Consider the following 55829-nt stretch of genomic DNA (forward strand, 5'->3'; position numbering starts at 1 on the left):
GCGTGGGCAACGTCATGGTCTACCTGGCCGAGGGCACCGAACGCGCGGCCCTGCGCGCGATGCGCTCCGTCCTCGGCGAGAACGGCCGGATCCTCATCGGCTTCCACCTCCAGGACCGGCCGCCGCACGCCCATGCCTACACCGCGGCCGAGTTCGAGGCGGATCTCGCTGCCGCCGGCCTCCGCGTCGACCTGCGGGCAGGCACGTACCAGCTCCACCCCGCGAACGATGCCTACGGCGTCTGGGTCCTGAGTCGCGCCCCCGGTGAGGCCAGCAGCTGAGGTCACGCACGAGCGGGGCTCAGAGCGGGACGTGTCCGGCCCGGTGACGGCCGCCGTGGGTGTCCTCCGCCGGCGGAGCGCTCACTGAAGCCACCCTTCACGTGTACGCCGACGCGGCGCCCGGCGGCGAACGACGCGCTCTGCTCGTGCCGGCACGTCGCCGCGGGGTCCTCACCGCTCTGCATGACGTTCACGACACGGCACTTCGGTTGGGGCGGCGGTGGCCGGCTGGGCGGGGTCATGCCCCGTAGGCATGCTGGAGGACAGCGACGAACAGGGCGACGGACAGGATGGCGACCGCGCCCGCCATCAGTGTCTTCGCCGGATCGCTCACCGGTCAGGCCCCTCTGACCGTCGACGGGAAGGGGCCGTACTCACGGGGCCGTGCGCTTCAGGCGGGGGAACGGAGTCCCGACCGTGCGCACCGCTTCGGCGAGCGACGCCAGTTCGGGATGCGTGGCGGCCTCGTCGAGCGCCTCGCGGCAGGCGGCGTCGTGCGTCGGCCGGGCCTCCGTCAGGAGCTCCAGCCCGTCGGCCGTGACGTCGGTGTAGATGCCGCGGCGGTCGGTCGGGCAGAGGTAGCGGGCCAGCAGGCCGCGGTTCTCCAGGCGGCTGACCAGGCGCGTCGTCGCGCTCTGGCTCAGGACGACCGCGTCGGCGACCTGCTTCATCTGCAGGTGGCCGCCTTCGCCGTCGTGCTGTCGGCTGAGCACGTCGAGGAGTGCGTACTCCCGCACGCTCAGGCTGTTCCGGGACTGCAGGGCGCGCTCGATGTGGGTCTCGATCCTGCTGTGCAAGAGGGACAGGGTGGCCCATCCGCTGACGAGGGCGGTGAGCGCGGGATCGGTGGCGGTCATGGGACTTCGTGTCTCCTTGGGGACGGCGGACGGCGGACGGCGGACGATTAACGGGGGACGGCGGACGGCGCGGCGGGGGCAGACGGCGGAAGGGACCCTGGAACGGACCGCGGCCCGGGCACGCGGTGGGGGGCGTGTCCGGGCCGAGCGGGTGGGCCGTCGGTGTCAGGCGGCGAGGGTCTTGTGCAGGGCGTCGAGCCCGTCGGCGTAGATGCCGGTGAAGAGGTCGACGACCTCCTGCTCGGTGGCGCCCTTGGGGTTGAAGCGGCCGGACCACTGGACCTCGGCGACGTCGTCCCGGCCGGGGACCGTGTGGACCCGGAGGGTGGAGACGTAGCCGTCGACCGGGAACGGCGCTTCGAGGATCGCGTAGCTGTAGTGCCGTTCGGCCTCGTCGAAGCCGACCAGGCGCTCGACGATGACGTCGCCGTCGGGGTTGGCCAGGCGGCGGACCCGGCCGCCGTCGAGGGCGGTGCTCTCGGGGATGTAGGGGAGCCAGTCGGGGAGGGCATCGAAGCCGCCGATGAGGTTCCAGACCTGCTGGGGGGAGGCGGGGACGACGCGGGAGACGGACGTCGAAGCCATGGTGGTGCTCCTGTTGCTGTATGTGTGTGTGGGGGGGGAGGTGGGGCGTTGGGGTCAGGCGCCGTGCGGGAGCGGGGCGGCCGGGCTGATGAGTCCGGCGGCGCGCAGGTCGGTCCAGAAGGCGGCCGGGACGGTCTCGTTCAGGGCGGCGGTGTCCTCGGCGATGCGGCTGGGCCGGGTGGCGCCGGGGATGACGGTGGCGGAGGCGGGGTGGGCGAGGGAGAACTGGAGGGCGGCGGCCTTGATGGAGATGCCGTGCCGCTCGGCCAGGGCCTTCAGCTTTCCGACGCGCTCGATGATCTCGGCGGGGGCCTGCTGGTACTCGAAGTGGGTGCCGCCGGCGAGGATGCCGGAGCTGTAGGGGCCGCCGACGACCATGTCGACGCCCTGCTCCTGGGCCAGGGGGAGCAGGCGGGTGAGGGCGTGCTCGTGGTCGAGGAGGGTGTAGCGGCCGGCGAGGAGGAAGCCGTCGGGCCGCGGCTCGTCGAGGGCGAGGGTCAGCTCGATGGGCTCGGTCTTGTTGACGCCGAGGCCCCAGGCCTTGATGACGCCCTCGTCGCGCAGGCGGGACAGGACGCGGAAGGCGCCGGTGCGGGCCTCCTCGAACTTGCCGAGCCAGGCGTCGCCGTGGAAGTCCTGCGCGATGTCGTGGACCCAGACGATGTCGAGCCGGTCGGTGCCCAGGCGCTTGAGGCTGCCCTCGATGGAGCGCTCGGTGGCCTCGGCGGTCCACTCGTGGAGGATCTTGTTGGGGTTGCCGTGCTCGAAGAGGCCGCCCTTCTCGCCGAAGTCGGGCACGTCCGTCTCGTGCTCGTCGAGGATGACCCGGCCGACCTTGGTCGACAGGACGTACTCGTCGCGCGGCTTGCCGGCGAGGACCTCGCCGAGCCGCTCCTCGGCGAGGCCGGCGCCGTAGAAGGGGGCGGTGTCGTAGAAGCGGACGCCCTGCTCCCAGGCGGCCTCGACGGTGGCGCGGGCCTCCTCGTCGGGAATCGCGCGGAACATGTTGCCGAGCGGGGCGGTGCCGAAGCCGAGGCGGCCGGGAAGGAGGTTCTTGAGCGACATGGGAAGTGCCTTCGCGAGAGGTGGGGGGAAGGGCCGAGAGGCCCGTATGAGCACTCGTATGTGAGGCGAGCGCGCCTTACAGGTGAAGACATTACTTGCACGCGCGGACTAATGCAAGCGCCGTATATTTGCGTCCGCTCTGTGAATGGGTCGCCTCCCTCCGCGCCCGCGCGTCAGACCGTGCGAGAGAAAGCCGCCGCGGCTTACTCCCAGAGCCGGTCGGCCGTCTCCGGGTCGAGCGCGTGGGCGGCTACGCCACCGACGCGGCCCTCCTCGTCGCCGCGCACGATCCGCGCCTCCTGGTTGCCCTCGCAGTAACGGCCCGTGACGCCGTCCAGCAGCGGAGAGGCCGCCAGTAGGACGGACGTGGCCGCCCCCGTCCCCGCCGCACCCCTCTTCGCCGCCGCCGGCGACGGCACCGCCCGAGCGGGCCGGGGCGAGAGCACCCTCCTCATCGGCGGGGGCTTCTCCTTCGGCGCACGGGAACTGCTCCTCGACCGGCTGCCCCGGTCATCCACATCCCGGCGGGAACCCCGCACGCCCAGTCGGTGGGCCAGGCCCTCGCCGTCATCGATCAAGAGCTCACGCACCGGCCGATGGCCGTCGGCCTCGTGGCGGAGCGCCTCGCCGTCGTCATACTCGTCCACACCCTCCGCCTGCACCTGGCCACCGCCCCGCACCACTCCCCCGGCCGGCACGTCGGCCTCGCCGACCCGCTGGCCGAGGCGGCTCTGACCGCCCTGCACCGGGAACCGGCGCGCCCCTGGACCGTCGCCGAACTCGCCCGCACCATCGACTACGGCTCCGAGAGCGCCCTCAGCGTCGCCTTCAAGCGCGTCATGGGCATCGTGCCCGGCGACCACCGCCGCCGCGCCAGAGAGACGGAAGACGAACACTGAGCTTCTTCAGCGCTGCCGGCGATGTCTCTCCGCACCCCCGGCTGCGGCCGCCCGAGAACACTTCGGCCCCCGCACGGTCGCGGGGGCCGAGTGCGCCGCAGTCGTGAAGCGGGCGTGCAGGACGGGGCCCGAGGTGGGTCAGCGGTCCTGGGAGAGTTCCAGGAGTTCGGCGAAGGTTCCGCCGCCGTGGGCGAGGTCGTCGTACCGGCCCTGTTCGGTGATCCGGCCGTGTTCCATCACGATGACGTGGTCGGCGATCTTGGTGTTCTCCAGGCGGTGGGTGACGACGATGGTGATGCGGTCCGCGGCGATCGCCTTGATCTGCTCGAAGATCTGGTGCTCGCCCCTGGGGTCCATCTGGGAGGTGGGCTCGTCAAGGATCAGCAGTTCGGGCCGGCGGTACAGGGCCCTGGAGCAGGCGATGCGCTGCCACTGGCCGCCGGAGAGTTCCGTGCCGCCCCAGAGGTCCCGGGCGAGGAGGGTGTCGAGGCCGGCGGGGAGGTCTTCGACGGCGTCGCGCAGACCGACCGCGTCGACGGCCTCCCACACCGGTGTGTCGTCGTGGGTGCGCGGCTGGCCGAGGGTCACGTTCTCGCGGACGCGCAGCGGCCACTGCGCGAAGATCTGCGGCACGAGACCGGTGTGCTTCCACACCGTCGCGGGGTCCACGCCGGCGAGGTCGGTGCCGTTCCACGTGACGGTGCCCTTGTCCGCCAGGTAGACGCCGGTCAGCAGGCGGGTGAGCGTGCTCTTCCCGGAGCCGTTCGCCCCGACGATCGCGAGGATCTGGCCGCGCCGCAGGGTCAGGGAGACGCCGTCGACGGCGGGCTTGTCCTTGCCCGGGTACTGGTAGACGACCTCCTCCAGACGGATCTCGTCCACCGGCTCGGCGAGACGGTGGGGGCCGCGCTCGGGGGCGCGGGCGGCTGCGGCGTCGAGGAACGCCTGCATGTCGCCGAGGTACAGGCTGGTGTGGAAGACCGCGGCACCGTTGACGACGACCTGGGACAGGGCGGCGAGCGTGGTCTGCACGGCGATCACGGCCGTCGCGGCGATCGCGAGGTCGATCCGGCCGGACACGGCCAGCCACGCCAGGGCACCCCACGTCAGCAGCAGGAAGACGCCGCCGGCCAGCGCGGACAGCAGGGCGATCCGCAGGGTGCGCGGCGCGGCGCTCAGGGTGCGCCGGTCACACCGGTCGGACAGGGTCTTGTACCAGTAGACGAGGTAGTCGGTCATGGAGTTCGCGCGGACCTCGTCGCTGTACTTGGACTCGGTCGCCCACCAGCGCATCATGCCGCGGACGTTGCGGTCGGCGATGTTGCCGTAGTGGATCTCGTAGTCGACCCGCGCGCTCAGTACCGCCCCGACACCGGCCGGCAGGACGGCGAGCAGGAGCAGTGGCAGCATCAGAGGGTTCAGCACGGACAGCACGCCACCGGCGGTGACCATGCGGATCACCGCCGACACGAACCGCTGGGCGTCGGTCACCATCACGTGGGTGCGCATCACCCCCATCTCCGCGGCCTCGCGCCGGTCCGCGAACCCGTCCTCCGCGTACGCCACCGCCTCCACCCGGCACACCGCCTCGACCAGTGCCGAGTCCGTCTCCGTCGTCAGCCTCGGCGTGATCCGCCGCTCCGCGTACGCGGTCACCGCCCCGGCCGTACGGGCCAGCGCGGCGGCGAGGGCCACCACCAGCAACGCCGGCAGCGCGCCCCGCAGCCGCTCCGCGGCGGAACCGGCTCCGAGGACGGGCCCCATGGCCCGGGCGGTGGCCGTCAGCAGTACGGCGGCGGAGGCGCCGGTGATCAGCTGGCAGCCGACGAGCAGCCGCACGGCGCGCGGGTCGGTCCGCCACGAAAGCCTCGCGATGCGGCCCAGGACGGCGGGGATCTGCGCGCACATGCGCCGGAAGGAGACTTCGGCGAGCGGGTTGATGGCGTACTGCCCGCTGTAGGTGATCTCAGCGGGCGGGGGTGGCGGCGGGGTCTGCTGCTCGTTCATGCGCGTCGAGGTCAACGGCGGGTCCTCCTGAACGGTCGTCCGGCGGGGGTTGTGAGGCTCAACGACCGCACCGAGATATCGAACTGGTGTCTTTCGGCCTCCGTCGTATCCCCGGGAATCAGCGCGTGTCGGAGCGTGGAGGGTGCATCGATCCGCGTATCCCAACGGAGGTGCGCCGTACGGTGGTTGGCCGAAACGCCGAGGGCGACGTCGTGGGGGGTGGGTCCGGGCGCGTGGGTGAACCTCGGTCTCGGCCGGACTTGCAGGGTGCGAGCCTCCCGGAAGGCCCCTGGACTCTCGGATTCCCGGAACGTGACGAGACCGCCGTGGCCGTTCAGGCATGCGTGACGGTGGCGAGCCGTCCTGGCGCGGAAGGAACGGCCGCATACGCGGCGTTGCGGGAATCATCTGCCGGCGACGGTGAAGGGGTCGGTAGCGTGGTCGACCGAGAGCTTCGAGCTGCGTGGAGCGCATTGCGGAGGGATGAACCTGTGTCGCACGGCATGGCGAGGGCGAGCGAGCTGGTCACCGAGTCCGAGGTCGCACTGCTGAGCCGTGCGCTCCTGGAATGGGGCGGCCCCGCACGCTGCAGTGATCGACTCGCGGCGGGCATGGGGTTCGCCGACGAGCAGGATCTGCTCCGGCAATGCCAAAGGCTCCGGAACGCGCTCGCCCAGGACGCCCCGCTCGGCGCAGCAGACTGGGCACGGACCCTGCTGGCCACGGAGATCGTCTTCGTCAGCGACCTCGCCGGCTCGGGCGTCGAGTGGCGAACGACCACGGGACGCGACGACGAGACGACGATCAGGACGCTACGGGTCATCCAGCGGAAACTGGCGCGGATCGTCAGTCCCTACTACGGAAAGGCGCCCAGCGAGTAGCTCGAAGGGCCGCCTCCGCCGGCTTCCACGCATCGCGGCACTCTCACGGGCTTCGCTCTGGCGGTTCGGGCGCATCGGCGCCTCTCGCGACGCCGGCCCCGGGGCTGGGGGTTGCGGCCTCCCCGGAGAAGGGCGGGCGGACGGCATGCTCCCGGCGCCCTCACCACTCCTCGGCTGCCCTCACGCCCGCGACCAGGTGGCGGAGGGCGTCCAACAACGGCCGATGACAGTCCTCTTCCACCACTTACGCGTCGGGATGCCGCGGCAGGGCGAGCCAGTCCGACCAGGAGACCTCACGGCCGAGGAAGCGCGGCTGCTCGAACGGCCAGTCGGCGGCGATCCACTGCGGCACCAGAGCGTCGAGGGTCTGCTCGACCTCGCCGCCGACCAGCTCGTCCACCACCCACCAGGAGATCTCGCCGTCCGCGCCGGCCCGCTCGGGCGGGTCGATGTAGACACAGCCGAGCAGAGCCGTCTCCGCCGCGTCGAACAGCGCGTAGTTGAAGGACTGGTGCGCGGCGATCTCCTTCTCGTGCCGCAACAGGTCGGCCTGGTCGGCCTCGTAGGTCATGGTGGCCGCGGGCCAGCCCCAGGCCGGGCCGAAGATGGTCCACAGCCGCTCGCGCGAACCCATCACGGCCGGATAGTCGAGCGGGGTGTCCGCCTCCCGGATCGGCCGCAGGTGATGGCCACCGCCCGGCAGCGGTACCAGGACGGGGTGGACGAAGTCGTCGGGAAGCCAGCTCATGACGCCCGACCGTAGCAGCGCACGGCCGGCGGCTCCGCCGAGTTTTCCCGCGTACCGCCAGGCTCTGCCCTCATGCCGGGCATCACCCGCGATCACCCGATCGAAACGACCGTTCGAACGATTCTCTACCGACTACGAGTTGACCTCCGCCTCGCACTACTCACGCCCTCCGCAGCATCCTCGGCTTGAGACGATTCCGAATCCGAAACGACCAGGAAGAAGCCCGCCACCCAAGGTGGTCGCTGTACTCGGACAGGGCGACTTGCCCTTCGAAGGGCAGCCCCTCGATCAGTTCCATCGCGTGGGGGCTTCGGCTGAACTGCCAGTTCACGCCGCGTCGTGTCCTTGACGGCGTGGGGCGTCGACGCGGGCCTTGAGCTCTTCGTACCGCCGGGTTCAGGGGTTCGACCGTCGGCCTACGGAGCGCCACGGGGCGTCAGGGCGGGTGGCCAGCGCACCGGCGACGAGCCGCAGGGCATAGACGGGCCGGCCCTCCGGGTCCGGGACGGGACCGAGGTAGTCGTGGCCGGTCATGTGGCACCAGGCGGGCAGGTCCAAGGGGGCGGCGGGGTCGGTGGCCACGACGTGGACCACGGTGTCCGGGGCCCTGTCGTCGATCTCCTTGCGCAGGCGGAGCAGGAGGGTGACGCAGAGCAGCCCGGTGCCGTCGACGACGAGGTCCGGCGTGGGGACGGGAGGCACGGTCACAGCGCGGCAGTCCCCTCGGCGAGAGCAGGGGCCGCCCTCTCGGTCTCCCCGGCGAGTCCCGGGGGCGGAGCGAGGGGGGCCTGCGCCGGGCTCACGAGGGGTCCGTCGTGTCGACGGGGAGTTCGGCGAGGCGCCATTCCACCATGCCGTCGTGGAGGCGGACCGCCTGCCGTCCCCGCTCCGTCAGCATGCGTACGGCGTCGTAGGCCAGGACGCAGTATTCGCCTCGGCAGTAGACGACGATCTCGGTCTGCTCGGGCAGCTCGTGGACGCGTGAGGCGAGTTCGTCGACGGGGATCGACACGGCTCCGGGGATGTGTCCGGCGAGGTACTCCTCCACGGGGCGTACGTCGAGGACCACGACGCTCCCGGCCGCCACCCGTGCGCGCAGCTCTTCGCGGGTCAGCTCGGCGCCGGCGTCAGGGCCGAGGTAGGCGTCGCGGGCGGCGGGGACGGCGGCCTGGTGGCGGTCGGCGACCTTGCGCAGCAGGGCGAGGAGCTGGGCCACGTCCTCGCCGGCGAGCCGGTAGTGGATGCGTACGCCCTCACGACGGGTGGCGACGAATCCGGCCTGCTTGAGGGTCTGCAGGTGCGCGGACGCGGTGGTCAGGTTCAGTCCGGCCGCCTTCGCGAGCGCGTCGACGGTGCGCTCGCCCTGGGCGAGCAGGTCGAGCAGTTCCAGACGCTTTCCGCTGGCCAGCGCCTTGCCGCTGACCGCGAAGGCGTCGTAGAGGGCGGCCTTGGTGCCGCCGGTGAGGGCATCCCGCATTGCTTCCTCCAAACATCTATGGATTACTGTAACTCATGGGTGGGTGATGAGTCCGCCTCGTGGGCTCCCGCTCCGGCCGTTCGCTTCGGCCGTCGCTCCGGAAGGACACATGACGAGCCTCGCCGACGACCGCCCACGACCGGAAGCTCGTCCAGGGAACCGAAGGATCCACCGCGTGAACACCACCACCCCGACCGCGCCACCGGTCGACGCTCACGGACGTCCCGTACGCCTCGGACTGCGCGAGAACCGCCTTCAGTTCACGCTGCTCGTCATCGTCAACGTCTGTGTCGGCGGGCTCGTCGGCCTCGAACGCACCACCGTGCCCCTCATCGGGTCCGAGACCTTCCGACTGACCAGCGACCTGGCCGTCTTCTCCTTCATCATCGCCTTCGGCCTGACCAAGGCCCTCACCAACCTGGCCGCCGGGGCCCTGACGGCCCGCTTCCGCCGCAAGCAGCTCCTCGTCGCGGGCTGGCTGATCGGCGTCCCCGTACCGTTCGTCCTCGCGTACGCGCCCTCCTGGGGCTGGATCGTGGCGGCCAACGTGCTGCTCGGCCTGAACCAGGGCCTGACCTGGTCGATGACGGTCAACATGAAGATCGACCTCGTCGGGCCCGCCCGCCGCGGCCTGGCCACCGGCCTGAACGAGGCCGCCGGGTACACCGCCGTCGGCGTCACGGCACTGCTCACCGGCTACCTCGCGACCAGCTACGGCCTGCGGCCGGTACCGGAGCTGATCGGCGTCGTGTTCGTCGTCGCGGGCCTCGCCCTCGCCCTTGTCGTCCGCGACACCGCCGCGCACGTCGCCCTCGAACTCGCCCAGCACACCGTGCCGTTGCCCTCCGGAGAGGACACCGGCCTCAAGGCCACCTTCGCCCGCACCTCCTGGCACCACCGGTCCTTGCGCGGCGTCAGCCAGGCCGGACTGGTCAACAACCTCAACGACGGCCTCACCTGGGGCGTCTTCCCGCTCCTCTTCACCGACCACGGACTCGGCCTCGCCGCCGTCGGCCTCATCAAGGGCCTGTACCCGATCCTCTGGGGCATCGGCCAGATCCCCACCGGTCACCTCGCCGACCGCGTCGGCCGCAAACCCCTCATCGTCACGGGCATGCTCGTCCAGGCAGGAGGCTTCGTCCTCGCCCTCGCCCTGCTCGACAGCCCCATGCTCGCCGGTGTCCTCTCCGCCGTGGCCCTCGGCCTCGGCACCGCCATGGTCTACCCGGCCCTCATCGCCTCCGTCTCCGACCACGCCCACCCCGCCTGGCGCGCCAACGCCCTGGGCACCTACCGCTTCTGGCGCGACATCGGCTACGCCGCCGGAGCGCTCCTCGCCGGCCTCCTCGCCGACCGGCTCGGACTGAACGCCACCGTCATCGCGGCCGCCGTCCTCACCGCCGCCTCCGGCCTCCTCGCCGCCCGCTGGATCACCGAGAACAAGGCGGACTGACACCCGGCGAAACCCCGGCCCGCGGGCGCGGGAGGCAGGGCCCGTCGGTGGTGGTGTCCGTCGGCGACCGGGCTCCGACCTCCGCTCGTGTCGGAGCCGGGACGCGCCTCTTCCGGCGACCGCTCGGTCGGGGGGCACGCAGACCCAGGTCCGGTCGGCGCCGGCCGGGGTGCCTAGAGTGGCCCGCCTGTGTTCGATCCCGCTCTGGAGGTCTTCGTGTCCGATGCACGTGCCGTGCCGTCTTCCGCCGCCCGTCCCGGGGCCTCTCCGGAGGATGCCGAGGCGGTCTGGGCGGTGATCACCGGGATGTACGAGGCGTACGAGGCGGGGGACCGGGCGCGGATCGACGCGGCGCTCGATCCGGAGGCGACGATCTGGGACTCGGCCGCCGAGCCGCTGCTGTTCGGGAAGCCTGACCTGGACCGGGTTCGCGACGAGCGGCCGGCGGCGGGGGAAGGGCCGGAGGAGAGCGGGCTGTACGCCTCCGAGCCGGTCGTCGACGTCTTCGGTGACCTCGCCGTGCTGCGGTACCTGCTGCGGGTCGAGTTCGCCCCGGGGCCGGACGGACGGGAGACGAGGCCGGAGCTCGTCCGCAACACGGTGGTCCTGCGGCAGGGCGGGGACGGCGCGTGGCGGATCGTGCACCTCCACGAGGACGTCCGGCAGACGGGCGGAGTGCCCGCCTGACCCCGGCGGGGCGAGGGCCCGGCCGCCCCGGCCACGGGGTGAGGGCTCATCTGGCCCGGCCGCAGTGCGAGGACCCGCCTGACCCGGCCGCGGGGCCAGGAGCCGCCCGCCCCGGCCATGGGGCGGGGCTCACCCGACCCGGTCACGCAGCCAGGACCCGTCCGACGGGCCACCGCGCGGGGACCCGCCCCGACCCGGCCCCCTGCGTGGGTGTGCCGCATGCACAGCCGGTCTCCTCCGTCTGTGCGCCGCGCACGGGAGCCGCTCCCCCGCCTCTCGTTAGCGTCCGGGCATTCCCCGAGACAGCCGGGAGGCGGCATGACATACCGGGTGGCCATGGACATCGGTGGGACGTTCACCGATGTCGTCGCCTATGACGAGACGAGCGGCACCTACCGCGCGGCGAAGGCGCCGACGACGCCGGGAGACCTGGCGGAGGGCGTCTTCGCCTCGCTGGAGCGGGCGGTGGAGGATCCCGCGGCGATCTCCTTCTTCGTCCACGGCACGACCCAGGGCCTGAACGCCCTGCTGGAGCGCAAGGGCGCCCGTGTCCTGCTCCTCATGTCCGAGGGCATGCGGGACGTCTACCACATCGCCCGGGGCAACCGGGACCGGATGTTCGACCTGCACTACCGCAAGCCGGTGCCACTGGTGGAGCGGTACGCCACGGCCGAGGTCGGCGGGCGGCTCGACTGGCGCGGTGAGGAACTGCGTCCGCTCGACGAGGAGGCGGTGCGGGCCGCGGCCCGGCGGGCGAAGGACGAGGGTTTCACGGCGGTCGCCGTCTCCTTCCTCTTCAGCTACGTCGAACCGGCGCACGAGCGGCGGGCCGGGGAGATCCTCGCGGAGGAGCTGGGCGAGGACGTGATGGTCGTCCTCTCGCACCGCGTGGCGGGCGAGTGGCGCGAGTACGAGCGGACGTCGTCGGCCGTCCTCGACGCGTACACCGGGCCCGTCGTGCGCCGGTACCTCGGCCGGATCGAGGAGCGGTTCGCCGAGCGCGGTCTCGGTGTGCCGGTACAGGTCATGCAGTCCTCGGGCGGGGTCGTCAACGCCGCCTTCGCCCGCCGCCACCCGCTCCAGACGCTGCTGTCCGGGCCGGTCGGCGGCACCATGGGCGGTGTCGCGGCGGCCGCCCTGCTCGGCCGGCCGAACGCGATCTGCGTCGACATGGGCGGCACGTCGTTCGACGTCTCCCTCGTCCTCGACGGGCGGCCCGACATCTCCAACGAGGGTGCGGCGGACGGTTTTCCGGTCCTGATGCCGCTGGTCAACCTGCACACGATCGGCGCGGGCGGCGGCTCGATCGCCTACGCGGAGGCGGGCGGCCTGCGGGTCGGCCCCGAGTCCGCGGGGGCCGCTCCCGGACCGGCCTGCTACGGGCGCGGCGGTACCCGGCCGACCGTGACGGACGCGAACGCGGTCCTCGGCCGGGTCGACCCGGAGTGGTTCGCCGGCGGTCACATGACCCTCGACACGGGCGCGGCGCAGCGGGCCGTGGAGGGGCTCGCCACCGAACTCGGGCTCTCCGCCGTCGCGCTGGCCGGCGGCATCTGCGGGGTCGCCAACGCCAAGATGGCGCAGGCGATCCGCACCCTCACCGTGGAACACGGCCTGGAGCCGCGCGAGTTCACCCTCCTCGCCTTCGGCGGAGCCGGCCCGATGCACGCGGTGGAGATCGCCCGTGAGCTCGGGGTGGCGGAGGTCGTCGTGCCGCGCTTCCCCGGCGCGTTCTCCGCGTGGGGCATGCTCGGCACCGAGGTCCGCCGCGACCTGACCCGACAGTTCTTCACCTCCGGTGACGCCCTCGACGGCGCCGCCATGGCGTCGGCGCTGGACGCGCTGGGCATCGAGGGGCGCGCCGTCCTCGGCGAGCAGGGCGTGCCCGTCGGGCTGCGGCGGGTCGAGCACGCCGTCGACATGCGGTACGAGGGCCAGGACTACACCCTCACCGTGCCGCTCGACGACTCCGCCGAGCCCGCCGCCGAGGGGTTCCTCGCCCGGGTGTCGGCGCGCTTCGCCGGTCTGCACGAGCGGCGGTACGGCCACGCCACCCCGGGGGCCCCGGTCGAGTTCGTGACGCTGCGCACCACGGCGCTCGGCGGATCACCGGACCTCGCCCCGGCCGGGTACGCCCCGGAGGCCGGGGAGAACCCGTGGGCCGGTCGCGTCAAGCCGGTCTTCTTCGACGGCGCAAGCCACGAGACGCCCGTCCTGCGCCGCGAACACCTGGCCGCGGGCGAGGAGTTCAGCGGTCCGGCGATCGTCGTCGAGGCCACCTCCACCACCGTCGTACCGCCGGACGCCCACGTCACCGTCGACGCGAACGGCTTCCTCGTCATCAAGCTCGGAGGCACCGCGTGAGCACCCCCACCCCGGCGGACCGGACCGCTGTCGACCCGGTCACCACGGAGATCATCCGCTGCGCCCTGCTCCAGGCCGCGGAGGACATGAACACCACCCTGATCCGCTCGGCGTACACCCCGACCATCTACGAGGCCAAGGACTGCGCGGTCGCCCTCCTCGACCGCGACCACCACGTCCTCGGCCAGTCCTCGGGGCTGCCGATCTTCCTCGGCAACCTGGAGGAGTGCACCCGGGCCACGGAGCGGATGTACGGCTCCGACGTGTGGCGCGAGGGCGACGTGTGGGTGCTGAACGACTCGTACATCGGCGGGACCCACCTCAACGACGTGACCGTCTACGCCCCCATCCACGTCCGGGGCGAGCTCGTCGGCTTCGCCGCCTCGCGGGCCCACTGGATCGACATGGGGTCGAAGGACCCGGGGGGTTCGATGGACTCCACCTCGATCCACCAGGAGGGTCTGCGGATGGGTCCGCTGAAGATCTACGAGGGTGGTGAACCGTGCGTGCTCGTACACGATCTGATCGCCCGCCAGGTGCGTTTCCCGCAGCCCACGCTCGGTGACATGCGCGCCCAGGTGGCCTGCGCCCTGACCGGCGCCCGGCGGCTGGCGGAGATCGTGGAGCGCTGGGGCACGGACACGCTGCTGGCGGCGCGCGACGCCATCTTCGCGCAGACCGAGCGCCTGGAGCGCGAGCAGATCGCGGCCGTCCCCGACGGGGTGTACGAGGCGACCGGTCGGCTCGACAACGACGGCATCGACCTGGACGTGCCACTCTCCGTCACCGTCCGCGTGACGATCGACGGCGACCGGATGACGATGGACCTCACCGAGTGCGCCGACCAGGCGACCGGGCCCGTCAACTGCGGCGCCGCGCAGACCGTCGCCGCGTGCCGGGTCGGCTACAAGCTCCTCGTCAGTGGCGAAGTGCCGCTCAACGGCGGGTCGTTCAAGCCGCTCGACGTCGTCACCCGTCCTGGTTCCATGCTGGCCGCGATCGAACCCGCCGCCTGCCAGTACTACTACTCCCACCTCGGTCTCGTCATCGACCTCGTCGTCCGCGCGCTCGCCCCGGCCGTGCCGGAGCGGGCCGCGGCCGCCTCCTACGGCGACTCGATGATCGTGCAGTTCACCGGCCTCGACCCGCGGACGGGCAAGCTGTTCGTCTCCCAGGAGGCGACCGTCGGCGGCTGGGGCGCCTGGGAGACCGGCGACGGCGAGTCCTGCCTGATCAACAACGTCAACGGCTCGCTCCGCGACATGCCCGTGGAGGTCCTGGAGACCCTCTTCCCCGTGCGGGTCGAGGAGTACGCCGTACGGGCCGACTCCGCGGGCACCGGCCGCACCCGGGGCGGCAACGGCGTGGTGCGCCAGTACCGCTTCACCGCCGACCAGGACCTCTCCCTGTGGTGGGAGCGGTCGGACACGCCGGCGTGGGGCCTGTTCGACGGCGGGGCCGGCGCCCCGCCGCGCGTCACCCTCAACCCCGGCCGCGCCGAAGCCCGTTCCCTGCTCAAGGTGAACGCGCTGCCCGTCCGCGCGGGCGACGTCCTGCGCTGCGAGAGCGGCGGGGGCGGCGGCTTCGGCCCCGCCGCCGAGCGGGACCCCGCGGCGGTCGCCGAGGACGTCCGGCAGGGCCTGCTGAGCCCCGGCCGCGCCGCGGCCGACTACCCGGCCGGCTCCCCTTCCGGGGGCTCCGCCTGATCCTCCGGCACCTCGGGCTCCGTCGCGTCCAGCTGCACCCGGCACGCCAGGTGCAGCGGCAGGCGGAGCCCCGGGTCGTCCGGATCGCAGCCGAGGGCGCGGAGCCGTTCGAGGCGGGCGCTCACGGTGTTGCGGTGCACCCCGAGCCGGGCCGCCGCGACCGACGGCGCCCCGCCGACGTCGAGCAGCACCGCCAGGGTCCGCAGCAGCGACCCGTCGCGGTCCACCGCGAGGAGGGGCGCGAGCAGGGCCCGCGCGGGGGCCCGCAGCGCCTCGCGGGGCAGCGCGGTGAGCAGGTGGGCCGGGCCGACCCGGTCCGCGCGCACGACGGTGCCCGGCCGGGCCACCCCGACCGCGGCCACCGCGTCGGCGAGGGCCTGCCCGAGACCTCCGAGGGAGGCGACCGGTCCAGCGACCGCACCCGCGGAGGGCGCCGGCAGGCCGGGCTCGGAGCAGGCGGCGCGCAACCGGCGTTCGGCGCGGGCCAGGGGGTCGCGCCCTGCGCCGTCCGGGTCCGCCACGGACTCCCAGGCCACCCACACGCCCTCGTACGCGATCAGGGGTCCGGCCCCCGTGCCGGCCCGGGCCCAGCGGGCCGCGAGCAGCGGCCCGGTCTCCGGCCCGGGCGGCCCCGAGTCCGGGGCGGCCGGGCCGAACGGCCGGACGGCGTGGACGACGAAGGGCCCGCGCAGCGGCCAGCCGAGGGCGACCGCCGCGGCGAGCAGCGGATCGTGCGGGTCGGCGGCGCCGGTCTCCGGCGGGTTCGGCTCGGCCCGGCCCAGGGCCCGCCGCTCGTCCCCCGTCGGGTCCTCCAGCACGTCCCGTGGTGCGTCTGCCCCGGGGCTCCGCCGCTCGTTCCCGACCGGGGCACGCCGCTCCCCCGGGTCCCGTCGCGCGCCGTCGGGCTCGGCGGTGGTGTCGTCGCCGTAGCGGGCGAGGAGTTCCGCCAGCAGGCCCGAGGCGCGGCGCCCGTCCCGTTCGGCGGCGAGGCGTTCGGTCGCCGCCCAGGCGGTCAGGGGCGCGACGGCGAGCCCGAGGACCTCGCGCACGGTGGCCTCCCAGCCGGCCGGGCGGTCCCGGAAGCCCGCCGTCAGGACGGCGAGCGGTTCTCCGCCGGGCCCGGCGACCTCCACCGTCACCCGCGCGGTCCGGTCCGTGGGGTCGAGCGCCCCGGCGCGACCCGCGAGCAGCTCCCCCGCCGGGCCGGTGAGCGCCACGGAGGTGGCGGGGAGGACCGCGTGGAGCGCGGAGAGGAGCCGTGCGGGGCGGATGCCGGCCCCGGCGATCTGCCGGGCCGCGCCCGCGATCAGGGCGGTGCGCCCGGCCTCGGGGCGGGCGACGGCGGAGGCGATCCGCACGGCAGCGTCCAGCGGGTCGCCCGGCACGACCAGGAACGGGATGCCGAGCCGCCCCGCGAGCTCGGCGACCGAGCCGGGCAGGCCGGCCTCGCGTGAGACGACCACGCAGGCGGCCGCCTGCTCCCACGCCTTGCGCAGCGCCATCTCGACCGTCCAGGCGGCGGCCGCCGCCCCGGCGGTGAGGACGACGGCGCTGCGCGGGCGCACCTCGTCCAGCGCGGCGAGCCGGTCCACGATGCGTACCGCGGTGACGGGCACGGCGGCGCCGACCGGCCCGTGGACCTCGATGTCCGCGAGGGGGCCGTCCTGGAGCAGTTCGGTGAGGGTCAGGGGACGGAAGCCCGGGTCGGGTCCGCTCATCGGGTTCCTCCGCTTCCGGTGCGGGCGAGGGCCCGTCCTTCCGGGGTGTACCAGGCCGCCGGGGCCTCGATGACGACCACCTCGACGGCCGTTCCCGGCACGGCGCGCTCCACGTCCAGGACTCTGCGGTCGGTTCTGGAGAGCATGAGGATCTGGTCGGGCAGGGAGGCGGCCGGCGCGCCGTCCGCGAGGACGAGCAGGATCTCGTTGTGGGCCTCCAGCCGGAACCTCCGCCGCAGTCCCTCGTCCTCCTCGACGAGCACGCTGGTCGGGCGGGACGGCAGGGGCACGCGGTCGGGGACGCCGCCGAGCGTGCCGTGGGGCACCGCTGCGGCCGTACCGCCCGCCGGTCCGCCGGGCAGGCCGGTGAGGGGTCCGGCGGCGCCGTTCTCGTGGTTCTCGTACGCGCCCGCCGACTGTTCGACCGCCACGATCCGCCCGCGGCACAGGCTGCGGGGGCGCCAGGGCGCGAAGCGCGCCCGGCCGGTGGCCGCGCCGGCGGCGACGGCCCTGCTGACGGTTCCGGGGACGAGGCACGAGGCGAGCCGGGCACCGTCCATCGGGTACGCGGCGGCCACCGCCCAACCGCCGGAGGCGAGCACGAGGGGGCGGACGAGGTCCTCCACCCGGCCCCGCGCCGACTCCACGGCCACGACGTCGCCGCTCGGGGTGGCGAGGGCGAGCGGGGCGGGGGCGACGCCGGCGAGCGTGAAGAGGGTCTGTTCCAGGAGGGGCAGCACGCGTCCGCACCCGTCCCCGTCGACGAGCGGGAGGCCGCAGCGGGCGGCGGTCGCGAGGGCGATGAGGGCGTTCTCCGCGGCGGCGTTGAGCGGCACGACGGCCTCGGCGGCCCGGCCGGCGACCCGCTCGACGGCGCGCACGGCCCGGACCGGCTCCTCTCCCGTGGGCAGCTGCTCGGCGAGGGCGGCCGAGGCCCCGGCCAGGGTGACCGCCACGCAGAGCCCGGTGCCGGGCAGCCGGTCCACGGGGAGCAGCGGGACGGGTCCGTGCGCGGCGAGTTCCGCGGCGGCCCAGTCGAGTGCCACGTGGTAGGCGGACTCCTCGGTCCCCGCGGCGAGGACGCGTGCGCCGACGGCGAGGTCTTCCAGGTCGTCGACGGTCAGCGCGCGGACCGGGCGGCCGGCGGCCGGCGCGGTCATGGCGTCGCGCCCGGGGCAGGGGCGCCCGCCGCCCGTACCGTCACGCGGTGCACCCCCGCGGGCAGATACGCGACGGGGGCGTGGGCCAGGCTCTCGATCCGTACGGAACCGGGGGCCGCCCCGGCCGCGACGCACCGCGAGAGGGCGTGGTCGCGGACGGCGGCGAGCGCCTGGTCGAGCTCGGCGCGGCCCGCGGCGGAGATCACCTGCTCCACTTCGATCCGGCAGTCCGCCCGCGCGGCGTAACGGGCGGCGTCGGTGAGCCGGGGGTACCGGCCGTGGAGGGCGGGGTCTGCGTCGGCCCCGGCGCCGGTCCGGACGTCCGTGCGGGCGTCCGTCCGGGCGTCCGTCCGCGCGTCGGCTCCCGCGCCGGTCCGGCCAGTGGTTCGGGTGTCGGCCCGGGTCACGTTTCTGCCGGTCCCCCGCTCCCGGTCTCCGGCCGGGGGCTCCCCCGGTCCGACCGGAGCGCCGAACGCCTCGGCCCGGCCGCCCGTGTACAGCACGCCGGCACCGGGGACCCGTTCCAGCAGCCGGGCGACCGTCGCCGGAACCTCGGCCGCCTCCGCGCCGTCGGTCTCCACGACCTCCGGGGCGCCGAGCGCGAGGCGTACCCCGAAGGGGCCCGGAAGCAGCCGCGTGGAGCGTTCCGGCTCGCCGTCGCGCACGACGAGACACCGGACAGAGCGGGCGCCCGCGTCGACGACGACCGCCTGGTCGAGTCCGGTACGGGCGAGGGCGCCCCGGGCGGCGCAGGCCGAGGCGGGGGCGGTGGCGATCACGGGGTGCCGGGCGAAGTACTCGGCCGACACGAGCCCTCCGTCGTCCCGGGCGAAGCAGAGGGGTGCCGCGATCCGCGCGGACCGCAGCGCGGCACGGCAGTCGGCGACGAGCTCCTCGGCCCAGCCGCCGAGGGCGGCGTTGACGGCGGTGGCGTTCTCGCGCTCGCGCAGGCCGGCGGCGCCGGTCTCGTACGAGAGGCTGAGCGACGCCCCGGGCACCGTGGCCGCGAGGACCGCCGCCGCGTCCAGTTCGGGTCCCGGCCGGGCGGGGGCACCGGCCGCGCACACGGCGAAGACCCGGACGCCCGCGTCCCGGGCCCGGCCGGCGAAGGCCGCGGCGCCGTCCCGGTCGAGCGGGCCGAGCGACCCGCCGGTGACGGCGCTGCCGCCGGCGACGACGCCCGTCAGCCCTCCGAGCGCGGTGTGCGCCGCCTCGGGCCGGTCGGCGAGCGGCGCGAGCGCGGCATGGCTCCCGGGGGCGATGCGCAGGACGGCGACGGGCCGGGGGCGGGGCGGCCGGCGGGCCAGGTCGGTGACGACGGCGACCGCCCCGACCGGTCCGGGGAGCGGGCCGAGCGCGGCGAGCGCCCGCCGGACGCAGAGTCCGGTGCGGGGAGCGCTGTCGACGACGGCCTCGGCGAGCACCCGGCCCGCCGCGTCGACGAGCACGGCGGTGCTGGTGGCGCGCCCCACGTCGATTCCGATCCGCATGTCCCCATCCTTCCACCGGCCGCGATCACGGGTGTCGGCTCGCGACCCCGGCCCCCGGGAGGGTCGGCCGCCCGGCCCCGGAAAGGTCCGCCACCCGCCTCTCGGAGGTTCGGCTATTCCAGGTCCTTGCCCTCGGTCTCCGGGAGCGGGGCCGCGCACAGGAGGGCGACGGCGAGGAAGGCCATGATGAAGAGGACCGTCGAGGAGTGTCCGGTGGCCCGGGCCAGCAGGTAGCCGACCACGGACGGGGCGAGGGAGGTGGCGCCGAGCTGGGCGGCCGTCGCCCACGAGTACCCGGTGGCGCGCAGGGCGGTCGGGTAGAACTCGCCGTTCCAGGTGTTCCAGACGCCCCAGGCGCCCAGGCAGAAGAACGAGAGGGCGAAGTTCGCCACGTACATGCTGGTCAGCGTGTCCGCGTAGGCGAAGGCCACTCCGGAGACGGCGGCGAGTCCGACGTACGGCAGGAAGACCTTCTTGCGGCCGTAGCGGCCGGTCAGCAGCGACGCGGAGACGTAGCCGGGGATCATGAAGACCGCGCTGAGGGCGACGAACCCCAGGCTGGCGGACATGCTGAGGCCCTTGTCCTGCAGGAGCGTCGGCAGCCAGGTCTGGAGGCCCCAGTAGCCCCAGTTGAAGGCGAAGTTCACGACGAGCATGAGGACCGTGACGCGCAGCAGGCGGCCGCGGAACAGGTCGAGCGGCTGCCCCGCGCGCTCCTTGCCCTCCGCCGAGGAGGCGAAGACCGTGCCTTCCGGCACGTCCGCCCCCAGCTTCCGGAGGACGGCGGCGGCCTCGGCGTGACGGCCGCGCTCCGCCAGCCAGTACGGGGACTCGGGCACCCACGCGCGGATCGCGAAGACCCAGGCGCCGGCCAGACCGCTGGCGACGGCGACGACGTGCCAGCCGAGACCGCCGAGGAGCTGGGTGACGCCGACGGCGAGGAGGACGCCGATCGGCCAGCCGACCGAGAGGTAGACCGCGGCCCGGCCCCGCAGCCGCGACGGCAGCAGTTCCAGGAAGTAGGGGAAGGTGACGGTGTAGATGCCGGCGAGGGCGAGGCCGGACAGGAACCGTGTGACCATCAGGACGGTGAAGTTCGGCGAGAACGCGCTGACCAGGGCGATGACGCCGTAGGCCGCCAGCGACCACAGGCAGACCGCGCGCCGGCCGATCCGGTCCGAGACCGGACCCCAGACGAGGCTGCCCGGGATCATGCCGAGCGCGACGGCGGACAGGGCCCAGCCGATGGCCCCCTCGTCGATGCCGAAGGAGCTCCCGAGGTCACCGGAGACGTAGACGAGGGCGAGCTGCTCCCACGACTCGATCACGAAGGCCATGAAGAGGGCCGTCGCGGCCAGCAGGTGGGCCCTCCGGAAGGGCATGTCCTCGAACCAGTACCCCACGGACCGGACCGGACCGGCCTCTCCGACCATGCCTTCCTCGCCTCTTGGTGCTGTTTCTCTCATGGCGCTCATCGACTGTCCTTCCGGGCCTCGGCACAGGCTACGCATCCCTCGACGTGAGGAGTGGCGGCACCCTAGGCGGACCCGCCCGGCACCGGATGTGCGCGGCGCACGGGGAACGGCCCCGGCGCCGTGCTCCCCGCACAGCCCGAGTGCCGCGACGGTCCTCCATGGAGGGTGCGGCGCCCGAAAACCGGTGGTGGGTCCGGCCGGCCCGTGGGGAGGATCGCGGCATGTCCACCTTCCTGAAGACCGACCGGCTCGTCCTGCGCGCGTTCACGACGGCCGACACCGACCACCTGTTCGCGCTGGACAACGATCCCGAGGTCATGCGTTTCCTCAACGGCGGTCGCCCGACCAGCCGCGAGGCGGTCGAGACGCGGGTCCTGCCGCGGCTCCTGCACGACCACCCGTGCTGGGGGACCCGCGGCTACTGGGCCGCCCAGGAGAAGGACACCGGCACCTTCCTGGGCTGGTTCGAGTTCCGGCCGCTGGACGAGGGCAGCCCCGCCGTGGTCGAACTCGGCTACCGGTTGAACCGGGCGGCGTGGGGGCACGGCTACGCCACCGAAGGCTCCCGGGCCCTGATCCACAAGGGGTTCACCGACCTGGAGGTCGAGCGGGTCACGGCGAACACGATGGCCGTGAACACCCGCTCCCGCCGCGTCATGGAGAAGTCGGGCCTGGTCCTCGTCCGGCACTTCACCGGGGACTGGCCGGAGGCGATCGGGGGCTCCGAGCACGGTGAAGTCGAGTACGCGCTGACCCGGACCGAGTGGGACCGGCGGTAGACGTCGACGGCCCGGTCCACGGCTCGGGCGGATCGCCTGACGCGAACCGCCTACCGCGTGTCCCCCGGGCCAGGGGGTCTGCGGGGACGGCTTTGGTCTGAGAGGCCTCGCGGATGGCGTAGGGTGGTGTTCACCGACGCGGGGTGGAGCAGCTCGGTAGCTCGCTGGGCTCATAACCCAGAGGTCGCAGGTTCAAATCCTGTCCCCGCTACTGATGACGTGAGGCCCGGATCCACAGGATCCGGGCCTCACGTGTGTGGATACCCGCCCGCCGGCCCCGGCCCCTCACGAACACCCTGGATGCGATCCGCGGCGGACGTCGCGGACGTCGCACCGGCAGCCGGGGGCGGGCGCGGCTCAGGGACCCGCGACGCCGTCTGCCGTTGGTCGCGGTCGAGACGGCTCGTCGTGCGACCGCACGGACGATTCGCGGTCCTTCGTACAACCTTCCGACCCCACCCCCTGTCTGATCGGGCACGGCACATCGGTGCTTCGTTCTTCCCTGGGGGTCTCTTTGCAGTACCGCACCACCACCGCCACCACCCGTCTCGCCGCCGCCGTCGCGGCCGTTCTCGCGTTGACCGTCGGCACGGGCGCGGTCGTCGCGCCTTCGGCGGCCGCCGCCACCACCACCGAGACGTCCGACGACCCCTTCCGCTCCCTGCTGCCGGGGACCGTGCTGCTCGGCGCGGGGGCGCAGGGCTACGTCCTCGACGTCCCCACCGGGGATCAGGACTACAGGAAGCTGCGCTGGGTACCGTACGCGGGCGGCCCGCACCGCGACTTCGACGACTACCGGTTCGACTACGACACCTGGCACGACGTGTCCGGGGAGATGCTGGCCGGGTCGTCAGAGGGCTACTACGGCATGGGCTACGACCTGAGGACCGGGGAGACCTGGCGCGCGGACCCGGTGCCCGGTGTCCTCGACGCCCTCTACGCGGGCACCGCCGGGTCGGCCGTCGCCCTGAGGCCCGACGACAGCCAAGGGGAGAAGAGTCCCCTGTGGCTGGACACGAAGGACGCGGCGCCTCGCGAGATCCGGGGGCTGCCCGCGGGGACCAGCTATCTGAAGGTGCGTCCGGCCACCGCGACGGTGGGCCTGCTGGATTTCCGCACCGCCGAGGGCGAACAGCGGGTGGGGCTGATCGACCTGGCCACCGTCACGGTGTCGGAGACGTACCCGAGAGTGCAGGCGGTCTCGGCGACCCGGGTGGCGTGGGCCGAGGAGGCGAGCTCGGCCTCCGGTCGTCACGTGGTGGTCCGCGAGCGGACGACCGGCAAGCACGTGGTCGTCCCGGTGGCGGGCACCGGCCCCCTCGCCGTGGAACTGCTCGGTGACTGGCTGCTGTTCGGGGGTCAGGCACGGCACCTGGTGACCGGGACGACGGTCACTCTCTTCGATCGGGTCGACGCCCTGTCCACCGTCGTCGATGGAACAGCCGTCGTCGCGCAGGGCGCCCGGGAAGGAGACGTCGGCATCCACCGCGTCGCGCTCGGTGCCGACGACAAGCCCGTCGTGACGTTCATGGCCCGCAGCACCACCCCGGCCGGCCTCGCCCACGACATCGACGCCGACGGGTACCCCGACCTCCTGGGCCGGGACGCCTCGGGGACGCTGTGGCGGGACAGCGCCGCGGACGGCCGCCCCCGGGCGTCGGCCGGCACCGGCTGGCAGGGCTACGACAAGATCGAGGTCGTCGGCGACGCCATCGTCTCGGGCGGGTCCGACAACTACGCGGCGGACGTGGTCGCGCGGGACGCGGCCGGCGTCCTCTGGCTCCACCAGGGCGACGGCAAGGGCGGTTTCCTCCCCCGGACCCGCATCGGCGGCGGCTGGCAGACGTACGACAGGATCGCCGGCGGCAGCGACTTCACCGGCGACGGCCGAGCGGACCTCGTCGGCAGCGACAAGACCGGCGCGCTCTACCTCTACGAGGCCACCGGGGACATCGGCTACCCCTACGAGACCCGCAAGAAGATCGGCGACGGCTGGGGCGTCTACAACCAGCTCACCGCGGTCGGCGACATCGGCGGCGCGGCGGGCGGGGACCTCGTCGCCCGCGACAAGGACGGCCTCCTGTGGCTCTACCTCGGCAAGGGGGACGGCACCTTCACGGCCCGCAAGCCCATCGGGGGCGGCTGGCAGGTCTACGGGCAGCTCACCGGGGCCGGGGACGTGAACCACGACGGACGGGCCGACCTCTTCGCCCACGAGTCCGCGACGGGCCGGGTCTACCTCTACACCGGGACCGGCGACTGGCACGCGCCCTTCGCCAAGAAGGCCGTCTCGGACGTCCATGTGGGTTTCTCCTACGACCACTTGGCCTGATCCGTTCGTACAACCATGTGATCCACTCGTGAGTCTGACCGGGCACGGCACGTGAACGCGTGCCGAGCCAGGTCTTCTCATGGGGGTCTCACTTGCAGCACCGCACCGCCGGCACCGCCCGTCTCGCCACCGCCGTCGCGACCGTCCTCGCCGTGACGTCCCTCGGGGCCGGAGTCCTCGCCACCGCCCCGGCCGCCTTCGCGGCCACGCCGGCCGCCGTGTCCGCCGGCTCCGCGGCGGAGGCGGACTCCCCCGCCGTCCTTCCGGAGGGCGCCGACCTCGGCGGCATCTCGCCCTCGGGCTTCCTCACCTACTCCTTCGAGCGGGACGGCAGCCGGAAGCTGCTCTGGACGCCGTTCGACGGCGGTGCCCCGACCCCGCTCGGCGAGCCGGAGGGCTGGGCCCTCGGCGGCGGTGACGTGGTCGTCCTCGGCGACGCCGGGTGGACCGCCCGGATGACCGCGCTCAGCCTGCGGAACATGGCCGACCCGTCCGCCCCGGCCGTGGACATCGACCTCGGCCCGCTCGACGGCACCTACGTCACGGTGCTCGGCCCCGACAGCGTGCTCGCGCAGCTCAGGAACGGCGACGGGACGACGGAACTGCACGTGGTCACCAAGGCCGGTGCCGAGACGACCCACCGCAAGGTCGAGGGGCTGCCGGCGGACGCCGCCGACTTCTTCGGCTCGGACGTCCAGGACGGCACCGTGCTCGTCGGCTACGCGACGGGCCCCGCCGACGCGCGGACCGGCGGCCGGGCCGTCGTCGACGTGGCGACCGGAACGGTCTCGGAGACGTACGCGTCCGCCGAGGGCGGCTACGACTTCAGCGGGCTGCAGTTCTCCGACTCGCACGTGGCCTGGACCGACTACGACAGCGCGTCCGGCCTGTACATCACCTCCGTCGACCGCACGACGAAGGAACGGAAGAAGACCGTCCTGGGTGCCCGCGACAGCGAAGCCTACGCGGCCCTGATGGGCTCGTGGCTGGTGCACGGCGACCCGACGACCGCCGTGAAGGCCCTCGACCTGACCACCGGCGAGACCCGCGAGCTCGCCCCCAGGGCGACCGCCGCCGCCTCCGTCGGCGACGGCACCGTGGTGTTCCAGGGCGAGACGGCCGCCGACGGCAAGGGCCTGTTCCGGATCGCCGAGGCGGCCGACGGCGGCTTCTCGCTCACCAAGGTGGCGAGCCCGGCATCGGCGGTGCCGCTGACCTTCGAGCAGACCCAGGTGCCCGAGACGGTGAACCTGGACGAGTCCGGCGGCTCCGTCACCCTCAACTGGACGCTGTCGCGCCCCGACGCCTCCGTGGTCGTCACGCTCACGCACACGGCCACCGGCAAGGAGGTCACCGAGGCCGCGTACTCCCCCGCCGAGGACGGGCACTTCGCCTTCGCCTGGGACGGCACCATCGACGGCGTGGACGCGCCGAACGGCGCCTACACCGTGGAGGCCCGCGCGGAGCTCCACAACGGCGCCGTCGAGCCCGTGACCCGGACCTCGCCGGTCACCGTCACCCGCACGGCCAACCCGCACGACTTCACGGACAACGGCTCCACCGACGTCCTCGCCCGCGACGCCTCCGGCGTGCTCTGGCGCGACGACCTGCGCGACCGCCCGGTCGACGGCCGGGTCGAGAGCGCCCAGCGCGCCCAGATCGGCGCCGGGTGGAACACGTACACGCACATCGAGGCCGCCGGGAACATCGCCGGCGCCGCGCACGGCGACCTCGTGGCCGTCGACGGCTCCGGCACGATGTGGCACTACCTCGGCAAGGGCGACGGCACCTTCACCGCCCGCCGCCAGGTCGGCGGCGGCTGGCAGGTCTACGACAAGCTCGCCGGCGGCTCCGACCTGAACGCCGACGGACGCGCCGACCTCCTCGCCACCGACACGTCCGGCGGCCTGTGGTTCTACGCGGGCACCGGCGACGCCGCCCAGCCCTACAAGCCGCGCGTGAAGGTCGGCAGCGGCTGGCAGATCTACAACCAGATCACCGCCGTCGGGAACATCGCCGGAGCGTCCGGCGGCGACCTCGTCGCCCGCGACAAGGACGGCGTCCTGTGGCTGTACCTCGGCAAGGAGGACGGAACCTTCGCCGCCCGCCGCGAGATCGGCGGCGGCTGGCAGGCCTTCTCCCAGCTCGTGGGCGCCGGAGACGTCGACAGCGACGGGCGCCCGGACCTCGTCGCCTACGGGGCCGGCGGCACCTACGTCTACCGGTCCACCGGGTCCCTCACCTCCCCCCTCACCCGCACGGACACCGCCCTCTACGCGGGTGAGGGAACGAAGTTCACCAGCGTCTCCTGACGCACCGGGGCTTCGGCCCGCAGCCCCGTTCGCTCTCCTCGCGAGTCCTCCGGGTGCGGCCTTCACGGCCGCACCCGGGCGACCCCGTCCGACCGGAGGACCCCACGTGTCCCGTACCCGCCCGTCCAGGCCGCTGCTGACCGCCGCCGTCCTCACCGCCGGGGCCGTCACCGGCACCCTCGCGGCCGCCCCGGCCACCGTCGCCGCGCCCCTGACCGCGCCCGTGACCGCGCCCCTGGCCGCCGCGGAGGACGTCGCGCCCTTCCCCAAGGGCGGCACGCTCCTCAGCGGCGGGAGGACCGGATTCCTCGCACGGGCGGGAACGGGCACGGCGCCGTACTTCTGGACGTCGTACGACGGCACCGTCACCGCCCTGCCCGGCGCCCGCCACCTCGGCGCCGACGGGTCCGACACGGTCGTGCAGGACTCCGGCGACGGCACGTACACCCTGCGCGACATGGGGTCGGACGCCCCGCCCGTCGTCATCACCACGCCCGGCCGGCTGGTCGCCGTCGTGGACACGACGCTCGTGATCCAGGACGCGGGCGACATCCACCTGGTGGACAAGGTGGGCGACCGGGTGCTCCGCCGGACGGTGACCGGCCTGCCGGCGAGCGGGGCGGACGTCGTCAGCACGGCGCCGGGGGCGCTCGCCGTGCGGACGGGCACTCCCTCCGCGCAGTACCTCTCCCTGGTGCACCTCTCCTCGGCCTCGGTGGTCAAGACCGTCCAGGCCCGCAACTCCATCCTGGGATTCGAGTCCGTCGCCGTCTCGAAGACCCACCTCACCTGGTACGACTACACGGCCGCGGACGACGGCGCGTCGTACTGGCTGTACGACACCGGGAGCGGCCGGACCCGGGAGCTGGGCGGTTACGGCGGCGGCGAGTGGGCCGCCCTCTCGGCGGACTGGCGGGCTCTCGGCGGCACCGGAGGGCTCAGCCTCCACTCCCTCACCGACAACCGGGCGCTGACCGTCCTGGACCGCGTCCGCGGCGTGCGCCCCGGAGCGGACGGCGCCTTCCTCGTGGACGGCACCCTCGACCGGGTGGAGGGGATCTACCGGGTCACCGTCGGCGCCGACGGCAAGGCCGCCGCGGAGCTCGTGGCGAGCAGCGGACGCCTCCCGGACCTCGTCGTGACGACCGAACAGGTTCCGTCGGTCGTCGACTTCGACGCGACGGAGCGCTGGGTGGAATTCGCCTGGGACTTCAACCACCCCGTGGACCCCGTTCTCACCCTGACCCACAAGGCCACCGGCCGGCAGTGGTCCTTCTCCTCCGGTCACCACTCGCCGCCGCCCACCTACCGTTTCACGCTGGGCAGCCGGGGCTCCTGGGGCGACATCGCCGTCTACGACGGCGAGTACTCCTGGAAGATGACGGCCACGGAGGTGCTGAACGTCGGCCCGAGCCTGGAGCGGACCGGCACCCTGACCGTCAACCGCACCGCGGCCCACCGCGACCACGACGAGAACGGCAACCCGGACCTCCTGGTCCGCGACGGCGCCGGCGTGCTGTCCGCGTACGAGACCAAGCTGGTGCGCGAGGCGGAGTACGCCCTGGACCCGGTGGCGCCGACGGTGCTGGGCACCGGGTGGAACACGTACACGCTGATGGCCTCGCCGTCCGAGCGCACCCTCGTGGGCCGCGACCGCGACGGCGTCCTCTGGCTCCACAAGGGCGTGGACCAGAAGCTGCTCCCGCGCACGAAGGTCGGCGGTGGCTGGCAGGTCTACGACAAGATCACCGGCGGGTCGGACCTCAATGGCGACGGACGCGGCGACCTGCTCGCCACCGACACCTCTGGGGTGCTGTGGCTCTACGTCTCCACCGGCGACACCAGGACCCCCTTCAAGCCCCGCGTCAGGATCGGCGGCGGCTGGCAGACCTACAACCTCCTCCTCGCCCCGGGCGACATCGCCGGAGCCTCCGGCGGCGACCTCCTCGCCCGCGACAAGGACGGCGTCCTCTGGCTCTACCTCGGCAAGGGCGACGGCACCTTCACCGCCCGCCGCCAGATCGGCGGCGGCTGGCAGCAGTTCACCCACCTCGCCCCCTTCGGCGACCGGAACGAGGACGGCCGGATCGACCTGTACGCCATCGGGACCAAGGGCTCCCGGATCTACCCGACCACAGGCACGGTGGACCAGCCGTACGGAACCCCCGAAACCCTGCGCCGCACGTCCGACACCACCTTCAAGACCGTGTTCTGACCATGCCTCCGGTCCCGTCCGGAAGCCCGTGCCGGTCCTCCGCCCCGCCGCTGGTTCGCGTTCCGTCCGCTGCGTCCACCAAGGCGGTCAGTTCGGGCCGGGTGGTCCCGGCCGGCACACGCACGTCGAAGGTGTAGCCCCCGTCGCAGAAGACCAGGTCCAGGTGCGCGGGTGCGAGCGTACGAAAGGCGATCGCCAACCAGATCGCCTCCTCCTCCCCCACATCCATGTACAGACAGGTGCCGTCCTCGTGCAGGTACGCCTCACCCGGGCCGTACGCGGTCTCGAGCTCCCAGATGAGACTGCGCACCGCGCTGTGGGCCGACGCGTCGATCTCGGCATCGGTCCACCGAGCGAGGACGGCCTCGGTCAGCGCACCCCGATCCACATGCCACCCGCCCGCATCACCCTCCACCATGACCACGAATCTCATGGGCAGGGTGTATCAGACCCCGACCGCCGGATGCGGCCATCGAGGCGGTGCCGCCCGTCACCCCGCCCGGCGGGGCCCCGACCCGGGCGTCAGCCTCGGCGGATGACTCCTGCGCGACCTCCGAGGGCGATCACCCGCCAGGACGGCGGGCGGCTCCACGCCGACGTGATCGATTCCCGTGCCTCCACGGACGTCGGGGTCGGCGAAGAGTGGTTCCGCTCCCGTCTGATCGACGTGCGCACCGGCGCGGTCGGCGGCGAGCTCGCCGCCGGGGCGGTCCACCCGTACGACCTCGTGCCCCTGGGTGACGGCTCCTGGCTCACCGACGGACCCGTCCGTCGGCGGTGGGGTCCTTCGCCGTCCTCGCCCGTCCACCCGGCGGGGGTCTGATGGACTGCGTCTTCTGCCGGCTCCTGCGCGAGGACACCGGGCGGTGGGTGGCGCGCGAGGCGGACGTGTGCGCCTTCACTCCGCTGAACCCGCTCGCGCCCGGCCACACGCTGGTCGTTCCCACCCGTCACTACGCGGGCGTGCTCGACACGCCGCCCGAGGTGCTGGCCGCGTCGATGTCGCTGGTCCAGCGCCTGGCGGCGGCCATGCGGGCCGCGCTGGCCGCCCCGGGTGTCAACGTCCTGAGTGCCAGCGGACCCGGTTCGGAACAGTCGGTGCCCCACCTGCACTTCCACGTCGTCCCCCGGTGGGTGGACGACGGGATCTCCACGTGGCCGACGGGCACGTCCCGTCACCGGCTGGTCGGCGACCCGGGCGAGATGCTGGCCGACGCGCTCCTCCGCCTCGACCGGACCCAGACGTGAGCCGGAGCGCCTTCGGGGACAGTGGTGGCGCGCGCCCGGGGCGTCGCCGGCCCGTCCGGCCCCGCTCCCAGGTGCGGCGACGCCGGCGCGGACCGGCCGCCGTCACGTCGAGCGGCGCCGCGCCGGAAGGCCGTACCGGCGGTCGACGGCGAGGGCCGTCCCCAGGTCGGTCCTGGCGTAGCGGACGACGCGGCCTCTGCGGTGGCGGTCGACCAGTCCGGCGCGCAGCAGGATGCCGAGGTGGTACGACACGGTCGCGTTGCTCCAGCCGGTCCTGCGGCTCAACTCGACGGTGGAGGCGGGTGCGTCGAGCGTGGTCAGCAGCGCGGCCCTGGTCACGCCCACGAGTCCTGTCAGGGCAGATTCGGCCGGGCCCGCCGGGCGCTCCCCCAGGGCGCCGATGCCGCGCGCACGATAGAACAGGACCGGCGTGTGGGGGCGTTCGGCGGCGAACAGCACCGGGCCGGTGTGCGTCGTGACCGGCACGAAGAGCACTCCTTCGTCGGCCCAGTCGATGATCCCGGAGTAGGCGCGCTCCAGTACGAGTTCGGTGCCCGTCCACCGCATCCGCTCGCCGAGATCGTCGAGCACCGCCGCCGCGCCGTGCGCGGCCATCCGGTCGGCGCGGTTGCCGATGTCGGCGTCCAGTACCGCGCGGACCCGTGGCCAGTCCGGCGCCAGTACGGACGCGAACAGGGCCTCCATCGCCGTGGCGGCGGCGGTCGCGACGGCGGCTCCGCCCTCGCGTGCCACGGTCGCGAGCGCGGGGGGCATGGGTCGCCGCCACCGCTCGTAGGCCGCCTCGCTCCGGTGGAGCGCGAGGACGTCGGGCCACACCCGGCGGCCTCGGATCGCGATGTCGAGCTGGTAGTCGACCTCCTCTTCCGGGGTCGCCGCGATACGGGCGGCCACCTCCGGCATCGACTCGCCGGGGCGCGGCACGGGGGTCAGGAAGTCCGGGGTGTAGCTGTGGTCGGCGGGCACCAGGGCCTCCAGCAGCGCCCGTTGTCCCGGCGAGAGGGCCCGCAGGGCACGAGCGTGCCATTCCCGTGCGTGAGCGGCGGGATGCCGGCCGCGGTGCCGCAGCACGCCGAGGACCTCCATGGCCGCGGACGTGGCGAACCGCGACCTGCTCCACGCCCGTGCGTCCAGTCGCAGCCTCATCGCCATGCCGAGAGTGTCCCATCGGCGCCGGGTCGGGCCGATGGATTCGAAGGGCCTCGAATGCGTGGAGGCCACCGCCGCCCCGCTCGATGGTGGTTCGCGACCGTGTCACCACGACCGAGGAGACGCCTTGAGTTCTCACCGAACGACTACGAACTCCGACCGCGGTCGGGCTTCCGCCGCCGTCAGCCGACGCGGCATCGTCCGCATGGGCACCGCGCTCGGCGCGATGGGGTTCCTGGCCGCCGCCACGCCGGCGGCGGCGGCGGCCGATGCGCTGGTGGACGATCCCGCACCGCGCAAGCCGATCCTGGTCGGGGCCAATCCGGGCCTCCAGCTGTTCGACGGGGCGGGCTCGTGCACGGCCTACGTCTCCACCTGGCAGGTGGAGTGGTCCACCCACGGCGCGGGGAACGCCTTCGTGCTCTGGCGGCCGGACGGAGTGAGGGCCGTCGGGGAGGACCCGCACCTCACGCTCTGGCTGGCCGAGCACTTCGTCCGTCACTTCCCCGAACTCGACGGCCTGCCGTGGTCCGCCCCGCGGTTCCACCGGTCGGCGGTCCAGGTGCGGCTCGACCTCGCCTCCGGGTTGCGGGCCTGGGGCGGAGGCATCGACGTGAGCATGGCCGAGGTGCTCGACCGGCGTGCCTTCGCCACCGACCGGTTCCCGCTGGCCGGCGTGGACCACAGTCTCAGCCTGGTGTTCGGCCCGTGCGGACGGGCCCGCGCGCGCGTCGACGGCCGGGTCCAGCCCGGCGGGATCAGTCGGGGAGGGACTCCGAACCGCCCGTCGTCGTCGGCGTTCCTCGCCGCGGCCGAGGTGTGGCGCGCCTGAGGACAAGCGATGAGGGATCCAGGTCCCGGATCCGGCAGCTTCGACCGCTCCGGGGGGCGGCGGGATGGTCGCAGCTCGTCGAGGCCATGGTCGGTCCGCGGTGTCGTGTGTCAGGGTGGCGGGATGGATTGGCAGTCCGAAAGCCCGGAACTGTGGGCGTACTTGGAGTCCCTGCGCTGCGGCGACATCCTGTCCGGCACCGTCGCGGCGGTCGAGCGGTTCGGGGTCTTCGTGGCACTCGACGAGGGGCCCGCTCACCCCCTCTTCCCCGGCGTCGGGTTCATCGTCGGCCCCGAACTGTCCTGGCGGCACATCAGCGCGCCCTCCGACGTCGTACGGGTGGGTCAGCGCGTCTCGTGCGAGTTCCTTCAGTTCGACACGTACAACGCGGAGGCCAGACTGTCCTTGAAGGCACTGGAGCCCGACCCCCTCCGGGCCTTCGCCGACCGCACCTCGGTGGGCCGGGAACTCCGCGGGACGGTGCAGGAGGTGGTTTCGTTCGGCGTCTTCGTCGACCTCGGGGACGGCGTTGCGGGACTGCTCCCCTCCAGAGATCTCCACGGCCGTCCTGCGGTGAGCCCGGTCGAGGAATTCGAGGCCGGGGAGACGATCACCGTCGTCGTCACGGACATCGACCTGCCGACCCGACGGGTTCGCCTCTCCCGGCCGCAGCACAGCCGGCACGAAGGAGCCGTGCCGGCCGGCTGACGTGGTCGAGGGAGGCCGCACCGGGCGCGGACCGGGGTTCCGTGCTCCAGCACCGCCCGCGCGTATCCGGACGGACCACGGTGGCGGAGCACCCTCTCGCCCGTCCGGTCAGCGTCGGCCAGAACCGCGTGCGCTCCGTGGCACGGGCCGTCCCGCCCGCCAGAGGTCCGGCCAGGCGATGTCGTCGATCGCCAGCCACGGTGCGGCGGCGACGGCGGTCGGGGTGAGTCCGGTGAACGCCTTGGTCTCGCGGTGCAGATGGGACTGGTCGACGTAGCCGCTCTCGGCCGCGACCCCGGCCGGGGGAAGTCCCGCCGCGAGCAGGTGGGCCGCGTGGTCGAACCGCACCAGCCGGGCGGCTCGCTTCGGGGTGGGGCCGAGCTGCGCCCGGAAGCAGGCCCACAGGCGCTTGCGGCTCCAGCCGACCTCGTCCGCCAGGTTGTCGACACGCACCCGGCCTCCGCCCGCGACGATCCGCCGCCAGATGTACGCGACCTCCGGATCGACGCGCGGGCCGCCGTCGCCGATCCGCCGGCGCACCAGGTCCGTCGCCATCGCGAACCGTTCGTCCCACGACCCGGCGGTACGCAGCCGCTCCTCGAAGCGTCCGGTGTCGAGGCCCCAGACGTCGGCCAGGGACTCCGCGCCCGCGTCGGCGCCTGCCGGCGAGCCGAGCGCCGCGGCCGCCACAGCCGGCCGCAGCCGGATCTGCAGGCACTCGCCCACCAGGCCGGACGCCCGCAGCGCGCCGGGGGCCAGGCCGATCACGACGCTGCCGCGTCCGCGCCGGACTCCCGTCTCGTAGACCAGGCCGTCCTCGCCGCTCAGGTCGATGAGCAGGGTGACGGACGGATGCGCGACCATCGCGATGTCGACGGGCGCGGGGAGAGCCTGACGGAATCCGGCCATGCTGACGCCCGGCAGCCGGTGCGCGGGCGGGGGCACCGCTATGTCGACGCCCGACCACGTGGAGGGCGCGTCCTTGGACGACATGACGCCAGTCTAGGCAGGGCCCGCCGTCGCGGTCCCGGCGCGAGGGGCCGCGAAGTCCAGCAGCAGTCGGCCCGTCGGTTCGGGCGCTTCCAGCATGGGCATGTGCCCGACGCCCGGCAGCATCTCGATCCGCGCGTCCGGCACGGCGTCGTACAGGCGCGCCGACGCCGGATCCCACCGGGGATCGGCGGTGCCGAAGACCACGAGCAGGGGACGTCCGAGTACGGCGAGCCGCTCGGGCACGGACCGCTCGGCGAGGTAGGCGGTGTTCTCGCGCAGCACCGTGCGGAAGGCCCGGTAGGTGGTGTTCCGCAGGTCGGCGACCATGCCGGGCGGGATGGCCGCCGGGGCGGCGAACGTGGCACCGATGGCCTTGCGGATCATCGCGTCCGAACGCCGCCGCCACAGCAGCGGCCCGAACGGGGGCGCCAGCAGGGCCCGGAGGACGGCCGGCTGCGGCGACAGCGCGTCGAGGCGCGGGCCGGTGCCGACCAGTGCCAGCGAACCCACCAGGTCGGGTCGCCGTTCCGCCAGCGCCGTGGCGACGTACCCGCCGCTGGAGTGACCGACCACGGTGACCGCGCTCAGCGCGAGTTCGTCGAGCAGCGCGGCCACCCGGTCCGCCTGCGCCCGAACGTCGTAGGACGCGGCGGGTGGGGACTGGCCGCACCCCGGAAGGTCGACCCGGATCACGTGGTGCCGGGCGGCCAGCGCCGGGACCACCGGCCCCCAAGAGGCGCCCGAGGCCCCGGATCCGTGGATGAGCAGCAGCGGAGGAGCGTCCCGCGGTCCGTCGTGGTCCACATGCGTCGGCTGCGCGTGTCGTACGCCGTGAGGGTTCATACGGGCGATGGTCCGCGGCCGGCGGCCGGGCGTCTTGTACGAATGTCCCGGGCGGCCCGCGGCGAGCGCGGTCGGGTCAGGCGCGGCGGCTCCGCCAGAGCCACGTGGACGTGGCGGCCAGGAGGGCGAGCGTCACGAGGTTGGCGACGAGGGCCGGCTCGTCGCCCGCCGGGGCGATCGTGGTCGCCTCCCAGATGATGTTGGCGGTGGTCGGCAGGACGAGGGTGAGCAGGACGCCCACCGTCTTCTGGACCGGGGTCCAGAAGACCGAGGTGCAGAGGAACACCGCGCCGATGATGCGGAGCGTCCCGACGCAGAGCTGGAGGGCGGGGGCGTCGGGGACGACGGTCGCGAGGAGGAAGGGGAGGGTGATCAGCAGGAGCGGGACCGAGGGGTGCACCTTGGCGCGCGGGGCGGGTGCGCCGACGTGGTCACGGCCCCAGGCCGCGCCCCCGGTCCCGATGCCCGCCTCGGCCAGTGCCGTCCCCGCGATGGTGCGGGGGTCCCCCAGCCTCGCCAGGACCTCGCCGGGTCCGGCGTCGGGGTGCTCGGCGCGGGTCACCTCGATGTGTTCGGCGAGGTCGGCGAGGAGCTCCTGGCGGCGGTCGGCGGGGAGCGCGGACGCCTCGCGTTCGACGGCCGACAGGTAGTCGCGTACGGGGTCGGCGGGGGTCTTCATGCGGGGTCTCCGGGAGGGGCGGTCGGGGGCGTGAGGAAGGCGTCGACGGTGTCGCGGAAGGCGGGCCAGACGCGGGTGAACTCGTCGAGCGCGGCCCGGCCGCCGTCGGTGAGCGCGTAGTAGCGGCGGGGCGGTCCGGAGGTGGACTCCTGCCAGGTGGTGGTGACCAGGTCGTCGCGGCGGAGCCGGGAGAGCAGCGGGTAGACCGTGCCCTGGCTGGTGGCCAGGACGCCGGATTCCTCCAGGGCGTGGACGAGTTCCACCCCGTAGCGGGAGCGGTCCCTCATCAGGGCGAGCACGCAGTACTCCAGTACGCCCTTGCGCAGCTGCACGGCTGCCCGTGCCTGTTTGGCCGCCGCCTCACCTGGTGTCATGCGATACAAGGTACCTGGCGCGCCAAGGGTCAAGGAAGGCGGGGTTCCGTTTCATGGGCGCGGGCTCCGGATCTCTTTGCTTGGGGATCCGGATTCCTGGGCTCGGGGGGTCCGGCTTGTTCGTGTACGCGGTCCGGAACCGCGTCAGGGGCCGAGGCTGATGCGTGCGGCCACGGGGAGGTGATCGCTCGTCGTCGCGGGGAGGGACCAGGCCGAGGTGGCCCGCACGCCCTTCAGGAGGATCTGGTCGATGCGGACGACGGGGAAGCGTGCCGGCCAGGTGAAGCCCAGGCCCTCGCCGGCGGTGGACTGGGCCGAGGCCATGTGCCGGGTCAGCGGGCGCAGCGAGCGGTCGTCGGCGGAGCCGTTCAGGTCGCCCACCACGACCACGCGTCGGGCGCGTTCGGACCGAAGGTCCTCGGCCAGGCGGCCGAGGGCCTCGTCGCGCGTGCCGACGGTGAACCCGGCGGGGGTGACGCGGACCGAGGGGAGGTGGGCGACGTAGACGGCGAGCGGGCCCCGGGGGGTGTCCACCGTCGCGCGCAGGGCCCGCGTCCACGGCATGATCGGCAGGGGGCGCGCGTCACGGAGGGGGTACCGGCTCCACAGGCCCACCGTGCCCTGGTAGAAGTGGTGCGGATACGTGGCCGCGAGGGCCTGCTCATAGGCGGGTGCCGTGTCGGGGCTCAGCTCCTGGAGGGCCAGGACGTCCGCCCGGGACGCGATCAGGCTCTGTGCGGTGCCGTGCGGGTCCGGGTTCTCCTGCCGGACGTTGTGACTGACGACGGTGAGGTCCCCGCCGGGCGAGGACTTGTCCGCGAACCTGCCGCCGAAGACGGCGAGCCAGGCGGTGACCGGGATCAGCAGAGCGGCCGTCGCCGTCCGTGATCTGCGCAGCAGTCCGGCGGCGAGCAGCGCGGGCAGGGCGAGCGCGGTCCAGGGGAGCAGCGTCTCGACCAGGCTGCCGAGGTGGCCCGGGCCGTCGGGGATCAGGCGGTGGCCCGCGATGACCAGCGCGAGGAGGACGGAACAGGCCGTGGTGATCGTGCCCCCGCGTCGCGACCGGGCTGCCCGCCACGACCGCCACCACCGCCCCGGTTCCGTGCTCCGGCCCTGCGGCGTGCTTCCGGCTTCCGTCGTCGTGCCGTCCGAGGGATCGTCGCGCTCCGCGCCGTGGACAGGGGCGCCGGACACCGTTCGTGCGGTCGTCATCGTGGTTCAGCGCTCCGTCCGTGCCGAGGACAGTCGGTCGCGGAGGCCGGTGATCAGCCGGCGGCCGCTCTCCAGGGCCGCTTGGATTCCCTCGCTGGGCGTGGTGTTCGCCCGCTGGTGCAGGACGGCGCCCAGGAGCAGTCGGGTGGTGCCGCCGGAAGGGACCTCGCAGGCCCACAGGAGGTTGCCGCCCGCCGGGGTGCTGGAGCCGGTCTTGATGCCGACGACGCCCGGGGTGTCCAGCAGGGAGTTGGTGTTCGTGATCGGGCCGATGTCGGGCACGGTGACGCTCCGGCTGGCCACGATCTCGCGGAAGACGGGGTCCTTCATCGCCTCCCGTGCCAGTTTCACCTGGTCCACGGCCGTGCTCGTGGTCGTGGGTTCGATCCCGCTGGCACCCGTGTACGTCGACCGGTCCATGCCCAGCTCGTCCGCGGTGCGCTCCATCTTCCGTACGAAGGCGTCCTGGCTGCCGGAGTCCCAGCGCGCCAGAAGGCGGGCGGCGTTGTTCCCCGAGGGGATCAGCGTCAGTTCGAGGAGCTGGCGCTGGGAGTACGTCCGGCCGGCCTGGAGCGGCACCGTCGACTCGCCGCCGACCCCCGCCTCGTGGGCGGCCTGCCGGTCCACCTCGATCAGCGGGCCCGGTTCGCCCGGCCGCAGCGGATGCTCCTTGAGGATGACGTGGGCGGTCATCACCTTCGCCAGGCTCGCGATGGGAACCGGCCGCTGCTCGCCTCGCGCCTCCGGGGCGCCGGTGCCCACCAGCTCGACGGCGCTCTGGCCGTCCTCGGGCCACGGGATCGTGCTTCCGTCGAGGACGGAAACCGGGCCGGGGGCGGTCGTCCGGCCGCCGGACGCGGACGAGGGGTCCGCCGCGCTCTCCACCACGACGGTCGTGATGCCCAGGACGAGCAGGGCCAGCGCGCCGCCTGCGACGCGGTGACGACGGGCGGGGGAAAGGGACATGGAGGCCACCTCCGGGGGCTGCCGTGCGGGTCGGGGTACGCCTGCAAGGCTGCCGGGGTGGTGTGTCGGGGCCTGGGCCGCGACCGCGCCGGGGACGCTCAGGAATGCATCGGCCGTGTATCGGTCCGTGCCCGGTCGGGCAGGCCGGTACGGGGCGCGTCCTCGGCCCGGGCCGCCGCCGCTCCGCCGGGATCGTCCTCTCCCCCGTGGTCCTCGGGAAGGCCGCCGGCCGTCTCGGGAAGGCGCAGCACCGCCACCGCCCCTCCGTCCTCGGGATGGTTCGCGAAGTCCAGCTCCGCTCCGATCACCTGGGCCTGGCCCCGTGCGATCGTGAGGCCCAGACCGTGGCCGCGGCCCCGTTCGACCGCGCCGGTGCGGAACCGGCGGGGCCCGTGGGCGAGGAGGTCCGCGGGGAAACCGGGGCCGTGGTCCCGGACGGTGATCGTCGTGCCGGAGACGGTGATCTCCACGGGACCCGCGCCGTGGCGGTGGGCGTTGACCACGAGGTTGGCGACGATGCGGTCCAGGCGCCGGGGGTCGGTCCGGGCCACCGCCGGCGCGTCCCGGGTGGTCACCCGCGCGGTGAGACCGGTCCTGGCCACCGACTCCTCGACGAGTTCGGCGAGATCGACCGGGCGCGGCAGCGGCTGCTCGGCGCCGGCGTCGAGGCGGGAGATCTCCAGGAGGTCCTCGACCAGGTCGCGCAGGACCTGGACGCGGTCCCGTACGAGGTCGGTGACCTCGCCCTCGGGGAGCAGGCCGGCCGAGGTGAGCAGGCCCATCAGCGGGGTGCGCAGTTCATGCGCGACGTCGGCGGTGAAGCGCTGCTCGTCCGCGATGCGCCGCTGCAGGCTGTCGGCCATCGAGTCGACGGTGGCGGCGATCTCGGTGATCTCGTCACCACCGCGCCCGCCCATGTCCGTGCGGGCGTCGAGGTCGCCCGCCGTGATGCTGCGGGCCGTACGGGCCACCCGGCGGAGCCGCCGGGCCGGAAGTGCCGTGGCCAGGGCCGTGGCCGGGACGACGACGGCCAGGGTGAGCAGGGAGTACTTCCACAGGTGCCGGTCGAGTGCCTGGCGGGTGAGCAGATCGGTGGTCATGTCGACCTCGACCGCGTACAGCCGCCCGCCTTCCTGCCGTGCGGCCCAGTAGACGGGTGCGGGGGGACCGTTCTCGTAGAGGGTGCCCTCGCCGTGCTGGTCGAGCTGCCGCAGCAGGGCGTCCGGGAGTTCGCCGGGGGTGGCGAGGGGCGGTTCCTGGCCCGTGGCGTGGGCGTCGCGCACCGCGCTGTCCAGGCTGCTGCGGGCCTTGGCCGCGCCGTCGTTCATCGACCGCCTGAGGGTCGAGTCGTGCACGAGCAGCCCGATGGTGACCGCCATCGAGGAGCACGCCACGGCCACCAGGAAGATGGTCTTCCAGCGCATCGAGCGGGGGTTCAGCAGCGAGCGGACGACCGTCATGTCCGTGACTCCGTTCAGCGCCGCAGCTTGTAGCCGAAGCCGCGGACCGTCTCGACGCGGTCGGCGCCGATCTTCTTCCGCAGCCGCTGTACGCACAGGTCGACGACTCTCGTGTCACCGTCCCAGCCGTAGTCCCAGACCTGGCGCAGCAGGGTCTGGCGGTCCAGCACGATCCCCGGCTGAGCCGCGAACTCCAGCAGCAGCCGCAGTTCCGTCGGTGTCAGGGTGAGCTCCCGGCCGTCCCTGAACACCTCCAGGGCGGCGGGGTCGATCGCCAGATCGCCGAAGACCAGCCGGCCGGCCGGCGCCTCCCGTCCGGTCTCCCCGGCCCGAGCCGGGGCGGCGAACGTGGCCCGGCGCAGCAGCGAACGGATCCGGGCCACCAGGACGGAGGTGTCGACGGGTTTGACCACGTAGTCGTCGGCTCCGGCCTCCAGCCCGGAGACCACGTCCAGGGCATCGCCGCGCGCGGACATCATCAGGATCGGGTCGGTGCTCGACTCCCTGATGCGGCGGCACAGCCCGATGCCGTCCAGCCCGGGGAGCATGACGTCGAGCAGCAGGAGGTCGTGTCGGCCCTCCCTGAACAGTTCGAGCCCGGTCAGCCCGTCGCCGGCGACGGTCACGCCGTAGCCGTAGCGTTCCAGGGCGATCGCGACGGATCTCCGGATCACCTCGTCGTCCTCGACGAGCAGGATCTTCACGGGAGTGGCTTCAGACATGCGCATCCATCGGGCGGTGTGGTCATCGGGCTCCCCATCATGCCCCTTCCTCACGACCCGCCACGCACCCGGCGGTCTGGTGCCGTCGGTCGACGCATAGGGCTGACCAGCGATGATGCACGACTGATACACGACCGCGCGGCGACGGAGGCAGAGTCGAGCGTCCCCGGTGACGTCCCTGGAGTCCGGCCCGCCCTTCCGGAGGACGGGCCGGCGGGCCCGGCGTCGGGCGCGGTCCGCCCCGTGGGTCGGGGACCGTCGGGCGCGTCCGCCGTCAGCGCCGGTCGGCGGGGGTCAGTTCGCGCGTGAGGGCGGTCATGGCGAACGCGTGGGGGGAGGCGTGCTGCCAGCGGGAGCGTCCGAACATGACGTCCTCGGCGAGGCCGCTGAGCATCGCCACGGCCCGGATGGTGAACTCGGGAAGGTCGACGTCGGCGAAGTGTCCCAGGTCCCGGCCCTCGCGGACGATGGCCTCCAGGCGCTGGTCCCATCCGTCGAGCAGCTCGGTGAGGATCTTGCGGCCCGCTTCGTCGTGGCGCTGGGCCAGCACCTGCGTCCACAGCGCGTAGCGGTCGTCGTCCTGGTGGACGGGCAGGTAGAAGCGGACGAAGAGGTCCAGCTTCTCGGCGGGGGACGCCGCCCGGTCGACGGCGTGCCGGAAGCGTGCCCAGAGGTCCTCCTGGCTCCACGCGAGGACTTCCAGCAGGAGCCGGTCCTTCTTGCCGAAGTGGTAGAGGATGTGGCCGGTGCTCATGCCGGCCCGGGCGGCGATGTCCGACATCCGCAGGGCCGCGGTGCCCTTCTCGGCTATGACGCTGATGGCGGCCCGCATGGCGCGCTCCCGCGCCTCGTCCCCGCTGGGCTGGCGCTTCCTGTCGATCGGAACCCGGGCCGCGGGCCGTGAGGCGGTGCCGCCGGTGCCGCCACCGGCCGCCTCGGTCACGCCTTCCGACGGCGCGGGGAGGCGGTGGGGCAGCGAGGGCCCGGTCTCTGACGTCGGCATGAGCTCTCACTTCCCGGTCCGGAAATTCAGGTGCCCAGTCTAGGTTCCACAAACCTAGATCCTTAGTCTAGATTGAAAATCTAGTCAGTGCGATGGACGAAGGACGACCGACCGTGCGCGGTCGCCCCGACGGCCGGCGGCCCGCCCGCCCCGCTCACCCTCAGGAGACCCCCCTCATGACGCGTGGATTCGATGTCGTGGAGACCTGTATCGCCGACCTGCGCGCAGCGCTGGAGAAGGGCGAGACGACCGCGGTCGGGCTGCTCGACGCCTACCTCGCGCGGATCGAGGCGTACGACCGGCCCGGTACGGCCACCGCTCTGAACGCGATGGTCGTGATGAACCCGCGCGCCCGGGCGGAGGCGGAGGCGTCCGACGCCCGACGCGCCCGCGGCGAGACGCTCGGCCCGCTGGACGGCATCCCCTACACCGCCAAGGACAGCTACCTCGCCGAGGGGCTCACGGCCGCGTCCGGCTCCCCGGCGTTCGAGCACCTCGTCGCCCAGCGCGACGCCTTCGCCATCGAGCGGCTGCGCGCGGGCGGCGCGGTCCTCATCGGCCTGACCAACATGCCGCCGATGGCGAACGGCGGCATGCAGCGCGGCGTCTACGGGCGTGCGGAGAGCCCGTACAGCGCCGAGTGGCTCACCAGCGCCTACGGCTCCGGCTCCTCCAACGGCTCCGGCACGGCGACGGCGGCGTCCTTCGGCGCGTTCGGCCTCGGCGAGGAGACCTGGTCCTCGGGCCGCGCGCCCGCGTCGAACAACGCGCTGTGCGCCTACACCCCCAGCCGCGGCGTGATCTCGGTCCGCGGCAACTGGCCGCTCGTCCCCACCATGGACGTCGTGGTCCCGCACACCCGCACCATGGCCGACCTGCTGGAACTGCTCGACGTCATCGTCGCCGACGACCCGGACCCGCGCGGTGACCTGTGGCGCGCCCAGCCGTGGCTGGAGCTGCCCCCGCCGTCGCGGGTGCGGCCCTCCTCGTACCCGGCCCTCGCACCCGCCGACGCCGGGGCCGCCGCCTCCGTGCTCGCCGGGAAGCGCGTCGGCGTGCCCCGGATGTACGTCAACGCCGACCCCGACGCCGGAACGAACCCCGACGGGGGCATCGGCGGCCAGACCGGGCAGCGGGTCGACACGCGCCCGTCGGTGATCGCCCTGTGGGAGGCCGCCCGCCGCGATCTGGAGGCCGCCGGCGCCGAGGTGGTCGAGGTCGACTTCCCCGTGGTGTCGAACTACGAGTCCGACCGCCCCGGAGCGCCCTCCCTGCTCACCCGCGGGCTGGTCAGCCGGGAGTACCTGACCTTCGAGATCGAGGACCTGTCCGCCTGGGCCTGGGACGACTTCCTGCGCGCCAACGGCGACCCGGCGCTCCCCTCCCTGGCCGACGTCGACGGCGACCGGATCTGGCCCAAGCAGGAGGGCGAGCTGCCCGACCGGTACGAGGGCTTCGACGACACGATCGGCGCGTACCCCCGCTTCGTGCGCGAGCGCCCGTACGCGTCCCTCGCCGACATGCCGCTCCTGGAGGCGGGACTGCGCGGACTCGAGGAGACGCGCCGCGTCGACCTGGAGGAGTGGATGGACGGGCTGGGCCTGGACGCGGTCGTCTTCCCCGCCGTGGCCGACGTGGGCCCCGCGGACATGGACGTGAACGTGGCGTCCGCCGACCTCGGCTGGCGCAACGGCGTCTGGGTCGCCAACGGCAACCTGGTCCCCCGGCACCTCGGCATCCCGACCGTCACCGTCCCCATGGGCACCATGACGGACACCGACATGCCCGTCGGCCTGACCTTCGCGGGCCGCGCCTACGACGACAACGCCCTGCTGTCCCTGGCCGCGGCCTTCGAGCGGACCGGCAGCCGGCGCACTGTCCCGCCGCGCACGCCGCGCCTGCCCGCCGAGTGACCTGACGCCCCGGGGACGGGGCGTGACGCACCGCCACGCCCCACCCCCTCCCCGGAGACGCGGGTGGCCGGAGCCGCCCACGTCTCCGGCGAGGCCCCATGCCCACGCCCCGCCACCGGAGCGGGGACGGGACCCGGCACGATTCCGTGGTGCGTTCCGGGACTCAGGCGGTGCACGGCGTCGCGGCCGGCCGCGCCCCCGCGGCGAACGCGGCCGGGGGGACGCCCATGAAACGGCGGAACTCGCCCGTCATGTGGGACTGGTCGTAGTAGCCGGCGGACGCGGCGATGTCCGCCCACCGACCGGTGCCGGCCGCGAGCACGGCGCGTACGCGCTCGATGCGCGCGAAGTGCTTGGGGGACAGACCGGTGCCGTCGGTGAACAGGACGTGCAGACGCCGCTCGCCGATCCCCAGCCGGGACGCGGTCTCGCCGATCGTCGAACCGGCCAGCAGACGCGCCGCCTCATCGAGGCGCCGCGAGGGCTCGGGCCGGTCGGCGAGCGCCGCCCCGAGGGCGGCGACGGGATCGGCGGCGAGCAGGTCGAGGTCCAGGCCCGGCAGTTCGCCGAGCGGCAGGACCCGGTCGGCGAGCCCGCTCACCGGACGGCCGAGCAGAGCCTGGGCACGCCCCGGCCGCATCCGGATCCGCACGCACGAACGGCCGGGCGGCGCGAGGTGGTACGCGGCCCGGGTGCGCGGGCCCATGAAGACCAGCGCGCGCTCGTCGGTCCGCAGGAGGAGCGTGGTGGCGTGATCGGGCACGTCGGCCACCGGGCGCCCTTCCGCCGGACTTTCCGCCGAATCCTCCGCCGCGTCCTCCGCCGTGGCGACGTCGATCCCGGCCACCCAGGGCCGCAAGCCGGCCGGAACGAGGAGTGAGGTCACGCGGCTCACGATAGTGCCGAAACTTCCTAGAGAACGGTGCGCGGGCGCTGCGATCGTCAGGACATGATCCTCATCACCGGTGCCACCGGCACCATCGGCAGCCACGTCGCCCGCCTGCTCACCGAGCAGGGGGTGCCCTTCCGGGCGATGTCCCGCCGAGCGCAACCCGGCGGAGTACAGGCCGACTTCGACGACCCCGCGTCACTGGCGCGCGCGGTCGCCGGCGTCGACGCCGTCTTTCTCGTCACCGTGCCGCCCGTCCCGACCGCGGCCCACGACCTCGCCCTGCTGGAGGCCGCCCGGGCCGCTGGCGTCCGCAAGATCGTCAAACTGTCCGCCATCGGCAGCGGCGAGACGTTCGACGGGGCGACCGTCGGCGCCTGGCACGTCGACGCGGAGCGGGCGATCGAAGCCGGCGGGTTCGCGTGGACGGTCCTCCGCCCGCCGAGCTTCGCCTCGAACCTCCTGCGCTTCGCACCGCTGATCCGGGCCGGTGAGCCGCTCCCGAACCTGGCCGGAGACTCCCGCCAGGCCGTCATCGACCCGAGGGACGTGGCCGCCGTCGCCGTCGCCGCCCTGACCGGCGATGCCCACGACGGGCGTCGGTACGACCTGAGCGGACCGGAACTGCTGACGTTCGCGGACCAGGCGGCGATCCTGGAGGGCGTACTGGCACGCCCGGTCGACGTCACCGACGTCCCCACCCTCGACCAGGTGCCGGCCGCGATGGCCACCGGCGTCGCCTGGGCACGCGCCGGCGGCGCGGCCTACCTCACCGACCACGTGCCGCGGATCCTCGGCCGCCCCGCCGGCACCTTCGAGCAGTGGGCCCACGACCACCGGGAGGCCTTCACGAACCCGCGGGAGTGATCCGGCTCCTCGACGGGCCGGGCACCGCCTCGACCCGCCCCCGGTCCCGGTCCTCGCGACAGGTCCGTCACGCGGTCACCGCAGGACCACGCGCGCGCCCCGTTCCCCGAGGATCTCCAGGAGCAGATCGAACAGCGCGACGTCACGGTCGGCGGTCTGCACGACCTCGGTCAACCGTGCCCGTGATGCGGCCGAGAAGTCCCAGTGCAGGGTGAACGGAGTCGTGGCGCCCCAGCCGCCGCGGAGGCAGTCGTCCAGAGCATCGAGGTTCCAGCCGAAGTATCCGCCGGGTCCGTCGACCGCCTCACCGAGCGCGCAGTAGAAGCTGTCCTCGTCGACGATGTGCCGGCCGTCCAGGGTGAACACCCGGCCCGCGGGCGCATCGGGTCGTCCCTTGCGGCGGTATCCACGAGACATCAACGCCACCGACAGCCAGGCGTGCCGGTCCGCGGGCACGAGCTCGTGCCACATGCCCGGACGGTTCAGGCGACCCGTGCGGACCAGGTCCCACACGCGTTCCGCCCCGGGCAGGCCGCCCTCGCACCACAACGTGACCGTCAGGTCCACGAGGTCGGCTCCCCGGGCGGAAGGCGTGACGTCGACGACGGTGACCTCTCCCACGAAGTAGGTCCCCATGGCGGCACCGTCAGCGTCGAGGCAGGTGAGATGGCCGTTCCCCGCCACGGCGCGACGACTGCCGACATGGTCGGCGCTCTTCAGGAGGCCACCCTGGGGCAGGCACCCTTCGAGGCGCACTCGAAGCAGGTCCTCCCCCTCCGGCAGCGGCGTGAAGAACCCCTCGGCATCGTGAGCGAAGCCCCAGAAGTCGCTGTCGTCCTCGTCCGAAGTCAGCGCGTACCTCTGACCCTCGCCGCCCCATCGAGACGTTCCCATCGCACCCCCACGAAAGCACTCAGCCTACCGACGTCCGGGCTCCGACCGGCCGAGGTGGGCCCGCAAAGGTGGGGGGGCTCTCACGCGAACAGCCCTCCCTCCTTCTCCAGCACCCGCGCCCCGTAGGGTGTGGCGGCGTGAGCGCATGGCAGATATCCGATGAAGAGGGCGGCGTCCTCGCCGCCCGCTGGTGGCAGTGGGCCCTGTCGGCCCCCGACGACGTGAGCCCGGTGGCGGACACCACCGGCGCACACGCCGCGTGGCGGCAGCCGGACGACCTGTGGTTCCTGGCGGGCACCTACGGCGGCCGGGTGGTCCGCCACTGCGAGATGCCGGCCGGACGTCCCGTGTTCTTCCCCGTGCTCAACGTCCAGCACACCAAGCTCCACTCCCGCAAACCCCTCTCCCTCGACGTGACCCGGGCCGAGGCGTACCTCAACGGCGCCCCTCTCCCCCTCCGCGAGTTCGTCGCCCCGCCCTTCCGCGTGGGCCTGCGCATGCATCTCGCCTGGGGCCTCTGGTCCGCCGTCACCCCGCTGCTCCCCGGTCAGTACGTCCTTGAGATCAAGGGCGAGACGGCGGGGGGCTTCCAGGTCGACACGACCTATCACCTCACCGCCACCGGCTGAACCGACGACGGGGCATCGGGGCGGCCATGGGCGGCCTCGCCGGAGAACATACGGCCGCCGGCCGCGACTTCGGTGGCGCCGAGGGGCACGACCGAACCGTCGGAGGTCGCAGTCCTCGGTCTCTTCGAACACGACACCGCGCCGACGCATGGCCTCGACGTCCCGTCGCAGTTCGTCGGATGTCAGGACCGGCGGACCGGGTAGACCGGCCGTCCCCGCCCGCGCGGGCCCCAGGATGTGACTCCCGATGCCCGCCTGCGGCGGGGCCGGCTTCGGTCAGGGGAGGGTGACGTTGTTGAGGGCGTCGTGGGTGGGCAGCGTGTCGGCGGCCTTGCCGGATTCGGACGCGTGGTCCGCGGGGGCCCGCTGGTCTCCGTTGCCGAAGGTCTGGGACAGGAGTCCGACCCCGGGCAGGTGGTTGCCGACGCTGTCCGCCGCAGCCGCTCCCGCCGAGGCGAGGACGGCGGTGGCGGCGACGGTGGCGGCGGCGAGAACGCGGTGGTTGAAGATCGTCATGCCTGGCTCAACGACGTGAGTCCCGGCAGGGCACGGCGCTCGGTCAACCTGGCGCCACCTCGACAAAGGTGACTCTCAGGAGCACTCCGCGCTCGGTCTGCCCGGGTTCCCGGGACTCGTACGGCGGACGAGCGGACGCGATCGCTCACCAAGCGTGATCGATACGTTACTTTATGTGTCGGCAGGGTCCTGTGTCCGCGTCCAGCGGACGACTCCGGCCCTCGCCACCCCTCTTCGCGCGACTCCCACCTAAGGACTTACGACATGACCACCTCCGTGCAGCTCGACCGCGTCCAGAAGCGCTTCGACCTCTGGGACGTCAACGGTGACGGCCAGATCGACCGCGCCGACTGGCAGGCCGAGGCCCAGCGCATCCTCCAGGCGTTCGGCGAGGCTCCGGTCTCCCCGGCCGGCCGGCAGCTGACCGACGCCTACCTCGGCATGTGGAGCTTCTTCGCCGACAAGGCGGGCATCGACGAGCAGACCGGTGCTCTGACCCCCGAGCAGTTCAGCCACATCGCCGAGGAGCACGTCCTGGAGAACGGCGGCGCGGGCTTCGGCCGGGTCGTCAAGCCGACCATCCAGGCCATTGTCGAGCTCGTGGACGTGGACGGCGACGGCCAGGTCAACCCGGCCGAGTTCAAGACCTGGCTGGACGCCATCGGCGTGGAGGGCGTGCAGCCGGCCGAGGCGTTCCGTCAGATCGACACGGACGGCGACGGCCAGCTCTCGGTCGAGGAGCTGGTCCAGGCCGTGCGCGCCTTCCACCTGGGCGACATCGACGTGCCGCTGCTCGGCCGCTGATCTCCAGGAACGACCCGCCGGCCCTCCGGCGCTGACCAGGGTCCCGCGACAGGGGTGACGCCCCCGTCGCGGGACCCTCGCCATGCCCTCCCTCACTACTGGGTTCGTCACCGGTGGACCGGCCGGGGGAAGGGCCGTACTACGAGGGCCGGTTACGGCTCCGCGCGGTCCGCCGGGTGGAAGTTGACGCGCTCACGGACGACGGGGAAGCCCGCCTTGGCGAAGTTCGCGGCCATGGGGAAGTTGCCCCGGTCCGTGGCTCCACTGATGGACTCCGCGCCCTGTTCGACGAGGAAGTGGGTGCATTCCGCGAGCAGGTCGTAGGCGTAGCCGCGTCCGCGCTGTTCGGGGAGGACCCCGATGAAGCCGATGGTCGGGCCGGAGGGGTTGTGGGCCGGGATGTGGATGCCGGCCAGTTCGCCCTCCGGCGTGTGCGCGAGCTGCCACCACTCGCGTGGGGACGGGCACCAGTGGAAGAAGTCGAGTTCCTCCTGGGCGGCCCGGTCGAGACCGCCCTCCTCGATGGCCCTGAGCGCGTGGGCGTCGAGGGTCGCGGAGTGGATGCGCCGCAACGCGTCGAGGAACACGGTGTCGTCGGGTTCGGAGCGGAAGCGGAGGCGTTCCGGCCGCTCGGGCAGACCGCGTTCCGAGGTCCACTGGTACAGGAAGCGTTCCACCAGGAGCTCGTACCCCGCGGCTCGTGCGGCGGTGAAGCGTGCTTCGGCGGCGGCGCGGCGGTCCGGCTCGTCCCGCCAGCCGCCGGGCAGGTTGATCTCGAGTTCGACCTGCCAGGGGGCGGAGCGCAGGAGTGCGGCCCCGGCCTCCTCCTCCCCCTCGGCCACGTCGAACCAGTTGATGTTGACGGGCTCCGGGTCTTCGGGGCCGCCCCACCAGGCGCCGCGTGCGACGACCTCGCCGTCGCGCAGGGCGACGCGCTTCCACTCGGGGCGGAAGTGCGTACGCCGATGGCTTTCTCGGGCGCCCAGGGGGTCGGGAAGGGCGTCGAAGAGAGTCGCGTCGCTCGCCGAGAGCGCGCGGATGACCGGATCGGTCATGGATTCCTCCGGGATGCAGGCTGCTTGGAGCGCTCCCGGTCAGATCTCGTGCACCACGCCGGGGCAGCGGAAAGGGGAGCGCTGGAAAGGTGTGAACTGCACGGCACTCGCCTCCTTCCGTCCGTCTCAGGGCGTGGAGCCACAGGTTAGGCGATCTTCCGCGGTGCCGTCCATGCATTTCCGCCGCCCTGGTGGCGAGGGGGCCGCCAGCCCCCTGAGACGGGGTCATCTCACGTCGGCCGGCCCGATGTCCGATGTCGGCGCGGGCGCGATGAGGGCCGACGCGAGTTCGCGCCACTCCCGCTCCGGCAGTGCGGTCGGATCGGCGGTCAGCACCTGCAGGCACACGTGGTCGGCGCCCGCGTCGAGGTGCTCGCGCACACGGCGGCTGATCGTCTCCGTGTCTCCGTACGCGACGATCGCGTCCACCAGCCGGCGGCTGGGTCCGCCCGTGACGTCCTCGTCGCCGAATCCGAGCCTGCGGACGTTGGCCTGTTGGTGGGGCGCCATGGCGACGTAGCCGGCGACGTGTGCGGTGGCCACCTCCCGGGCCCGGCCGAGGTCGGTGTCCAGGACGACGGCCTGCTCGACGCCGAGGAAGGCGTCCGGTCCCATGATCGTCCGGGCCCGCGCGGTGTGCTCGACGGGTACGAAGTAGGGGTGCGCGCCCCAGGTGCGTTCGGCGGCCAGCCGGAGCATCTTGGGGCCGAGGGCGGCCAGGACGCGCCGGGGGGCCGGATCCGGGACGGGGCCGTGGGAGGGGGTGGCGTCCATGGCGTGGAGGTAGGCGCGCATCGTGGCGAGCGCCTTGCCCCGGGCCGGGACGGGGTAGCCGTCCACCTCGTGCACGGTGTCGTCGACCCGGTGCCCGCCCAGGCCGAGCAGGTAGCGCCCGGGGAAGGCCTCGCCGAGGGTGCGGGTGGCGTTGGCCATGGCGATCGGGTCCCGGAAGGCGATGTTGGCGATGCCGGACGCGACGGTGATCCGGCGGGTCGCCGACAGGAGTAACCACGCCTGGCCCACCGTGTCGCGACCGAACGCCTCACCGTGCCAGATGGCTCCGTACCCCAACTCCTCCAGTTCCGCCGCCGATTCCCTCACGCGTGCCGCGGGCTGCCCCTCGTAGGCGAAGGTCCAGATCCCGACCCGGCCGAGCCGGGTCCGTGCGTCGTCCGTCATCGGTACTCCTCGAAGCCACAAAACGGAGAGGTTCTCCGCTTCCTCTTCCGGCTACCATACGGAGAACCTCTCCGGTTTGCCAGGCCGGGAGTCGACCGAAGGGCGGGACGATGACGAACGGACGGGCAGGGGCCGCGGCCGAGCCTCCGCGGCGCACGGACGCCCGCCTCAATCGGGAACGGCTGGTGGCGGCGGCACGAGAGGTGTTCGCCGAGGCCGGGCCCGGCGCCTCCCTCAACGAGATCGCCCGCCGGGCGGGGGTGGGCCCCGGCACCCTCTACCGCCACTTTCCCGACCGCTCCGCCCTGTTGAGCGCGGTCCTCTCCGACCGGATCGAGAGGCTGGGCGCGCAGGCGGAGCGGCTGCTGGTGTCGGAGGACGCCGACGAGGCCCTGGAGCAATGGCTGCGCGCCTTCCTCGCCCACGCCCGCGTGAACCAGGGCATGGGCAGCGCCCTGCTGGTCGAACCGGCCGGCGAGTCGGGCCCGGACTGCCACCGGCGCATCCTGGACATGGCGACCGGCCTCCTGGACCGGGCCCAGCTGCACGGATCGGCCCGCGCCGACCTGACCGCCGACGACCTCCTCCACCTCGTCATCGGGATCGCGCTGTCCACCACCCAGGACGACCGGCCCGGCCGGCCCGAGTTCCTCCTGGACCTGGCCCTGGACGCCGTCCACGGGTCGCCCCGCCGGAAGGGGTGACGGCTCCTGGAACTCGCCGACGGCGGTCCGCGCACGTCCCTCCGTCCCCGCCCCGCTCGCCCCTCCCCCGGTGCAACAACGCTCCGGCATCGGTGGCCAGCTCTGCGAGTGGGAGGACACGGGTCCCGCCCGGGGCGGTATCGGAACCCGTCGCTAGGCTCCCGCTCCATGACCAGTGACCACGCCTTCACCTGCGCCTGCTGCGGTGCCCGGCATTCCGAGCTGCCGATGAACTACACGGCCGAGGCCCCCGCGGTGTGGGACGCGGCCTTCGCCGACGCCGAGGACTGCCTGCTCTCGGCGGACCAGTGCGTGGTCCTCGGGCAGCACTACTTCGTCAAGGGCCTGATCGAGATTCCGGTGATCGGCGGCGACGAGGTGTTCTCCTGGGGCGTCTGGGTCTCGCTCAGCCGGGAGAACTTCGCCCGGGCGGCGGAGCTGTGGGACACGCCCGGCCGGGAGACCGAGCGGCCGTACTTCGGCTGGCTCACCACCGACCTGTCCGTCTACCCGTCCCCGACGCTCAACCTGAAGACGCACGTGCACACCCGCCCGGTCGGCGAACGGCCCCGCGTCGAGCTGGAGCCCATCGACCACCCTCTCGCCGTCGAGCAGCGCACGGGAATCAGCCTGGAGCGCGTACGGGAGATCGCGGCGGCCGTGCTCCATCCGGGCGGCGGGGAGGCGGCCGTGGCCGCGCGGTGAGCCATCGAGGGTGCGGGTGCCTCGGGACGGCCGGAGAAGGCGATGCCTGCCCGGGGCTGTCGCGGGTGAGGGCCGACGCCCCACCGTTCCCGGAGCTATGAGCGGTCGGCGCGGGGCGGTGGCGCGTCCTCCGGGGGGCGGCGCTGGGTCGGGGGGAGGAGGAGCACTTCGAGTGCCCGGGCGCAGGAGCGGGCCTGGGTGAGGAACCAGTCGAGTCTCGCGTCCGTGATGACCTCCGGTGTCGCGCGGACCGCGAGGGCGAAGCGTGCGTGGCCCGCGCGTTCCAGGACGGGCACGGCCACCGTGCGGACTCCGGGGGCGGACTCCTCGTCGTTGAGGGCGTGGCCCGCGTCCCGGACCCTTGCCAGTTCGGCCGCGAGTGCGGTGGGTTCGACGATGGTGCGGTCGGTGAACGCGTACAGGGACGGCAGGGCGAGCGGACCCGCCTCGCCGGCACGGGGCCAGGCGAGCAGGACCTTGCCCAGTGCCGTCGAGTGCAGGGGGCGGCGCAGCCCCACCTTGGGGGTGACCGAACCGCCCGCGACGATGACGGCGTACGGGCCGCTGCGCAGGGCCAGGTCGGCGGTGGCGCCGGTCCGTTCGGCCAGGTCGGCCAGTTCCGGTGCGGCGAGGTGCAGTCCTCGCTGGTGGTAGGAGAGCCGGCCCAGTTCGGTCACCGCGGGGCCGAGGCGGTAGCGGGCGGTGCGGGCGTCCTGTTCCAGGAAGTCCGCCGAGAGCAGGGTCCGGACCAGCCGGTGGGCGGTGGAGGTGGAGAGGCCCAGCCGGCGCGCCAGGTCGGAGACGCTGAGGTCGGGCCGGTTGTCGTGGAAGCTGTGCAGGACGTCCAGGGCGCGGCGGACGGCCTGGGCGCCCGCCGGGGGACGTACGGGCTCGGCCTCGGTGGTCATGGTGCTCGCTCCCCCTCGGTGATCGACACCTCCTACGCTCCCACATCGCGGTACCCGGAACGGCTCCGCGGCCCGGGAGGAAACATGCCGTTCATGTGCAATCCCACATGATGGGAAGCGAGTTGTGGCGGGCCGGATCGTCGTGTCATGGTTCCGGCCAACACCCCAGGAGGACACCGCCCCGGGACGCCACGTCCCGGGACCATCGCACGGAGGGAGCAGGTCCGCCATGAGCATGTGCCGCACGGCGTCGTACGCCGCTCCCGCCGTTCCCGCCGTCCCCCACCTCCTGCTCGGGCTCACCCGCCGCCGTCACATCGACCTGGCGCGGGTCACCGGTACCGGCTGTCGCCGCGGCTGACGCCGTTCCCGTCCCCTCTGCCGTACCGGCCCCCCTTCCTTACGGGGCGCCGCGCCTCGCAGGCCGTGCCCGGTGCGCTCCGTGTGCCGACGTGCCCGGGGGCGCCGTGGCCCGTCCCGCGCGGCCTCCGCCCCGCCTCCCTTCACCCCAGGACTCCTCCATGACCGCTGCCCGTCTGCCCGAGACTCTCTGGTTCACCCGCTGCCCCGTCCCCACCGCCACCGGCGTGGCCGCCGACCGCGGCTGGCTCGCCGCGGAGTTCGCGCCGGACGGGATCGCCGTCCGCTCCCTCCAGGACGCCGATCCCGGTGCCGACCGCGCCGCGCACTACACCCACGACCTCCCGGGTCTCTTCCGCGAGGGCGGCAACGTCCCCGCCCTGTGGGCCCGTTCGCGCGGCCAGGACACCCGGCTCGTCGGGCTCACCTGGATCGAGGAGCGCCAGGCGGTGCTCGTCGCCCCCGGTTCCCCGGTCCGCGATGCCGGCGCCCTGCGCGGGCTCCGGCTCGCCGTGCCCCGGCACGACGTGCCGATCGACTTCTGGCGGGCCATGGCGCTCCGCGGCTTCGAGGGCGCCCTCGCCTCCGCCGGTCTCGGACTCGGCGACGCCCGGCTCGTCGACGTCCCCGCGGCCGGGCACACCGGGCAGTGGGCCGCCGAGCTCGACGCGCTGCGCCGGGGCGAGGTCGACGCCGTGTACGTGAAGGGCGCCCTGGCCGTCGAGTCGGCCCGCCGCGCCGGCGCCGAGGTGGCCGTCGAACTCGACGCGCTCCCCGACCCCGCGCACCGCGTCAACAACGGCACCCCCCGCCCCCTCACCGTCCACCAGGACCTCCTCGACCGCCACCCCGACCTGGTGGCCCGCTTCCTCGCCGTCCTGCTCCGGGCCGCCGACTGGGCCGCCGGGGAGCCTGCGGAGGTCGCCCGCATCCTCGGTGCGGAGACCGGCGCGGGCGCGGAGGGCGTCGCGGGCGCCTACCGCGACGGCACCCACCGCACCCTGCACCCCGACCTCTCCGACCCGCGGCTCGACCTGCTGGCCCGGCAGGAGGCGGCGCTGCGCGCCCACGGCTTCCTTCCCGAGGCCGTCGACATCCGGGCCTGGGCCGACCCCGAGCCGCTGCGCCGGGCCCACCGGATCCTCGCCGGCACGCCGTCACCGAGCCACGCGCCCGTCGCGTAACCCGGTCCCCCGGTCACCGGCACGCCGTTCGCCTCTCGCCGTTGCCGCCCCTTCCGACAGTTCCTCCCCCCGCCCCCGCACTCCTTTCCCTTCTCCGCCCAGCAAGGACGACCGCCATGCGCCCACTCGCCTCCCTCACCGCTCTGGCGGCTCTCACCGCCCTCGCCACCCTGACCGCCTGCGGCGCCGACCCGGCGGCCGACTCCGCCACCGGCGGGAGCGGCGCGGCCGAGGGCGGTACCGTCACCGTCCGCATCCCCGACCCCGGAAACGCCGGGGTCCTCGCCCGGGGCAAGCAGGACGGGAGCCTGGACGAGGCGCTCGCCGCCGTCGGCGCCAAGGTCGCCTGGACCGGCAGCGCCGGTCCCTTCGCACCCGCCGCACAGGCGATGAACGCCGACCAGCTCGACTTCGCCACCGGCTCCATCACCTCCGGCATCACCTCGCTCGCCCAGAACCCCGGCTTCGCCTTCTTCACGGCGACCGACCCCGACCCCGTCGGCGAGGGCATCCTCGTCCGCGAGGGGTCCGACATCGCCTCCGTGAAGGACCTCGTCGGCCGGAAGGTCGCCGTCAACAAGGGCGGCACCGGCGAGTACCTGCTCCTCAAGGCCCTCGCGAAGGAGGGCATCCCGGCCGACGAGGTGGAGCGCGTCTACCTCCGGCCCGACCAGACCGCCGCCGTCTTCAACGCCGGACAGGTCGACGCCTGGGCCGTCTGGTCCACCTACGCGGTCGCCGAGATCGGCAGCGGCAAGGCGCGCTTCCTCGCCGACGGCGCGGCCATCGGGTCGGACAACTACAGCCTCAACGCCGTCCGTTCGGACTTCGTGAAGGAGCACCCCGCGATCGTCGAGGCGCTCTACCGCTACCTCCACGACAACAGCGCCAAGGAGCGCCGGGACCCGGCCGCCTATCTCAACGTCTTCACCGACGCCGGCCCCACCGCCGTCACCGGCAAGGCCAAGGACGTCCAGATCGAGTTCACCCGCAAGGGCGGGACCGTCGACCCCATCGGCCCCGAGGACATCGAGCGGTTCAGGACCGTGGCCCGCTTCTACGCCGACCAGAAGGTCACGCCCGGCACGGTCGACATCGCCGCCCACCTCCTCGACGTGGAGTCCCTCTCGTGACGGCGCCCCCGGCCCCCGGCCTGGTCACCCCCCGCCCCTCCGTCCACCGCCCCCGCTCCCGGGCCCACGGCCTCACCGTCCGCGCCCTGGGGCCGGTCGCCCTGCTCGTCCTGTGGTGGGTCTCGTCCGCCACCGGGCTCCTCACCCCCGACGTGCTCGCATCTCCCTCCCAAGTGCTGGACGCGGTAGCCGAGTTGTGGGGGAACGGGCAGCTGCCCGACGCGCTCGCGACCTCTCTCACCCGCTCCGGGATCGGGCTGGTCATCGGTCTCGCCGTCGGGCTCACGCTCGGGATCACCACCGGCTTCACCCGGCTCGGCGACGAGCTCCTCGACTCCTCGCTCCAGACCCTGCGCACCATCCCCTTCCTCTCCCTGGTACCGCTCTTCATGGTCTGGTTCGGCATCAACGAGACCGCGAAGATCCTGCTCATCGCCGTCGCCACCACCTTCCCCATGTACGTCTCCACCAGCGGCGGCGTCCGCAACACCGACCGCAAGCTCGTCGAGGCCATGCGCAGCTTCGGCCTCGGCCGGCTCGCGATCGTCCGCCAGGTCGTCCTCCCCGGGGCCCTGCCGTCGCTGCTCGCCGGACTGCGCCTGTCGATGACGCTCAGCGTCATCGCGCTCATCGCCGCCGAGGAGATCAACGCGACCGCGGGCATCGGCTATCTGATGTCGCAGGCCCAGAGCTACGCCCGCACCGACATCCTCGCGGTCTGCATCCTCGTCTACGGACTCCTCGGCCTCACCGCCGACGTGCTGGTCCGCGGCCTGGAGCGGATCCTCATGCCCTGGCGCACCGCAGGACCCGGAGGGACGACACGATGACCGCCGTACGCGTACGCGCCCTGCGCCGGGTCTTCGGGGACCGTGCCGTCCTCGACGACCTCGACCTCACCATCGGACGCGGCGAGTTCGTCGCCCTGCTCGGCGCGAGCGGCAGCGGGAAGACCACCCTGCTGCGCATCCTCGGCGCCCTCGACGGCGCCGACGGAGGAGAGGTCCTCGTCCCCGAGGCCCGCACGATCGTCTTCCAGGAGCCCCGGCTCATCCCCTCGACCAGGGTCCTCGCCAACGTGACCGTCGGGCTGCCGCGCGGCGCCGCCACCCGCGAGACGGGCCTGCGGGCCCTCGCGGAGGTCGGCCTGGAGCAGCACGCCGACGCCTGGCCGGCGACGCTCTCCGGCGGTGAGGCGCAGCGGGTCGCCCTGGCCCGGGCGCTGGTGCGCGAGCCGGAACTCCTGCTGCTCGACGAGCCGTTCGCCGCTCTCGACGCGCTGACCCGGCTCCGGATGCAGGACCTCGTGGGCGAACTGCGCCGGATCCACCGCCCCGCCGTCCTGCTCGTCACCCACGACGTCGACGAGGCCGTACGGCTCGCCGACCGGG

Annotated in this window: 53 protein-coding genes, 1 tRNA gene and 2 pseudogenes (2 of these 56 running past the window's edge); 27 read left to right on the forward strand and 29 right to left on the reverse strand. The window is 73.6% G+C overall.

Annotated elements, in window-relative coordinates:
• On the forward strand, window positions 1-281 hold the 3' portion of the coding sequence (locus IE321_RS03860) for a class I SAM-dependent methyltransferase (protein WP_190221777.1). Its footprint begins 331 nt before the window's first position; the window shows 281 of its 612 coding nt (coding positions 332-612); its start codon lies beyond the left edge, outside the window; the stop codon is at window positions 279-281.
• 374 nt (window positions 282-655) lie between these two features.
• Here IE321_RS03860 and IE321_RS03865 read toward each other — a convergent pair whose 3' ends face one another.
• The 4 genes and pseudogenes from IE321_RS03865 to IE321_RS03880 form a co-directional block, all read right to left on the reverse strand.
• Window positions 656-1138, reverse strand: coding sequence for a MarR family winged helix-turn-helix transcriptional regulator (locus tag IE321_RS03865; RefSeq protein WP_190221778.1), 483 nt, complete (start codon window positions 1136-1138; stop codon window positions 656-658).
• A 165-nt stretch (window positions 1139-1303) separates the two neighbouring features.
• Window positions 1304-1723, reverse strand: coding sequence for an SRPBCC family protein (locus IE321_RS03870; protein ID WP_190221779.1), 420 nt, complete (start codon window positions 1721-1723; stop codon window positions 1304-1306).
• 54 nt (window positions 1724-1777) lie between these two features.
• Window positions 1778-2788: an aldo/keto reductase gene (locus IE321_RS03875; RefSeq protein WP_190221780.1), complete on the reverse strand. Its 1011-nt coding sequence runs from the start codon at window positions 2786-2788 to the stop codon at window positions 1778-1780.
• Between the two features lie 203 nt (window positions 2789-2991).
• Window positions 2992-3165 (reverse strand): annotated as a pseudogene (locus IE321_RS03880) (SDR family NAD(P)-dependent oxidoreductase); the annotation flags it as partial.
• Between IE321_RS03880 and IE321_RS43315 the strand changes: the two are divergent.
• A pseudogene (locus tag IE321_RS43315) lies at window positions 3158-3687 on the forward strand (AraC family transcriptional regulator); the annotation flags it as partial. The pseudogenes IE321_RS03880 and IE321_RS43315 overlap by 8 nt on opposite strands.
• A 138-nt stretch (window positions 3688-3825) precedes the next feature.
• Here IE321_RS43315 and IE321_RS03890 read toward each other — a convergent pair.
• Complete coding sequence (locus IE321_RS03890; RefSeq protein ID WP_226652903.1) at window positions 3826-5694, reverse strand: ATP-binding cassette domain-containing protein; 1869 nt, start codon at window positions 5692-5694, stop codon at window positions 3826-3828.
• Between the two features lie 503 nt (window positions 5695-6197).
• Here IE321_RS03890 and IE321_RS03895 point away from each other — a divergent pair.
• Window positions 6198-6575 (forward strand): hypothetical protein, encoded by a 378-nt coding sequence (locus tag IE321_RS03895; protein WP_190221783.1) that lies wholly within the window; start codon window positions 6198-6200, stop codon window positions 6573-6575.
• 244 nt (window positions 6576-6819) lie between these two features.
• Here IE321_RS03895 and IE321_RS03900 read toward each other — a convergent pair whose 3' ends face one another.
• From IE321_RS03900 to IE321_RS03910, 3 genes are all read right to left on the reverse strand, one after another.
• On the reverse strand, window positions 6820-7323 hold the full coding sequence (locus IE321_RS03900; protein WP_190221784.1) for a GNAT family N-acetyltransferase: 504 nt from the start codon (window positions 7321-7323) through the stop codon (window positions 6820-6822).
• Window positions 7324-7719: 396 nt separating this feature from the next.
• Window positions 7720-8031 (reverse strand): sulfurtransferase TusA family protein, encoded by a 312-nt coding sequence (locus IE321_RS03905; protein ID WP_190221785.1) that lies wholly within the window; start codon window positions 8029-8031, stop codon window positions 7720-7722.
• 91 nt (window positions 8032-8122) lie between these two features.
• Window positions 8123-8800 carry an ArsR/SmtB family transcription factor gene (locus IE321_RS03910; RefSeq protein WP_190221786.1) on the reverse strand — a complete coding sequence of 226 codons (678 nt, stop codon included), beginning with the start codon at window positions 8798-8800 and terminating at the stop codon, window positions 8123-8125.
• Between the two features lie 175 nt (window positions 8801-8975).
• Here IE321_RS03910 and IE321_RS03915 point away from each other — a divergent pair, with 175 nt between their 5' ends.
• The 4 genes from IE321_RS03915 to IE321_RS03930 all read left to right on the forward strand — a co-directional run bounded on the left by IE321_RS03915 (window position 8976) and on the right by IE321_RS03930 (window position 15010).
• Entirely contained in the window at window positions 8976-10253 is a 1278-nt protein-coding gene (locus tag IE321_RS03915; RefSeq protein ID WP_190221787.1) for an MFS transporter, read from the forward strand.
• A gap of 216 nt (window positions 10254-10469) precedes the next feature.
• Window positions 10470-10940: a YybH family protein gene (locus IE321_RS03920; protein ID WP_226652904.1), complete on the forward strand. Its 471-nt coding sequence runs from the start codon at window positions 10470-10472 to the stop codon at window positions 10938-10940.
• Between the two features lie 318 nt (window positions 10941-11258).
• Entirely contained in the window at window positions 11259-13304 is a 2046-nt protein-coding gene (locus IE321_RS03925) for a hydantoinase/oxoprolinase family protein (protein ID WP_190221788.1), read from the forward strand.
• Window positions 13301-15010: a hydantoinase B/oxoprolinase family protein gene (locus tag IE321_RS03930; RefSeq protein WP_190221789.1), complete on the forward strand. Its 1710-nt coding sequence runs from the start codon at window positions 13301-13303 to the stop codon at window positions 15008-15010. The genes IE321_RS03925 and IE321_RS03930 overlap by 4 nt, the downstream gene beginning before the upstream one ends.
• On the opposite strand, the gene IE321_RS03935 is transcribed toward IE321_RS03930, so the two are convergent.
• The 4 genes from IE321_RS03935 to IE321_RS03950 form a co-directional block, all read right to left on the reverse strand.
• The gene (locus IE321_RS03935; protein WP_226652905.1) at window positions 14974-16728 is read right to left on the reverse strand and encodes a helix-turn-helix domain-containing protein; all 1755 of its coding nucleotides are present in this window, start codon (window positions 16726-16728) and stop codon (window positions 14974-14976) included. The two genes, IE321_RS03930 and IE321_RS03935, sit on opposite strands and share 37 nt — an antisense overlap.
• A complete protein-coding gene (locus tag IE321_RS03940; RefSeq protein ID WP_190221790.1) occupies window positions 16725-17888 on the reverse strand; it encodes a DUF917 domain-containing protein in 1164 nt (387 codons plus the stop codon). The genes IE321_RS03935 and IE321_RS03940 overlap by 4 nt, the downstream gene beginning before the upstream one ends.
• Window positions 17885-19378, reverse strand: coding sequence for a hydantoinase/oxoprolinase family protein (locus tag IE321_RS03945; protein WP_190221791.1), 1494 nt, complete (start codon window positions 19376-19378; stop codon window positions 17885-17887). The genes IE321_RS03940 and IE321_RS03945 overlap by 4 nt, the downstream gene beginning before the upstream one ends.
• Before the next feature lie 113 nt (window positions 19379-19491).
• Entirely contained in the window at window positions 19492-20781 is a 1290-nt protein-coding gene (locus IE321_RS03950; RefSeq protein ID WP_226652907.1) for an MFS transporter, read from the reverse strand.
• Window positions 20782-21074: 293 nt separating this feature from the next.
• On the opposite strand from IE321_RS03950, the gene IE321_RS03955 reads away from it, so the two are divergent.
• From IE321_RS03955 to IE321_RS03975, 5 genes are all read left to right on the forward strand, one after another.
• Window positions 21075-21632, forward strand: a complete 558-nt coding sequence (locus IE321_RS03955; protein ID WP_190221792.1) for a GNAT family N-acetyltransferase — start codon at window positions 21075-21077, stop codon at window positions 21630-21632.
• Window positions 21633-21769: 137 nt separating this feature from the next.
• Window positions 21770-21843 (forward strand) — tRNA-Met (locus IE321_RS03960).
• Between the two features lie 303 nt (window positions 21844-22146).
• Entirely contained in the window at window positions 22147-23964 is a 1818-nt protein-coding gene (locus tag IE321_RS03965) for an FG-GAP repeat domain-containing protein (RefSeq protein WP_190221793.1), read from the forward strand.
• Window positions 23965-24056: 92 nt separating this feature from the next.
• Window positions 24057-26276, forward strand: coding sequence for an FG-GAP-like repeat-containing protein (locus IE321_RS03970; protein ID WP_190221794.1), 2220 nt, complete (start codon window positions 24057-24059; stop codon window positions 26274-26276).
• Window positions 26277-26382: 106 nt separating this feature from the next.
• Window positions 26383-28491 (forward strand): hypothetical protein, encoded by a 2109-nt coding sequence (locus IE321_RS03975; protein WP_190221795.1) that lies wholly within the window; start codon window positions 26383-26385, stop codon window positions 28489-28491.
• On the opposite strand, the gene IE321_RS03980 is transcribed toward IE321_RS03975, so the two are convergent.
• A complete protein-coding gene (locus tag IE321_RS03980; RefSeq protein WP_190221796.1) occupies window positions 28475-28924 on the reverse strand; it encodes a hypothetical protein in 450 nt (149 codons plus the stop codon). The two genes, IE321_RS03975 and IE321_RS03980, sit on opposite strands and share 17 nt — an antisense overlap.
• Window positions 28925-29026: 102 nt before the next feature.
• Between IE321_RS03980 and IE321_RS03985 the strand changes: the two genes are divergently transcribed.
• Window positions 29027-29314 (forward strand): hypothetical protein, encoded by a 288-nt coding sequence (locus tag IE321_RS03985; protein ID WP_190221797.1) that lies wholly within the window; start codon window positions 29027-29029, stop codon window positions 29312-29314.
• Window positions 29314-29739, forward strand: coding sequence for an HIT domain-containing protein (locus IE321_RS03990; protein WP_190221798.1), 426 nt, complete (start codon window positions 29314-29316; stop codon window positions 29737-29739). Before IE321_RS03985 ends, IE321_RS03990 begins: the two co-directional genes overlap by 1 nt.
• A gap of 102 nt (window positions 29740-29841) precedes the next feature.
• Here the strand turns inward: IE321_RS03990 and IE321_RS03995 are convergent, their stop codons facing one another.
• Window positions 29842-30909, reverse strand: a complete 1068-nt coding sequence (locus IE321_RS03995; RefSeq protein ID WP_190221799.1) for an ArsR/SmtB family transcription factor — start codon at window positions 30907-30909, stop codon at window positions 29842-29844.
• Window positions 30910-31033: 124 nt separating this feature from the next.
• On the opposite strand from IE321_RS03995, the gene IE321_RS04000 reads away from it, so the two are divergent.
• Window positions 31034-31738, forward strand: coding sequence for a hypothetical protein (locus IE321_RS04000; RefSeq protein ID WP_226652908.1), 705 nt, complete (start codon window positions 31034-31036; stop codon window positions 31736-31738).
• A gap of 123 nt (window positions 31739-31861) precedes the next feature.
• The gene (locus IE321_RS04005; RefSeq protein WP_190221800.1) at window positions 31862-32446 is read left to right on the forward strand and encodes a S1 RNA-binding domain-containing protein; all 585 of its coding nucleotides are present in this window, start codon (window positions 31862-31864) and stop codon (window positions 32444-32446) included.
• 108 nt (window positions 32447-32554) lie between these two features.
• On the opposite strand, the gene IE321_RS04010 is transcribed toward IE321_RS04005, so the two are convergent.
• The 9 genes from IE321_RS04010 to IE321_RS04050 all read right to left on the reverse strand — a co-directional run bounded on the left by IE321_RS04010 (window position 32555) and on the right by IE321_RS04050 (window position 40698).
• The gene (locus IE321_RS04010; RefSeq protein WP_190221801.1) at window positions 32555-33439 is read right to left on the reverse strand and encodes an AraC family transcriptional regulator; all 885 of its coding nucleotides are present in this window, start codon (window positions 33437-33439) and stop codon (window positions 32555-32557) included.
• Window positions 33440-33448: 9 nt separating this feature from the next.
• Window positions 33449-34282, reverse strand: a complete 834-nt coding sequence (locus IE321_RS04015; protein ID WP_190221802.1) for an alpha/beta fold hydrolase — start codon at window positions 34280-34282, stop codon at window positions 33449-33451.
• A gap of 76 nt (window positions 34283-34358) precedes the next feature.
• On the reverse strand, window positions 34359-34961 hold the full coding sequence (locus IE321_RS04020) for an HAAS signaling domain-containing protein (protein WP_190221803.1): 603 nt from the start codon (window positions 34959-34961) through the stop codon (window positions 34359-34361).
• The gene (locus IE321_RS04025; RefSeq protein ID WP_043220832.1) at window positions 34958-35335 is read right to left on the reverse strand and encodes a PadR family transcriptional regulator; all 378 of its coding nucleotides are present in this window, start codon (window positions 35333-35335) and stop codon (window positions 34958-34960) included. Before IE321_RS04025 ends, IE321_RS04020 begins: the two co-directional genes overlap by 4 nt.
• Before the next feature lie 144 nt (window positions 35336-35479).
• The gene (locus tag IE321_RS04030; RefSeq protein WP_190221804.1) at window positions 35480-36547 is read right to left on the reverse strand and encodes an endonuclease/exonuclease/phosphatase family protein; all 1068 of its coding nucleotides are present in this window, start codon (window positions 36545-36547) and stop codon (window positions 35480-35482) included.
• Between the two features lie 6 nt (window positions 36548-36553).
• Entirely contained in the window at window positions 36554-37513 is a 960-nt protein-coding gene (locus IE321_RS04035; protein WP_190221805.1) for a D-alanyl-D-alanine carboxypeptidase family protein, read from the reverse strand.
• Window positions 37514-37611: 98 nt separating this feature from the next.
• Window positions 37612-38973, reverse strand: coding sequence for an ATP-binding protein (locus tag IE321_RS04040; protein ID WP_190221806.1), 1362 nt, complete (start codon window positions 38971-38973; stop codon window positions 37612-37614).
• Between the two features lie 14 nt (window positions 38974-38987).
• The gene (gene cseB, locus IE321_RS04045) at window positions 38988-39695 is read right to left on the reverse strand and encodes a two-component system response regulator CseB (RefSeq protein ID WP_190221807.1); all 708 of its coding nucleotides are present in this window, start codon (window positions 39693-39695) and stop codon (window positions 38988-38990) included.
• Between the two features lie 274 nt (window positions 39696-39969).
• The gene (locus tag IE321_RS04050; protein WP_190221808.1) at window positions 39970-40698 is read right to left on the reverse strand and encodes a TetR/AcrR family transcriptional regulator; all 729 of its coding nucleotides are present in this window, start codon (window positions 40696-40698) and stop codon (window positions 39970-39972) included.
• Between the two features lie 176 nt (window positions 40699-40874).
• Between IE321_RS04050 and IE321_RS04055 the strand changes: the two genes are divergently transcribed.
• Window positions 40875-42611, forward strand: coding sequence for an amidase (locus IE321_RS04055; protein WP_190221809.1), 1737 nt, complete (start codon window positions 40875-40877; stop codon window positions 42609-42611).
• 163 nt (window positions 42612-42774) lie between these two features.
• Here IE321_RS04055 and IE321_RS04060 read toward each other — a convergent pair whose 3' ends face one another.
• On the reverse strand, window positions 42775-43497 hold the full coding sequence (locus IE321_RS04060) for a helix-turn-helix domain-containing protein (RefSeq protein WP_226652909.1): 723 nt from the start codon (window positions 43495-43497) through the stop codon (window positions 42775-42777).
• Between the two features lie 63 nt (window positions 43498-43560).
• On the opposite strand from IE321_RS04060, the gene IE321_RS04065 reads away from it, so the two are divergent.
• A complete protein-coding gene (locus IE321_RS04065; RefSeq protein WP_190221810.1) occupies window positions 43561-44367 on the forward strand; it encodes an NAD(P)H-binding protein in 807 nt (268 codons plus the stop codon).
• Between the two features lie 75 nt (window positions 44368-44442).
• Here IE321_RS04065 and IE321_RS04070 read toward each other — a convergent pair whose 3' ends face one another.
• Window positions 44443-45003, reverse strand: a complete 561-nt coding sequence (locus IE321_RS04070) for a barstar family protein (RefSeq protein WP_226652910.1) — start codon at window positions 45001-45003, stop codon at window positions 44443-44445.
• A 395-nt stretch (window positions 45004-45398) separates the two neighbouring features.
• Between IE321_RS04070 and IE321_RS04075 the strand changes: the two genes are divergently transcribed.
• Window positions 45399-45890, forward strand: coding sequence for a hypothetical protein (locus IE321_RS04075; RefSeq protein WP_190221812.1), 492 nt, complete (start codon window positions 45399-45401; stop codon window positions 45888-45890).
• A gap of 276 nt (window positions 45891-46166) precedes the next feature.
• Here IE321_RS04075 and IE321_RS04080 read toward each other — a convergent pair whose 3' ends face one another.
• Entirely contained in the window at window positions 46167-46406 is a 240-nt protein-coding gene (locus IE321_RS04080; RefSeq protein ID WP_190221813.1) for a hypothetical protein, read from the reverse strand.
• A 264-nt stretch (window positions 46407-46670) separates the two neighbouring features.
• On the opposite strand from IE321_RS04080, the gene IE321_RS04085 reads away from it, so the two are divergent.
• Window positions 46671-47210, forward strand: a complete 540-nt coding sequence (locus IE321_RS04085) for an EF-hand domain-containing protein (protein WP_190221814.1) — start codon at window positions 46671-46673, stop codon at window positions 47208-47210.
• Window positions 47211-47362: 152 nt separating this feature from the next.
• Here IE321_RS04085 and IE321_RS04090 read toward each other — a convergent pair whose 3' ends face one another.
• Together IE321_RS04090 and IE321_RS04095 are read right to left on the reverse strand one after the other, a co-directional pair.
• A complete protein-coding gene (locus IE321_RS04090) occupies window positions 47363-48265 on the reverse strand; it encodes a GNAT family N-acetyltransferase (RefSeq protein ID WP_190221815.1) in 903 nt (300 codons plus the stop codon).
• Between the two features lie 225 nt (window positions 48266-48490).
• The gene (locus tag IE321_RS04095; RefSeq protein ID WP_190221816.1) at window positions 48491-49444 is read right to left on the reverse strand and encodes a TIGR03620 family F420-dependent LLM class oxidoreductase; all 954 of its coding nucleotides are present in this window, start codon (window positions 49442-49444) and stop codon (window positions 48491-48493) included.
• 110 nt (window positions 49445-49554) lie between these two features.
• Here IE321_RS04095 and IE321_RS04100 point away from each other — a divergent pair, with 110 nt between their 5' ends.
• A complete protein-coding gene (locus IE321_RS04100; protein WP_190221817.1) occupies window positions 49555-50148 on the forward strand; it encodes a TetR/AcrR family transcriptional regulator in 594 nt (197 codons plus the stop codon).
• A 228-nt stretch (window positions 50149-50376) separates the two neighbouring features.
• Window positions 50377-50853 carry a DUF2199 domain-containing protein gene (locus IE321_RS04105; protein WP_229916303.1) on the forward strand — a complete coding sequence of 159 codons (477 nt, stop codon included), beginning with the start codon at window positions 50377-50379 and terminating at the stop codon, window positions 50851-50853.
• A 95-nt stretch (window positions 50854-50948) separates the two neighbouring features.
• Here the strand turns inward: IE321_RS04105 and IE321_RS04110 are convergent, their stop codons facing one another.
• Complete coding sequence (locus IE321_RS04110; protein WP_190221819.1) at window positions 50949-51761, reverse strand: IclR family transcriptional regulator; 813 nt, start codon at window positions 51759-51761, stop codon at window positions 50949-50951.
• Between the two features lie 229 nt (window positions 51762-51990).
• Between IE321_RS04110 and IE321_RS42740 the strand changes: the two genes are divergently transcribed.
• From IE321_RS42740 to IE321_RS04130, 5 genes are all read left to right on the forward strand, one after another.
• The gene (locus tag IE321_RS42740) at window positions 51991-52122 is read left to right on the forward strand and encodes a putative leader peptide (protein ID WP_264202515.1); all 132 of its coding nucleotides are present in this window, start codon (window positions 51991-51993) and stop codon (window positions 52120-52122) included.
• 160 nt (window positions 52123-52282) lie between these two features.
• Window positions 52283-53305 carry an ABC transporter substrate-binding protein gene (locus IE321_RS04115; protein WP_190221820.1) on the forward strand — a complete coding sequence of 341 codons (1023 nt, stop codon included), beginning with the start codon at window positions 52283-52285 and terminating at the stop codon, window positions 53303-53305.
• A gap of 116 nt (window positions 53306-53421) precedes the next feature.
• A complete protein-coding gene (locus IE321_RS04120; protein ID WP_190221821.1) occupies window positions 53422-54438 on the forward strand; it encodes an NrtA/SsuA/CpmA family ABC transporter substrate-binding protein in 1017 nt (338 codons plus the stop codon).
• Window positions 54435-55268: an ABC transporter permease gene (locus tag IE321_RS04125; protein ID WP_043220874.1), complete on the forward strand. Its 834-nt coding sequence runs from the start codon at window positions 54435-54437 to the stop codon at window positions 55266-55268. Before IE321_RS04120 ends, IE321_RS04125 begins: the two co-directional genes overlap by 4 nt.
• A protein-coding gene (locus IE321_RS04130; RefSeq protein WP_190221822.1) for an ABC transporter ATP-binding protein crosses the window boundary here: on the forward strand, window positions 55265-55829 show its 5' portion. The gene runs 200 nt beyond the window's last position; 565 of the gene's 765 nt are visible here — the first part of the coding sequence; the start codon lies at window positions 55265-55267; its stop codon lies beyond the right edge, outside the window. Before IE321_RS04125 ends, IE321_RS04130 begins: the two co-directional genes overlap by 4 nt.

The organism is Streptomyces hydrogenans, from assembly GCF_014656075.1.
Lineage (GTDB): Bacteria > Actinomycetota > Actinomycetes > Streptomycetales > Streptomycetaceae > Streptomyces > Streptomyces hydrogenans.

Coding starts and splice junctions, on each gene's coding strand:
- cseB (WP_190221807.1), bottom strand. CDS start 39,695: ATGTCTGAAGCCACTCCCGTGAAGATCCTGCTCGTCGAGGACGACGAG.
- IE321_RS03910 (WP_190221786.1), bottom strand. CDS start 8,800: ATGCGGGATGCCCTCACCGGCGGCACCAAGGCCGCCCTCTACGACGCC.
- IE321_RS04095 (WP_190221816.1), bottom strand. CDS start 49,444: ATGACGGACGACGCACGGACCCGGCTCGGCCGGGTCGGGATCTGGACC.
- IE321_RS04105 (WP_229916303.1), top strand. CDS start 50,377: ATGAACTACACGGCCGAGGCCCCCGCGGTGTGGGACGCGGCCTTCGCC.
- IE321_RS04005 (WP_190221800.1), top strand. CDS start 31,862: ATGGATTGGCAGTCCGAAAGCCCGGAACTGTGGGCGTACTTGGAGTCC.
- IE321_RS04120 (WP_190221821.1), top strand. CDS start 53,422: ATGCGCCCACTCGCCTCCCTCACCGCTCTGGCGGCTCTCACCGCCCTC.
- IE321_RS04010 (WP_190221801.1), bottom strand. CDS start 33,439: ATGTCGTCCAAGGACGCGCCCTCCACGTGGTCGGGCGTCGACATAGCG.
- IE321_RS03955 (WP_190221792.1), top strand. CDS start 21,075: ATGTCCACCTTCCTGAAGACCGACCGGCTCGTCCTGCGCGCGTTCACG.
- IE321_RS03875 (WP_190221780.1), bottom strand. CDS start 2,788: ATGTCGCTCAAGAACCTCCTTCCCGGCCGCCTCGGCTTCGGCACCGCC.
- IE321_RS03945 (WP_190221791.1), bottom strand. CDS start 19,378: ATGCGGATCGGAATCGACGTGGGGCGCGCCACCAGCACCGCCGTGCTC.
- IE321_RS04110 (WP_190221819.1), bottom strand. CDS start 51,761: ATGACCACCGAGGCCGAGCCCGTACGTCCCCCGGCGGGCGCCCAGGCC.
- IE321_RS03995 (WP_190221799.1), bottom strand. CDS start 30,909: ATGGCGATGAGGCTGCGACTGGACGCACGGGCGTGGAGCAGGTCGCGG.
- IE321_RS03925 (WP_190221788.1), top strand. CDS start 11,259: ATGACATACCGGGTGGCCATGGACATCGGTGGGACGTTCACCGATGTC.
- IE321_RS03870 (WP_190221779.1), bottom strand. CDS start 1,723: ATGGCTTCGACGTCCGTCTCCCGCGTCGTCCCCGCCTCCCCCCAGCAG.
- IE321_RS04100 (WP_190221817.1), top strand. CDS start 49,555: ATGACGAACGGACGGGCAGGGGCCGCGGCCGAGCCTCCGCGGCGCACG.
- IE321_RS04050 (WP_190221808.1), bottom strand. CDS start 40,698: ATGCCGACGTCAGAGACCGGGCCCTCGCTGCCCCACCGCCTCCCCGCG.
- IE321_RS04085 (WP_190221814.1), top strand. CDS start 46,671: ATGACCACCTCCGTGCAGCTCGACCGCGTCCAGAAGCGCTTCGACCTC.
- IE321_RS03865 (WP_190221778.1), bottom strand. CDS start 1,138: ATGACCGCCACCGATCCCGCGCTCACCGCCCTCGTCAGCGGATGGGCC.
- IE321_RS04115 (WP_190221820.1), top strand. CDS start 52,283: ATGACCGCTGCCCGTCTGCCCGAGACTCTCTGGTTCACCCGCTGCCCC.
- IE321_RS03895 (WP_190221783.1), top strand. CDS start 6,198: ATGGCGAGGGCGAGCGAGCTGGTCACCGAGTCCGAGGTCGCACTGCTG.
- IE321_RS03980 (WP_190221796.1), bottom strand. CDS start 28,924: ATGAGATTCGTGGTCATGGTGGAGGGTGATGCGGGCGGGTGGCATGTG.
- IE321_RS04070 (WP_226652910.1), bottom strand. CDS start 45,003: ATGGGGACCTACTTCGTGGGAGAGGTCACCGTCGTCGACGTCACGCCT.
- IE321_RS03935 (WP_226652905.1), bottom strand. CDS start 16,728: ATGAGCGGACCCGACCCGGGCTTCCGTCCCCTGACCCTCACCGAACTG.
- IE321_RS04015 (WP_190221802.1), bottom strand. CDS start 34,282: ATGAACCCTCACGGCGTACGACACGCGCAGCCGACGCATGTGGACCAC.
- IE321_RS42740 (WP_264202515.1), top strand. CDS start 51,991: ATGAGCATGTGCCGCACGGCGTCGTACGCCGCTCCCGCCGTTCCCGCC.
- IE321_RS04055 (WP_190221809.1), top strand. CDS start 40,875: ATGACGCGTGGATTCGATGTCGTGGAGACCTGTATCGCCGACCTGCGC.
- IE321_RS04030 (WP_190221804.1), bottom strand. CDS start 36,547: ATGACGACCGCACGAACGGTGTCCGGCGCCCCTGTCCACGGCGCGGAG.
- IE321_RS04080 (WP_190221813.1), bottom strand. CDS start 46,406: ATGACGATCTTCAACCACCGCGTTCTCGCCGCCGCCACCGTCGCCGCC.
- IE321_RS04025 (WP_043220832.1), bottom strand. CDS start 35,335: ATGACACCAGGTGAGGCGGCGGCCAAACAGGCACGGGCAGCCGTGCAG.
- IE321_RS03900 (WP_190221784.1), bottom strand. CDS start 7,323: ATGAGCTGGCTTCCCGACGACTTCGTCCACCCCGTCCTGGTACCGCTG.
- IE321_RS04020 (WP_190221803.1), bottom strand. CDS start 34,961: ATGAAGACCCCCGCCGACCCCGTACGCGACTACCTGTCGGCCGTCGAA.
- IE321_RS04040 (WP_190221806.1), bottom strand. CDS start 38,973: ATGACGGTCGTCCGCTCGCTGCTGAACCCCCGCTCGATGCGCTGGAAG.
- IE321_RS03985 (WP_190221797.1), top strand. CDS start 29,027: ATGACTCCTGCGCGACCTCCGAGGGCGATCACCCGCCAGGACGGCGGG.
- IE321_RS03940 (WP_190221790.1), bottom strand. CDS start 17,888: ATGACCGCGCCGGCCGCCGGCCGCCCGGTCCGCGCGCTGACCGTCGAC.
- IE321_RS03890 (WP_226652903.1), bottom strand. CDS start 5,694: ATGAACGAGCAGCAGACCCCGCCGCCACCCCCGCCCGCTGAGATCACC.
- IE321_RS03990 (WP_190221798.1), top strand. CDS start 29,314: ATGGACTGCGTCTTCTGCCGGCTCCTGCGCGAGGACACCGGGCGGTGG.
- IE321_RS04090 (WP_190221815.1), bottom strand. CDS start 48,265: ATGACCGATCCGGTCATCCGCGCGCTCTCGGCGAGCGACGCGACTCTC.
- IE321_RS04065 (WP_190221810.1), top strand. CDS start 43,561: ATGATCCTCATCACCGGTGCCACCGGCACCATCGGCAGCCACGTCGCC.
- IE321_RS04035 (WP_190221805.1), bottom strand. CDS start 37,513: ATGTCCCTTTCCCCCGCCCGTCGTCACCGCGTCGCAGGCGGCGCGCTG.